This window comes from Pseudoalteromonas sp. T1lg122 (assembly GCF_002964825.1).
Lineage (GTDB): Bacteria > Pseudomonadota > Gammaproteobacteria > Enterobacterales > Alteromonadaceae > Pseudoalteromonas > Pseudoalteromonas gelatinilytica.
In genome coordinates this window covers 447,006-503,953 of the sequence record NZ_PQCG01000034.1, presented here as the reverse complement: position 1 = coordinate 503,953, position 56,948 = coordinate 447,006, and the positions used below count along the sequence as shown (strand labels likewise).

The window sequence follows — 56,948 nt, the reverse complement described above, 5'->3', positions numbered from 1 at the left end:
GAAGAAACCGGCGATGAAGAAGTTTCTGCTGATCGTATTTTCGTGTCAGGCCAAGGTAACTATAAGCTAAATGTAAAAAGTGAGTCATTTTTCATTTATGGTGACTACGAGCGAGATAAATTTAGTGGTCTTGAGTTTAAGAGCACCATAGCGACGGGTTACGGTAACCGTATTTACCAAGGCAGTAAAAATAAAGTCGATATCGATGTGGGGCCGGGTTTATATCGCTCAGTGGCGGATCAAGATACAGCCACTGAAGAAGATGAAACAAAAACAGGTTACCTGCTTCGTTTAGCGCTGCAGTGGGAACGGACAGTCTCCACTCGTACTCGCTTTAATCAAGATGTGAGTTATGAACAATCGTTATCGGGATTAAACTCGCGTTTAAAATCAGAAACCTCATTGATCAGCAAAATTATGGGTGATGTATCACTCAAATTTACCTATATGTATCGCTATAACTCAAAACCAGAGGAAGATAAGCTCAAATACGATTCTGAGCTGAGTGCGACCTTTGTTTATAGCTTTTAAGAGAATCTCTTCGTATGTATCAACATAAGCAGTACGCTATTTTTATCTTTGTAATCTTAGGCTGGATAGGCGCTTTTATTGCCTTAGCTTGGAATTTAATTGGCGCCGATATACCTCTTGTGGTGTTTAGCGCAATTCTAGTGCTGGTGGGCTTTTTGTTCCATGGCTTAACAATAAAAGTAAGTGATAAAACGGTAAGTTGGGCATTTGGGCCAGGTGTGTTTGGTAAAACCGTTAGCTTTGATGAGATTGAGTCTGTTCGAGCGGTAAGTAACTCATTTCGTCATGGTGTAGGCCTGCGCATTACGCATGATGGGTGGGTTTATAGTGTTTCAGGGTTCAGTGCAGTCGAACTGGCAATGAAAGACGGTACACACTACCGTTTAGGAACCAATGACCAAGAAGGCTTACTTGCTGCGCTTAGAGAGCATATTGCTGAACCAGAGCCAGCACTGGATGCACAGAAAGCAGCTGAATAAGCACTGATATATAAAAAAAGCGCCAATGGCGCTTTTTTTATAGTCATGGTTTAGTGGCTGTGACCACAACCACCTTCACCGTGCACATGACCATGTGCTAATTCTTCTTCAGTTGCATCACGCACTTCTAGCACTTCAACATCAAAATGTAGGGTAATACCTGAAAGAGGGTGGTTACCATCTACAATAACGTCTTCGTCTTGAATTTCGATGATCATCACTGATTGATCACCGTCATCTGTCGTAGCGCGGAACTGCATACCCACTTCAATTTCCATACCTTCAAACATTGATTTTGGTACGGCTTGCATTAGATCATCATGGCGCTCACCATAGCCTTGCTCTGGTTCAACAGTAACGCTGAATGTATCACCCGCTTCTTTACCTAATAGCGCATTTTCGAGGCCTGGAATTAAGTAACCCGTGCCAACGATAAACACCAGTGGCTCACCATCGAAAGAATTGTCGATGGTATTTTTGTTATTATCCAATACTGAATAATGCATTTTTACCACTTTGTTTGCTGCTACGATCATAGTCATTCCTATTTATTCATCTTCGAGAGAGTAAGGCAGAGCTTGAATTGATAACTCTACCTGAGGGAGGTGTTTAACTCGTAAAATCTGACCAGCTTCATTGTCGTTTGGAAGCACAATCAGACCCATTAAAGTTTGCGTCTGTTGATTATAACTTTGGCTGATAAGCTTGCCAGCACGGCGCCAGTTTTCGCCTAGTTGAGTTTCGAGTTCAAGCTCATCAAGTAAACCATCCGCTTTACCAGATACGATATACATAGCGCGTTTATTTTTGCCTAAGTATTTCATGCGGGCGACAGTTTCTTGCCCTGTGTAGCAGCCTTTTCTAAAGCTGATACCACCGAGCGCTTGCAAGTTAACCATTTGCGGCACGTACTCGCCAACTGCGTCACTATTTAACGATGGCTCACCTGCTGCAATAGCAGCCTGTTGCCATAGCGCGTCATCATCAAGGGCTGTAACGTTATCAGGCAAACTAAACTCATCATTTACCATAAGTAATACGCGGTTATCAGCTAGCTTTAACGCTTTACCGCCAGCAAAATCGACAGCGCTGTGCTCATCGTCAAATTTAATTGCTAAGGCGTCTAAAGTCGCTGTTAGGTCATCACCTAATAAGCCTATTAGCTGATTTTCGCATTGCTGAATTTCTACTTGCGAAAATACCGCATATTTTTTTAACTCGACTAGTGATTGCTCAACTTCAGGTTTTGAACCTGCAAGGTAATAGCTATCAAGATATGAAAACAATCTAAACACACCCCAAAGCTTGCCTTTGGCATTACAGTGACCAGCCCATAGGAAGTTTTCATTATTTAGTTTGTTGATATCTTGAGTAATTTGTCCGTGAAGGTAAGACAACTTATCTTTGCCTGTTAGGCTGATAAGTGAATGAGATAAAGGACATGCGTAAACAGTCGACATAAAAACCTTCTTTACGATATGAATGAGCGCTAATGATAACTTAGTTAGGGTAGCAATTTAAATAGCTGTTTATTCGATGGCAATTTGGTAAACTGCAGACAAATAAGTACGAGGTTTAAAATGACTGAAATTCACAGTAAAGAACGTATTCGTTGGGCATGCCGTCGCGGTATGTTAGAACTTGATGTTTTATTTATGCCATTCGTTGAAGAAGCGTTTGACTCACTAACAAAAGAGCAACAAGCAGTATTTCAACGCTTACTTGAAAGCGATGATCCTGATTTATTCGCTTGGTTTATGGGCCACGAAGAGTGTAAAGACCCTGAACTTAACGGTATGGTCTCGTTAATTTTAGACCGAGTTCGTGTATAGATTTACCGTTACAAATAATACCCCAGACCACAAACCCTTTGTGGTCTTTTTTTGCTTGATAGCCATCATTTTATGTTTTGCTTATCAGCATATTATCGCTCAGCTGTTGGCATGTTTATGCTGTCTTATCATCGCCGTTATTAGCTTCAAAAAAGTCCAACAGTCACAACCTGAAAAGGGTGTTGTCATCTTAGAGCAAACGGATATTAGGTTTGCAAGCGACACAATTAACATGCAAGGCCAGATAACGGCTAAAAGTTATGTGTTTGCTAATTTTGTTGTGCTGAGGTTAGCTGGGTTTTATCAATCACACTGGCTGATTATAAGCGCAGCCAGTGTTGATGAAGTGAGTTATTCGCGTTTAAAGCGCGCGATTATTGCAGTGCAGCAACCGAATTAGGGGTTAATATTGTCGGCGTTGGGTTTTCGTTTTGCTCCGGGTAATCAATCGTGTAATGAAGACCACGGCTTTCCTTACGCTCAAGGGCGCTGCGAATAATCAGCTCTGCAACCTGCACTAGGTTTCGAAGTTCTAATAAGTTATTTGTCACTCTAAAGTTCGCGTAATAGTCGTGAATTTCTTGCTGCAGTAATTCAACGCGGTGAAGTGCACGCTCTAAGCGTTTTGTTGAGCGCACAATGCCCACGTAATCCCACATAAATAATCTTAATTCATGCCAGTTGTGAGTAATAACGATTTCTTCGTCTGAGTTCGTTACGCGGCTTTCATCCCACTGCGGCAAGGCTTCAAGGGCTGGGCTTGCATCGATTTTGCTTAAAATATCTTTCGCTGCGGCATGGGCAAACACGATACATTCGAGTAACGAATTACTCGCCATACGATTTGCGCCATGTAAACCTGTGTAAGCCACTTCGCCAACCGCATAAAGGTTGTCTAAATCTGTACGGCCGTTAAAGTCAGTCATAACACCGCCACAGGTATAGTGTGCAGCCGGCACCACAGGAATGGCTTCTTTCGTAATGTCGAGGCCAACACTTAAACATTTGGCGTAAATAGTCGGGAAGTGCTCAATGATAAAATCTTTATCTTTATGGCTAATATCCAGATACACGCAGTTAGCACCAAGGCGTTTCATTTCAAAATCGATAGCGCGAGCAACGATATCGCGAGGAGCAAGCTCTTCGCGCTCATCAAAGTCTTTCATAAAGCGAGTGCCATCAGGGCGTTTTAAATACGCACCTTCACCGCGCATTGCTTCTGTGATCAAAAAGTTTTGCAGCTCTGGGTGATATAAACTCGTCGGGTGGAATTGGTTAAATTCCATATTGGCAACACGGCACCCTGCACGCCATGCCATTGCAATACCATCACCACTCGATACATCAGGGTTAGAGGTATATAAGTACACCTTGCTTGCGCCACCCGTTGCAAGTGATACAAACTTGGCAGCGATAGTTTCAACTTTTTTGTCAACACAGTTCCACACATATAAACCATGAATGTGTTTGCCTTTTTTACCTAGGCTTTTATCGCTGATCAAATCAATCGCATTATAGTTTTCTAATAGGGTGATATTAGGGTGTGCTTGCACTTGGCTAATTAAGGTTGTTTGCACAGCTCGGCCAGTTGCATCGGCAGCATGCAAAATACGGCGGTGACTATGGCCACCTTCGCGAGTTAAATGAAAACGCTCTTTCCCTTTTGAATCAAATTCCATATCAAAAGGCACACCTTGCTCAATCAGCCACTTTAAACATTTTTTAGCATTGCTCGCTGTGTAGTGAACCGCATCACGGTCACACAAGCCACCACCAGCATCGAGTGTATCTTCAACATGCGATTCAATGCTGTCATTCTTTTTATCAAATACTGCTGCAATACCACCTTGAGCATATAAGGTAGAACCTTCGGTTAATGCGCCTTTACTAAGGACCGTCACTTTACAATGGTTAGCAAGCGATAAAGCAAGAGAAAGGCCTGCGGCGCCGCTGCCAATGATAGCGACATCAGTAATGTGATGTTTATTTTGGTTCATGTCTGTGGTCTTTGCGGTTACAATGCTCGGCTAGTAGTGCCAAAAGTTTGAGCAAATAAATTTTTATGTGGTATACGTATATGTACCATATTTGCTTTAACACTATTAGTCATTTTAATACGTTATACCAATCTTATTAGTTTTATCGTCACATAAACAGTTTATTGTGAGCTGTTTTGAGCTGTGAAGTTTACTGACGCTGTATTGAGATAACCGTTGATTTTTCAGCAGTTATTAGGATTGTCGTGTAATAAGATTGGTATGACTCAATTTATTTGCGTGCTATTTTATAAAAAAATCATTTTAAACTGAACTTTTATATTCATGGTGCAGTCAGAGTTTGTGTAAACAATGGCGAGTATATGAATAGCAAGCAAGAATCAAACAGAGGAGTACCGGCTCGAATGAGCGAGCAGGATTTGGATTTAGCGCTAGTTAAAAGGGTCCAGCAAGGAGATAAAAACGCCTTCAACCTATTAGTTAGAAAATATCAGAATAAAATTGCAGGTTTGATTTCACGTTATGTATCAAACCAAGGTGATGTTGCTGATGTCGCACAAGAAGCCTTTATTAAAGCCTACCGTGCATTGCCTAACTTTAGAGGGGATAGCGCCTTTTATACTTGGTTATACCGTATCGCCGTAAATTGTGCTAAAAATTACTTAGTTGCGCAGGGCCGTAAGCCCCCAGCTAACGATGTTGATGCTGATGAAGCAGAATTTTATGACAGTGCAGATGCAATGCGTTCAAACGCATCGCCAGAAAACCTGTTATTAAGTGACGAAGTACGTGCTGTAATTTTTAATACGATTGATAGTTTGCCTGAAGATCTAAAAACCGCGATTACCCTTCGTGAAATTGAAGGTATGAGCTATGAAGAAATAGCCGTGGTTATGGATTGCCCTGTGGGAACGGTGCGTTCACGTATTTTCCGTGCCCGTGAGGCGATTGATAATAAATTGAATCCATTAATAGGTGAGTCTTAGTATGACAAAAGCAGACGTTAACAAGTTGGATAATGAGCAGTTATCCGCGTTACTTGACGGCGAGCAGCAGTTAACTGATCAAGCGATCACAAACGACGATGTGTCTACATTTGGTCGTTACGCAATGATTGGTGATGTAATGCGTGCTGAGGCAAATAATAACGCTTTTAACTTTGACATTGCAGATGCAGTGGCTGAAGCACTTGAGCAAGAACCTGTTTACGCTGATTTCGCGAATAAAACAACGGCACCAAAAAGCGAAGAAATCGTGGCGGCAACAGGCACAGATAACGTGGTAGCATTTAATTGGCGTCGTCCATTTGCCCAAGTGGCCATTGCTGCAAGCGTTGCTATGTTTGCGATTGTGGGCGTTCAAACTTTGCCACAAAACACCGAAGCGCCACAAAATGACATTCCAACCTTACAAACAGTGCCGTTAACCGGTATGGCTTCTCCTGTAAGTTACTCATCTGAGCAACCTGCATTAGAAAACGCTCAGCAAGGTTTACGTGAATTACAACAGCAACGTATTGGTGCGTTAGTTCTTGAACACCAACGTCAAGCGCGTGTTGCATATTCGCTAGAAGAATCGCAAACTGCAGATAATGCAGAAGAGGAAAAAAACTAATTAAATGAAAGTTTTTACTTTTATTTTGTCGCTGGTATTAACGGCCCCTGCCATTGCCAGCGACGAAAATCCCGCCAAAACATTATTACATGATATGGCTACGGCCGTTCATACTCGCAATTTTGACGCATCGTTTGTGGTTGTAAAAGGCCAAGCGATGGAGCCGTACCGCTGGCTACATGCAAAACAGGGTGATATTGAGCTAGAACATTTAAGTTTACTAAATGGTGCTGGTCTTGAAATGGTTCGCGTTGATGATCAAGTTACTTATTTTGAACCGCATTCAGAGCCTTACTCAGTTAAAACAGATTCTATTGCCGGACCTATTCCTGAAGTACTTTTTAAAGATATCGATAGATTAAGTGCCCATTATGATTTTGTACTGGGTGGAAAAGGTCGTATTGCAGGGCGCTCTGCACAGTTAGTGCGTATCGAATCTAAAGATGAATACAAGTACAACTATTGGATTTGGCTCGATACTGAGTCTTCGTTGTTACTTAAATCAGCCTATGTAAATCACAAAGGTGAGATGCTAGAGCAATTACAGCTAACTCATATTAGCGTTACCGAGCAACCTGCGCCGATGTTAGTTGAAATGCAAAACCGTGAGTTTCCTGCGGTGCTTTCAACCAATGATATTGCCAGTGATAGCGACGGCGCAGCAAATGATTGGAAAATTGGCTGGCTCCCTGATGGCTTCAAACTGTTAAAATCAGACCGCCATAAACTCGACCTAAACAATGAACTTGCTGACTATTATTTATATTCAGATGGGTTTGTTGAAGTGTCTGTTTTTATTCAAAGACCACTACCAGGTAAACGTGCAAGTGGCGCGTTATCATCGGGTGCAACAACGGTGTATGTGCACAATGGTGGTAGCTTTGATGTATCGGTTGTTGGTAATATCCCTGCTATGACAGCCAAAGCTATAGCTGAGTCGGTAGCGCGACCTCTTTAAATCATGATTGAACAAACACTCACTGTCGTGTCGGTTAAAGGCACGACAGCGAATTTAGAAGCCGAACAAAAGCAGGCCTGTGCCGGCTGTAATGGTCGCTGTGGTTCGCAAGTTTTTGCCAAACTGTTTGGCACAGCCAAAAAAACCTTCCCTTATACCTTTGATACAGAGCTACAAGTAGGACAAAAAGTAACCTTAGCACTCGATGACAGCCATTTGGTCAAACATGCTATGGCTGTTTACATGTTGCCGCTGTTATTCAGTTTTGGTTTTGCTTTAATCGCATTTGCGGCATTTTCGCTAACCGAAGGCTGGCAAATTTTAGCGGCTGTGATCGGAGGTTTAACAGGCTATGCAATAGCAAAATCAAGGGTTAAGAGCCTTAAACATGATATTAAAGTAATAAAAATTCACCCAATTACTATTCCTTTCACTCAAATAGATGGTGATTAAAGCCAATTAAATGTAAAATTGTCGCTTTATACACTTAGTCCATTTTATATAGAAGTTTAGAATCCAGTTTATGAAGCATATCCGTAATTTTTCGATCATCGCCCATATTGACCATGGTAAATCGACTCTCTCTGACCGTCTTATCCAAGTCTGTGGTGGTTTAACAGACCGTGAAATGCAGCAGCAGGTGTTAGACTCAATGGACATTGAGCGTGAGCGTGGTATTACCATCAAAGCGCAAAGTGTAACGCTAAATTATAAAGCGAAAGATGGCGAAACATACCAGTTAAACTTTATCGACACGCCAGGACATGTTGACTTCACTTACGAAGTTTCTCGTTCACTTGCAGCCTGTGAAGGTGCGCTTTTAGTTGTTGATGCGGGTCAAGGTGTTGAAGCTCAAACTTTGGCTAACTGCTACACAGCAATCGAAATGGATTTAGAAGTTATTCCTGTTCTAAACAAAATCGACTTACCACAAGCCGATCCACTTCGTGTAGCTGAAGAAATTGAAGATATCATTGGTATTGATGCCCTAGATGCTGTGCAATGTAGTGCGAAAACCGGTATTGGTATCGAAGACGTACTTGAAATCATTGTTAAAGATATCCCGCCACCAGAAGGTGACAAAGATAAGCCACTACAAGCGCTTATTATTGACTCATGGTTTGACCCATACCAAGGCGTTGTATCACTTGTGCGTATCAAGCATGGTGAATTACGCTCGGGTGATAAAATTAAGATCATGTCGAATGATCAGGTTCATATCGCAGATAAAGTGGGTATTTTCACACCAAAACAAACTAACACGGGTATCCTAAAAACCGGTGAAGTAGGCTTTGTTATTGCGGGTATTAAAGAAATCCATGGTGCACCAGTAGGTGATACCATCACTTTACAACGTAATTCTGCTCCAGAGCGTTTACCTGGCTTCCAACGCATTAAGCCGCAGGTTTATGCAGGTATGTTCCCTATTTCATCAGATGACTATGAGTCTTTCCGTGATGCGCTTGATAAATTAAGCTTGAACGATGCGTCGTTATTCTTCGAGCCAGAAAACTCTACAGCACTAGGCTTTGGTTTCCGTTGTGGCTTCTTAGGTATGCTACACATGGAAATCATCCAAGAGCGTCTTGAGCGTGAATACGACATTGATCTTATTACCACTGCGCCAACAGTAATCTACGAAGTAGAAACAAAAGACGGAACTAAACAGATTGATAACCCGTCTGACTTACCACCGGTAAACAACATTATTGAAATCCGTGAGCCAATCGTTGAAGCTAACATATTAGTTCCACAAGAGTTTTTAGGTAACGTAATTACACTTTGTGTTGAAAAACGTGGTCTACAAACTAAAATGAGCTACCATGGTAAGCAAGTTGCGGTGACATACGAATTACCGATGGCTGAAGTAGTCATGGACTTCTTCGATAAGTTAAAATCAACAAGCCGTGGTTTTGCATCGCTTGATTATAACTTTAAGCATTTCCAAGCTTCAGACATGGTACGTGTTGATGTACTTATTAATGGTGAGCGTGTTGATGCGCTAGCGATTATCGTACACCGTGATATCGCTCAATCACGTGGACGTCAGTTAGCTGAAGCACTGAAAGATTTAATTCCACGTCAGCAGTTTGATATTGCGATTCAAGCGGCAATTGGTCAGCATGTTATTGCTCGTACAACAGTTAAGCAATTACGTAAAAACGTAATCGCGAAATGTTACGGTGGTGACGTGAGCCGTAAGAAGAAACTGCTACAAAAACAAAAAGAAGGTAAAAAGCGAATGAAGCAACTAGGTAACGTTGAAGTACCTCAGGATGCATTCTTAGCTATCCTTAAAGTTGGTAAATAATTAGAAGTAAATAAAGGAATTAATGCATGGCGGGTTACTTTTCTATTTTCTTAGTGTTGCTAACGCTAGGCTCAGGATTAATTTGGTTAATCGACCACTTTATGTTTGCGCCAAAACGTCAGCAGCGCATTGCCCTTGCTCAAAATGCAGCAGGTGGTGAATTAGACGAAGAAACCGCAGCATTAATTGCGCCTGAGCCAAGTATCACTGAAACGGCTAAGTCAATTTTTCCGATGATTGCAGCGATTACGATTTTTCGCTCTTTCATTTTTGAACCGTTTCAAATTCCATCTGGCTCAATGATGCCAACCCTATTAGTGGGTGACTTCATTTTGGTACAGAAGTACACATACGGCATCAAAGACCCAATTTGGCGCAGCCAGTTAGTTGATGTAAGTGAACCTGAGCGTGGTGATATTGTGGTATTTAAATACCCATTAGACGAGCGTGTTGATTACATTAAACGTACGATTGGTTTACCGGGCGATAAAATTGTTTATCGCAATAAGCACCTTTATATTCAGCCAAAATGTGCAGAAGGTGTGACGCAGCAAGGTGATTTGCTGTGTAATGAATACAACAAAATTGATATGGAAATCCTCAATAGTGACGAGTTCAAGCAGGGTTCGATGAATTTAGTGCGCTTAGAAGAAAACCTAAGCACAGTGAATCATAATATTTTGATTAACCCGCAAGCTCCTGAAATGAAAGGCCGTTATTATCAACAACCGGGTACACGCTCAGACGAGTGGGTTGTTCCTGCCGATCATTATTTCATGATGGGTGATAACCGTGATAATAGCCAAGACAGTCGCTTTTGGGGCTTTGTACCAAAAGAAAACTTGGTAGGTAAAGCCGTCTTTATATGGATGAGTTTTGAATTTGAAAATGGCCCAGATGACTTTTTACCAGGCTGGGTTCCAACTGGTGTTCGTTTTGAACGCCTAGGTAATATTCAGTAACGATGAAAAAAAACGTAACAGAGTTATACAACAAAATAGGTTATACATTTACTGATCAAGCTTTGCTTGAGCAGGCAATGACGCACCGCAGTCATAAAGGCCAACATAATGAGCGCTTAGAGTTTCTGGGCGATTCAATTTTGAGCTTTGTGATTGCGAATGCGCTTTATACTAAATTTCCAAAAGCACGCGAAGGTGATTTAAGCCGCATGCGTTCGACCCTAGTGCGAGGTCAAACCTTGGCTGAATTTGGCCTTGAGTTTGGCTTAGGCGATTACTTACGCTTAGGTCCGGGCGAGCTTAAAAGCGGCGGATTTCGCCGTGAATCAACTCTTGCTGATGCCGTAGAGGCGATTATTGGTGCGGTGTTCTTAGACTCAAACATTGAACAATGTGGTGAGTTAATTTTAAGTTGGTACGAGTCGCGTCTTGACGCAATTTCACCGGGCTTAAATCAAAAAGATCCGAAAACATTACTTCAAGAATACTTACAAGCGCGCAAATTATCGTTACCTGGCTACACTGTAATTGATACAAAAGGCCAAGCGCACAATCAAACATTCACGGTTGAATGTATTGTTGAAGGGATGGATAGCATTATCTCAGTAGGTAGCTCACGTCGTAAAGCTGAGCAAAAAGCCGCTGAAAAAGCCTTAAAGATACTTAAAAATGAATCTTGATGATTTAATTAGCAAAGAACCTGCTGAGCTAGATACGCACTGTGGGATGGTTGCCATTGTTGGCCGCCCAAATGTAGGTAAATCAACCTTACTTAACTATATTGTTGAGCAAAAGGTGTCTATTACTTCTCGTAAGCCACAAACCACGCGTCACCGTATTATGGGTATTCATACCGAAGGTAAATACCAGGCTGTTTATGTGGATACACCAGGCTTACACGTAGAAGAAAAACGCGCAATTAACCGTTTAATGAACCGTGCTGCATCAAGCTCAATTGGCGATGTAGAACTGATCATCTTTGTGGTTGAAGGCACACACTGGAACGAAGACGATGAGATGGTACTTAACAAAGTACGTCAAAGTGGTCGCCCAGTGTTATTAGTTATGAATAAAATTGACCAAGTGAAAGACCGCGATTTAGTGCTTCCGCACATGCATTTCTTGGGCAATAAGTTTGATTTTGTTGGTATTATTCCTGTTTCTGCGAAGCAAGGTAAAAATATTGAATTAATCAAACAAGAAGTAACCAAACGTCTGCCGCTTTGTGAGTTTTACTTCCCTGAAGATTACGTTACGGACCGCTCAATGCGTTTTATGGCGGCAGAAGTGATCCGTGAAAAGCTGATGCGCTTTATGGGCGATGAGTTACCGTACTCAGTGACCGTTGAGATCGAGCAGTTTAAATGGCAAGAAAACGGCGTTTGGCAAATCAATGGTTTGATCCTAGTTGAGCGTGAAACGCAAAAGCGTATGGTGATCGGCAATAAAGGCGAAAAGCTTAAAGTGATTGGCCGTGAAGCCCGTAAAGATCTTGAAGGCATGCTTGATAACAAAGTGTTTTTAGAACTTTGGGTAAAAGTGAAATCAGGTTGGGCCGATGATGAGCGTGCACTACGTAGCCTTGGCTATGGTGAAGACTAAGTAAAGTCCTACACGCCATGGATAGCGAATTCTACACAGCATACTTGCTGCACCGACGTCCATTTAGTGACTCGCAAGTCATGCTTGATATGCTGGTAGAAGGCGTAGGTCAGCTAAGAATGCTGGCTCGCATTAGTGGCCGCCAGGCCACTAAACATAAAGCACAATTACAACCTTTCCAATCACTGCTTGTACAATACAGCGGTAAGTCTGATTTAAAATACATCAATCGTTTTGAGCCCCATGGCGGGCAAACAATGTTAAAAGGCACCGAGCTCTATTCGGCTTCTATATGAACGAATTAACCAATCGTATCGTACCTATCAATGAGCCGATGGAAAGCGTTTATCATTTGTATAAACAGCATCTTGACGAGTTATCAACCACTAAAAACCTACAAGCAGTGCTGCGTTCTTACGAGTTTCAACTTTTAGAGATGCTGGGTTATGGCGTTGATTTTAGCGTTGATGCCGAAGGGGATGAAATAAACGATGCAGCAAATTACCAGTACTTTGCTGAATACGGTTTTTTACTGCATGACGACCCTCATAGTGGTTTTTCAGGAAAGCAATTAAATGCCATAGCGGCTCATGACTTTAGCGCCCCTGATGTGTTATATATGGCAAAGCAATTAAGTCGATACCTACTCAAGCCTTTACTTGGCAAAAAGCCATTAAAAAGCCGTGAGTTATTTATTAAGTAGGCTGATGAACAGCCTTGAATCGTTGTTTTAAACAGGTAAAAAAATGAAAGATATTCTTCTTGGTGTAAACGTTGATCACATTGCCACTTTACGCCAAGCGCGTGGCACGAGTTACCCAGATCCTGCGCATGCTGCAGCTGTTGCAGAGCATGCTGGTGCAGATGGTATCACCATTCATTTGCGTGAAGACCGTCGTCACATTCAAGACCGCGACGTATATGTGATGGCAAAAACGATTCAAACACGTATGAATCTTGAGATTGCAGTCACCGATGAAATGATCGACATCGCCCTTGAAGTGAAACCTGCTTATGTTTGTTTAGTGCCTGAAAAGCGTGAAGAGCTAACCACTGAGGGTGGCCTTGATGTTGTGGGTAATTTTGAAAAAGTAAAAGCAGCTACAGAAAAGCTAACAGCAGCAGGAATTAAGGTTTCGTTATTCATTGATGCTGACAACGCGCAACTTGACGCTGCAAAAGCATGTAATGCTCCTTACGTTGAAATTCACACCGGTGCTTATGCCGATGCTGAAAATGACGAAGAGCTTCACACTGAGCTTGAGCGCATTCGTAGCGGCGTACAATATGCTGATAGCCTAGGTTTAATCGTAAATGCAGGTCATGGTCTTCATTATCACAATGTAAAACCCATTGCGGCAATGCCAGAAATTTATGAATTAAACATTGGTCATGCAATTATTGCCCGTGCAGCGATTGATGGTTTAGAAAAAGCAGTCAGCGATATGAAACGTTTAATGATTGAAGCAAGACTTTAAGCTGACGCCTTTAATAAGAATCAGCAAGCTTTGAATACTGAGCGCGGTGGATATGATATCCACCGCGTTTTTTATTTATTCAGGTAAACAATAAATTCTGAGAGGTAGGATGATAACAGTGGCGATAGGCAGAGTAGGGTCACTATGTAATGATGTTTTTTCTTAAAACTTTTCAAAACACCATCATCTACGGCCGACAATTCACCTTTTTTAACTGAATGAAACACAATTGAGTTAGGTTTTACTCCCATTAAACGGGCTTTATTCTCGTATGCTTGCCACTGTTCAGTGTAATTGATCTTTACGTAATCGTTTACCATTCCACCAAGCTTTTTATAACTGAGAATGAACCAAAAGAACGATAATGATGTAAAAATCAAAAATAAAATAAAAAACATTAATCTTCCTTGATATTCATGCTAACTTTTATCGTTGTTGCTCAACCATTCCCGCATCACTCAACAAATTATTCAGCTCATCAATTAGCTCAAATAATTCAGGTTCAATGTAATTTAAAGCGCAATCGCTTTTTAATGCTGTTTCGAGGGTCTCTGCGAGGGATTTAAGTTTGGGGACGCCGGTGTAACAACATGCGCCATGGAACTTGTGGACTATGCTAAGTACATGTTCACAGTCTTCTTTTTCTATAGCTTCATTGAGTAGGCGTAAGGTCTCAGGCACGCTGAGTAATAGCATGTTGAGCATTTCAAGCGCTAGCTCTTCTTTACCGCCAGCGCGTTGAAGTGCCAATTGCCAATCGAGGCGGGCGCTTTCAAATGGGGGCTCTGAAGCTACTGTGGCAGTTTTGCTGCGTTCGCGATTAATCGGCGATTGCGGGCTATGATCGCTGATTATTTGTTTTAGCATATCTTCATCAATAGGCTTAGTTAAGTAGCCTTTAAAGCCATCTTTAAGCAGTTGCTCTTTTTCACCTGCTAAGGCGTGAGCGGTTACCGCAATGATAGGCGTATCTTCATTAAGAGATGACTCACGTATGAGTTTGCATGCTGTAATACCATCCATAATTGGCATTTGGATGTCCATGAAAATCAGGTCATATTTGTGGCTTTTACTTAAGCTGTAAGCTTGTGAGCCGTTGTGTGCGGTATCAATTAGCTCAATTTGTTCTTCAAGCAAGGTACAAATAAGTTTTAGGTTGGCATCGTTATCGTCAACAACCAGTACTTTTAGTGGTAATAACTTTTCATCACCTTGCTCAATATTATGCACCGGGTGATCAAGGCGGTAAGGCGCAGCAAGTACCTCACATAATTTACGGTGGTTAAGCGGTTTGCTCAAGCAAGCATCTGCACCACTACCAACAAAGGCTTCACGCATATTATGCGAAACGGTATTGAGCATAATGTATAAATAATCAGTGACAGGGCGCACTGCTTTTACATAACTCTTCAGTTGCTGCATATCGTCGATTGTGGCGGTATGGCCAATAATACAAATATCGTAGCTGAAGTCTTTGTTGATCTCATTTAAGAAGCTTTCTTCATCCATGCAGGCGGTAACGCGAGTTTGCCATTCATGCAGTAGCGATAACGTTGCTTGATGGGTATGCTCATGAGGCTCAAGATACAGAATACGTTTATTGATCAGTGATTGGGTCGGTAAGTCACTGGTAATTGAGTTACTTGGCGTTCTGAATACGGCATTAAACGTAAAGCAGGTACCATTACCAGGTGCTGAGTTTAGAGTAATGCGGCCATTCATCGCTTCAACAATATGTTTAGTGATGATTAAACCAAGGCCTGTACCACCAAATTTACGGGTGATACTCGAGTCTGCTTGGCCAAATGGAGTAAATAGCGCATCTTGTTTATCCATTGGGATACCCACACCGGTGTCGGTCACAGACACCAAAATAGAGGCGCGCTCTTCATCCAGTAAACGGTAGCCAACATCAACCTTGATAGAGCCTTTTTCAGTAAACTTAATGGCATTACTTAACAGGTTGATCAAAATTTGTTTAAAGCGTGTCGGATCGCCAGTGAGGTTATCGGGCACTTGCGGGTGGATAAATATAGAGAGTTCAAGTTGCTTTTCGTGAGCACTTGGCGCCAGTAAGGTTAGCACTTCGTTTATATTATCACGGAGCTGAAACTGCATTGATTCTAGTTCCATGGCACCGGCTTCTAATTTCGAAAAGTCGAGAATATCACTGATAATCGTCATTAAGCTGTTAGCCGAAAGCTCGATGGTATCGAGATAATCTTTTTGATGCTTATTGAGCGGAGTCTTATAAAGCTGGCGTGTAAAACCAATTACACCATTTAACGGTGTACGTAATTCGTGACTCATTTTAGCTAAGAAGTCAGATTTAACTCGGTTCGCATCTTGCGCGTCTTTTTTAGCAATACTTAACTGAATATTTTGGGTTTCGTATTGTTCGAGTGTTTCGCGATAATCTGAGGTTGCTTGGTCAATGTGTTTTTGCATCTCATCACGTTGCATGACCATGGTTTCAGAAATGGTGTTTAAGCCTGCGCGTAGTAATTCAAACTCACCAAACATTTTTTGGTCAAGCCCCGTATCGACTTTACCTTCAATAAGCTTGTCGGTAGCTAGTACTAACTTATTAAGTGGCTGAATAAACATACGAGTCAATCTAAATGCTAGTACGGTCGCAAGTATTAGCGCCAGTAAAATTACCACGCCACTGACCAGTAAGGCTCGTTGCTGGCCAATAATGGCTTGTTGTTTATTGAGCATGATCACCACAGTACCTAGTGATGCTTGATAGCTGTGATGATTCCAAATCATGTCTTGGCGGCTATGATTAATTATCGCAGTAGAGAATGTTAGATAGTGCTCAGAATTTTGTACTTGAATGCCATCCATGCTGTTTGCATTGCTTTTGACAATTTCTTTGAATTCACTTTGGTATTTACTAAAAATCACCAACTCATTGTTTTCATCGAAAATAGCAATGGATTGGATAGCAGGGGAGTGTTTGTTATGTGTATGACTCACTAAGCGAGTTAATAAGGCTTTATCACGCTTTATTAAAGGCTGCTCAACGGCAATCGCGAGGGGCTCAATGATAGTTACACCCTGCTGATATAAAATTTCATCGAGCTCAATGTAACGATTTATTGTAAAATAACCGCCCAGCAACAAGCCTATGATCACAGTCGGTATAAGTGTAAGGGTTAAGACTGAGTCACGTAAGCCAAATTTAGTCATAAAGAATGTTGTTATCATTATTATCGTTGTTTAAGAGTATATACTTACTCCCGCTTTATCAATAATTAAGGTGTTGCCCGATGGCACAGATTTTCAAAGCCAAAAAAAAATCCGTTTCGCAAAAAATGCTAACCCTCAATGTCACAGCTATGGACCACCAAGGACGAGGCGTTGCTAAGCAAGGAAATAAAGTCTGTTTTGTTAATGGTGCTTTACCGGGTGAAGAAGTAAAAGCCTTGTTGATTGAAGATAAAGCGCGCTTTGCCAGTGCAGATTGTAAAAAAGTGCTATCAGCCTCAGCGCATAGGGTTACTCCTTTTTGCCAGCATTATCAAGTGTGTGGTGGCTGTCAGTTACAACACCTTGATGCAAAGCAGCAACTCGTTGAGAAGCAAGCAGCGGTGAGTCAGCTATTTAGTAAATTTGCTAAAGCCGATGACTTAAATTGGCAAGCACCTTTGCTCAGTGATGAGCATCATTATCGTCGCTCTGCGCGTATTGCTGTAATGCACGACAAAGCCGCCAAAAAAATGCGAGTGGGGTATCGAGCTCAAGGCTCTAAGCAACTGGTTAGCATTGAGAACTGTGATGTACTTACTGGCACTTTTAGAGATGTTTTTACGGTCTTTGATGTTCTTATCAACAGCCATTCAGGCCTGAGTAGTATTAGCCACTTACAATTATGCGAAGCTGATAATGCAGCCTTTGTGGTCATTAGGCACACGAAAGCTATTAATCAAGAGTTAAAAGCCATTGTCGTCGCGGCCTGTAATGAATATAGCTGGCGTGTTGTTTGGCAATCACAAAGCGGTGAAATTGATCACAGTGACCACCCTATGCCGTACTACCAGATACCAGGTTATGATTTACGCTTTGAATTTGGCCTTGAAAACTTTATTCAGGTTAACCCGCAAGTGAATCAAGCCATGTTGCATCAAGCAAAACAATGGTTAGATTTACAAGGTCATGAGCAGGTACTGGATTTATTCTGTGGTATTGGTAACTTTTCATTATTGATTGCAAAGTATGCTAATTATGTTATTGGTGTTGAAGGGGTCGATTCTGCGGTTGCATTAGCAAAACAAAATGCGCAAACTAACTCATTGTCGAATACCGATTTTTATTGCTTTGATCTAACACAATCAATGCAATCAGCTGCTTGGTTTAGTGCCAAACTTGATGTGTTAGTGCTTGATCCATCACGTACTGGCGCAATGGCCATTTTAGAGCAGCTACCACTTACTCAGTTTAAAACGATTTTATACGTCTCTTGTGATCCTGTTACTTTAGCCCGTGACAGTGCAATTATTCTACAAGCAGGCTTTAGCATTGAAAAAATTGGGCTTATGAATATGTTCCCACATACCGGGCATATTGAAACGATGGCGTTATTTCACAGGAGGTAAAGCGCACATGGTAGCCACTAGACAGTCACATCAGCTAACAAAGCCGAGTGATTTTGCCAGCCGTATCGAGCTGTTAGCGCTAACAGAAGACAAACATACCTTATTAGAGCAGGCTCACCAATTGTGCCTGCATTGCGATGATGCAAAACGTGAAAACACAGCCATTGAAATGGTGGAGATTTTAGCTGAGCTTAATTTAGATGCAGACTCGCTTGCGACAGCATTTTTAACGCCTTATTTTTTAGCTGAAAAAATCTCGATTGAGACAGTCACCGACAAGTTGGGCAATCACGTTGCATTATTACTAACAGGCGTAAGCCAAATGGCCACCATTAGTACCTTAGCCCATCAAGGCAAAGGTACAGTGCAAATCGATAATATCCGCCGTATGTTACTAGCCATGGTTGAAGATGTGCGCGCCGTGGTGATCAAACTGGCAGAACAGGTCTGCCACTTACGTGATGTGAAAGACGCCAGTGAAGAAGAGCGCGTTATTGCCGCTAAAGAAACTCGCGATATTTTTGCACCCCTTGCTAACCGATTAGGCATTGGTCAGCTTAAATGGGAGCTTGAAGATCTTTCGTTCCGTTATCTGCACCCAGAGACTTATAAAAACATCGCCAAACAGCTGGATGATAAGCGCCTTGCTCGTGAAGCTTACATGGAAAACATGGTTGCTTTAGTCAAAGCACGCTTGGCTGAAGCAGGTATTGAAGGTGAGGTATATGGGCGACCAAAGCATATCTACAGCATTTACAAAAAAATGGCGCAGAAGAACTACGAGTTCGATCAGCTTTTCGATATTCGCGCTATGCGCATTGTGGTAGAGCGCCTACAAGATTGTTATGCGGCGTTAGGTATTGTGCATACCAATTGGCGTCATTTAAATAAAGAATTTGATGATTACATAGCAACACCAAAGCAAAACGGTTATCAGTCGATTCATACCGTGGTATTTGGCCCTGAAGGTAAAACTGTCGAAATCCAAATTCGTACGAGCGACATGCATCAAGATGCAGAGCTGGGCGTTGCTGCGCACTGGATGTATAAAGAAGGTGCACTACCAGGGCGTGGTTCAGGCTATGAGCAAAAAATTAGTTGGTTACGTAAGTTACTGCAATGGCAAGAAGAGGTTGTTGATGGTAGTGACTTAGCTGAAGAGCTCAAAAACCAAGTTGTTGAAGACCGTGTTTATGTGTTCACGCCAAAAGGCGATATTTATGATTTGCCACTGGGCGCGACACCGCTTGATTTTGCTTATTACATTCACTCAAATGTAGGGCACCGCTGTATTGGCGCAAAAGTGTTTGGCAAAATTGTGCCTTTCACTTACCAATTAAGTACTGGTGATCAGGTTGAAATTCTAACTCAAAAGCAGCCTAACCCAAGCCGTGATTGGTTAAACCCATCGCTTGGTTATATTAAATCATCACGAGCACGCTCTAAAATCCATCATTGGTTTAAGCAGCTTGATCGGGATAAAAACTTAAGTGCTGGTAAAGAAATTCTTGAAACTGAGCTCCAAAAGTTAGATTTAACAACCAAAGATCTGGCGCCTGCAATCGAGCGCTTTAATTTACGCGGCCTTGAAGATTTGATGGTGGCAGTAGGCGCAGGTGATGTTCGCTTAAATCAGTTATTAAACTTTATTAGTGATCGTGATGATGACGAACCGCAAATTAAGTTTAAAAAGCCAAAAAGTGTCTCTGGTGATAAGAACGGCATTGTTGTTGATGGGGTAGGTAGCTTAATGAGCCATGTTGCGAAGTGCTGCCGACCGGTGCCTGGCGATGAAATCATTGGCTATATCACCCAAGGGCGTGGTATTGCCGTTCACCGTGAAGATTGCGATTCGTTTGAAAAGCTTAAGAATAATCATCCTGAGAGGGTGATATCGGTAAGTTGGTCAGATGATATCAATGGCTCTTACTCATTAACGATAAAAGTAGAAGCAACGGATCGTTCAGGGCTTATTCGAGATATCAGCTCAGTACTTGCCAATGAAAAAGTGAATGTGCTGAACATGAACGTTAACACGGTTGAAGATAAACAGCTTGCTCTGTTTTCAATGCAGGTAGAAGTGCATGACTTATCAAGTACCAACCGCTTATTGTCGAAGCTTCACCAAATAGAAGGTGTTCATGAAGCAAAGCGTGGTCATTCGTAATGGCAGATAAACACGCTATTGAGCAATCGCTTGCAATTATGGCCAAACTGCGGGACCCAGACTCTGGGTGCCCGTGGGATTTAAAGCAAGATTTTAAATCCATTGTGCCGCACACCCTTGAAGAGGCTTACGAAGTAGCAGACTGCGTTGAAAAAGGTGAACTTACAGAGCTTAAAAGTGAGCTTGGTGATTTACTGTTTCAAGTTATTTTTTATGCTCAACTTGCTAAAGAGCAGGGCTTATTTGATTTTGCCGATGTGGCCAATACGCTTAATGAAAAACTAGTCCGTCGTCATCCCCACGTCTTTGCAGAGCAAAGTGAACTGTCGGATGCAGAGCTTTCAGCGCAGTGGCAAGCTATAAAAGCACAAGAGCGAGCAGAAAAATCAGCCTCGCCACAAATGAGCCTGTGGCAAGACATTCCCGATGCAATGCCAGGTCTTTCAAAAGCGAAGAAGATTCAACAGCGCGTAGCAAGCCTTGGTTTTGATTGGCCAAGTTATCATGGTGCACTTGATAAAGTTGCTGAAGAAGTCGACGAAGTAAAAGAAGCGCTGGCTCATGATCCATACTCAGAGCACAGTGCAGAAGAGCTTGGCGATTTACTGTTTGCAACGGTAAATGTAGCCCGTCATATTAAGCGCGATCCAGAGCAATTATTACGAAGTGCCAATGCTAAGTTCGCGTCACGCTTCGAAAAAGTGGCTGCTTACCTAGATGAACGTGGCCAAAGTTTAGAAACGGCTAGCCTCGAAGAAATGGACAACGCATGGGAAGCCATTAAAAAGCAGGCAAACTAAGTCAGTAATGATACAGCTTGGGTACAGTGTAACCGAGCTCGTTTTTTGTGCACTTATTTGCTAATTTTATCTGGATTGATAGCAGCCCCTTTGCTATAATATCGCCCCGTCTTGATTCTATATTATTCCTTTTAATTCCTGATATTCTAGGGTTCGCATGAGTACAAAATTTATCTTCGTAACTGGCGGGGTTGTTTCTTCGTTGGGTAAGGGTATTGCAGCAGCGTCATTAGCCGCTATTTTAGAAGCACGTGGTCTTAACGTGACTATTTTAAAGCTGGATCCTTACATTAACGTTGACCCAGGCACTATGAGCCCAATTCAGCACGGTGAAGTATTTGTAACTGAAGACGGTGCAGAGACTGACCTTGACTTAGGTCACTATGAGCGTTTCATCCGTACCAAGATGACTAGCCGCAACAACTTCACACAAGGTCGTGTTTATGAAGATGTATTACGACGTGAGCGTCGTGGTGAGTACCTTGGTGCAACAATTCAGGTTATTCCACACATCACAAACGACATTAAGCAACGTGTATACGACGGTGCTGAAGGTCGCGATGTAGCAATCGTTGAAATTGGCGGTACAGTTGGTGACATCGAGTCACAACCTTTCTTAGAAGCAATTCGTCAGCTAGGCACTGAAATTGGCCGTGAGCGCGCTTTGTTTATCCACCTAACGCTTGTGCCATTCTTAGGCCCTGCAGGTGAAGTTAAAACTAAGCCAACTCAACACTCTGTAAAAGAATTACGTTCAATTGGTATCCAACCAGATATCTTAATCTGTCGTTCTGATCGTAAATTACCGAATAACGAGCGCGCGAAAATCGCACTTTTCACTAACGTTGAAGAGAAAGCTGTTATTTCATTACCAGACGTAGAAAGCATCTATAAGATCCCTGCGTTACTTAAGTCACAAGAATTAGATAACTTCGTATGTCGTCGTTTCTACCTTGAGTGTCCTGAAGCAGATTTATCTGAGTGGGAGCAAGTGTTATATCAAGAGTCTAACCCTACAGGTGAAGTGACAATTGGTATGGTTGGTAAGTACATCGAACTACCAGATGCATATAAATCAGTAAACGAAGCATTAAAGCATGCGGGTCTGAAAAACCGTTTAACAGTGAACATTGAATACGTTGATTCACAAGACTTAGAAAGCAAAGGTACAGAGTTACTGTCTCACCTTGATGCTATCTTAGTACCAGGTGGCTTCGGCGGCCGTGGTGTTGAAGGTAAGATCTTAGCGGCTAAATATGCACGTGAAAATAAAGTTCCTTACTTAGGCATTTGTTTAGGTATGCAAGTAGCGCTTATTGAATATGCGCGAAACGTTGCAGGCCTTGAAGGTGCAAACTCAACTGAGTTTAACGCTAAATCAGCACACCCAGTTGTTGGTTTGATCACAGAATGGCAAGATGCTGATGGTAACGTTGAAGTGCGTGATGAGCAATCTGACCTAGGTGGTACTATGCGTTTAGGTGCTCAGAAGTGTCATTTAACACCGGGTTCTAAAGTAAGCGAAGTGTACGGTAGCGACGAGATTGTTGAGCGTCACCGTCACCGTTACGAAGTGAATAATCACTACGTAGAGCAGCTTGAAAAAGCAGGTTTAAGTTTCACTGGTTTATCTGAAGATAAGAAACTAGTCGAAATTATTGAGAATAAAGATCACCCTTGGTTTATTGCCGCGCAATTCCACCCGGAATTCACGTCAACACCACGTGATGGTCACCCGCTGTTTGAAGGGTTTGTTGCAGCTGCACACACTCACCAAAAAGCGTCATCGTAATTTAAATAGGCCGTGCTTTATGCACGGCTTATTTGTTTTAATAAGCCAATGGCATTAAGGATAATTAATAAAATTGGCACAAACTCACCATTTTCGGGAAAAGAGGAATCAAGATGTCAGAAATCGTAAAAGTGATTGGTCGCGAAATCATGGACTCGCGTGGTAACCCAACTGTTGAAGCTGATGTACATTTAGCTGATGGTTCATGGGGCCGTGCTGCAGCACCATCTGGTGCATCAACAGGTACTCGCGAAGCGCTTGAATTACGTGATGGTGATAAAGCACGTTACCTAGGTAAAGGTGTTTTAAAAGCAGTAGGCTATATCAACAACGAAATCGCTGAAGCGCTTAAAGGTCAAAACGCAGTTGATCAAAAAGCGGTTGACCAAGTAATGCTTGACTTAGATGGTACTGAAAACAAAGAAAAACTAGGTGCTAACGCTATCTTAGCTGTGTCTTTAGCAACAGCTAAAGCGGCTGCAAACTCAAAAGGCGTTGAGCTTTATGAGCACATCGCAGACCTAAACGGCACACCAGGTGTTTACTCTATGCCATTACCTATGATGAACATCATCAATGGTGGTGAGCACGCTGATAACTCTGTTGATATTCAAGAATTCATGATTCAGCCTGTTGGCGCTAAAAACTTCCGTGAAGCGTTACGTATGGGCGCTGAAGTTTTCCACAGCTTAGCAAAAGTACTTAAAGCTGAAGGTCACTCTACATCAGTAGGTGATGAAGGTGGTTTTGCTCCTAACCTTGAATCAAACGAAGCGGCACTTGCTGCAATCAAGGTAGCTGTTGCAAATGCAGGTTATGAGCTTGGTAAAGATATCACTCTAGCTCTAGACTGTGCTGCATCTGAGTTCTACGACAAAGAAGCGAATATCTACGACCTTAAAGGCGAAGGTAAAAAATTCACTTCTGAAGAATTCAACCACTTCCTTAAAGGCCTTACTGAGCAATACCCAATTGTTTCAATTGAAGACGGCTTAGATGAGTCTGATTGGGATGGTTTCGCACACCAAACACAACTAATTGGCGACAAAGTACAATTAGTAGGTGACGATTTGTTCGTAACTAACACGAAGATCTTAAAGCGTGGTATTGATAACGGTATTGCTAACTCAATCCTAATCAAGTTCAACCAAATCGGTTCATTAACTGAAACGCTTGCTGCTATCAAAATGGCTAAAGACGCTGGCTTCACAGCTGTTATCTCACACCGTTCAGGTGAAACTGAAGATGCGACAATTGCTGATTTAGCAGTAGGTACTGCAGCTGGTCAAATCAAAACGGGTTCATTAAGCCGTTCTGACCGTATTGCTAAGTACAACCAATTACTTCGCATTGAAGAAGTATTAGGTGAAAAAGCACCTTACAACGGTCTTAAAGAGGTTAAAGGTCAGTAATCTGGCTTAGCTATCAAGACTCTAAAAAACCTCCTTCGGGAGGTTTTTTTATAGCTGAAATTGTTGTTTTAGGATCTCGCCGGTGAAGCTTGTTTTTAGATAAAAGCCGCGAGGTAAGGTTTGTACTATCTGGCCATTCGGGCCAATTGCATCAGTTAGCGCTTTGCTATTGGCAGCTTTTGGCCTTATTTGCATTACATCACCTAAATGACCCGAAATTTCATCTACGCGACCAAGGGCGATGAGCTCCATTTGTTCTTCCCAATCACGCTGTAAAAGGGCATCTTGCTCTGCGCTTGGCTGCCATAAAAAGCCGCTGCCTATGGTACGGTGAAAAGGCAGTATTTCGCGTTCGCCTAAAATCGGTAACCATAAAACATGATTTAATTTTTTACGAACCGTACTTTGCTGCCAAGTCATTCCTGTTACATTTAAAAGCGGCGTGACTGAAACAAAGGTTGTTTCGAGTGGTTTGCCTTTAAATGAAATCGGTAGTGTTTTTAACTCAATGCCTAATTCTTCAAAATCAGGTGTTGGCTTTGAACCGGCTGTTGCGCCAAGAACATATTCAATAAGTTGCCCAGTCCAGCCCTTTTCACGTAGTAAATCGTCAGGAGTTTTAAATTGATATTGCTCAGCTAATTGCCCTAAGGTGAGGCCGGCAATAGCATCAACACGTTGCATTAATTCGTTTACTGAGGCTGGTTTTATTGGTCGCATAAGGCGTTTATTTGATTGTCTAATTATCCGGTTCATGATAGCAAATACGCGCCTTAGTGGATATCTTTGTGTTTGGGTGTTTTTTGCGCATGTTAAGTGTGAGCTAAAAATAACCAGTGTTACTTTTGATTGTTAAGCTCTAACTATTTGATATTAAATTAATTTAATGTTTTTGTATGGTGTTTCCATTTCATTAATTAATCAGTTGTTTGTATAAATACAGATATATAAACATGTTTATCCACAGTTTCTGTGGAGAAAGTGGATATTTCAACGGTTGATTGTGGATTTGTTTGCAATTTAGGCATGATTTATAAAAGTTATGCACAAGCTGTGGGTAAGCTGATAAAAATACGGTTGTAAATAGTTATTTTATTCAAACGCCGCATTTTTATAAAAATGACTTCGTAACACCTTGATTAAAAGCATTTGTTGAAAATTTTATTTTCAATCTAATTTAGGCTTCGGTGTAAAGTGTTTGCTGTATCGCAGGTTATGTGGAACAATCAATAAAAATCGACTTACAAATGAGGCACTAAGGTGATTGATGCCGAAGGTTTTCGTGCCAATGTCGGAATTGTAATTTGCAATAATCAGGGACAAGTATTTTGGGCTCGTCGCTATGGTCAGCACTCTTGGCAATTTCCCCAAGGTGGTGTTGATGACGGTGAAACAGCAGAGCAAACCATGTACAGAGAATTACACGAAGAAGTGGGCTTGCTTCCTGAAGACGTTGAGATCGTCGCAAGTTCTAAACATTGGTTACGCTATAAATTACCCAAACGTTTAATTCGCAGAGACTCAAGTCCTGTGTGTATTGGGCAAAAGCAAAAATGGTTTTTACTGAAACTTCGTTGTAAAGATGAAGATGTAAATTTACTTAAAACTCATCACCCCGAGTTTGATGATTGGCGATGGGTGAGTTATTGGTATCCGGTTAGGCAAGTTGTTTCGTTTAAGCGCGATGTATATCGTCGAGTAATGAAAGAGTTTGCTCCGTTTGCAATGCCGTTTAATAAACGAGAGCAACAAAAAGATCATTGGCGACAAAAACGATAAGGCCTGCCTTATCTAAATTAAAGGAGCAGCATCATGTTAGCCACGCTCAGGTCAATTGCTGAGGCAGTGTCGCAACAGGCGGACTTAAACAGTGCGCTAGGGTGTTTTGTGCAAATGGTAAAAGATGCCATGCAAACACAGTGCTGCTCGATTTATTTTGCAGATTACAGCCAAGACAACTTTGTATTGATGGCCACCCAAGGCCTAAACCCAGATGCAGTGGGTAAGTTTCGTATAGGCTTTACCGAAGGCCTCGTTGGTCTTGTTGCTCAACGTGAAGAGCCCATTAATATTGCTTTTGCAAAGTCACACCCACGTTTTAAACTCTCACCTGAAGTTAATGAAGAAGGCTACAACGCATTTTTGTCAGTGCCAGTTGTGCACCAGAAAAAGGTTTTAGGGGTTATTGTTGTTCAACAAAAACTAGCCCGTGTGTTTAGCCCTGACGAAGAGTCATTCTTAATTACGCTTTCAGCACAGCTGGCTTCTCAGTTAGCTCATGCCGAAATAAAAGAAATATTACGCGTTGATGAGTTTTCCCACCAAACCTCGGTACTTAAAGGGGTATCAAGTGCGCCAGGTATTGCCATAGGCGAGGCCTTTGTGGTGATCCCTAAACTCGACTTCAATTCGATTGAATTACAAAAAGATGACGATGTAGGCACACAGCGAAAACTATTCACACAAGCAGTCGCTGCAACGCGTAACGAGTTTAATACCTTATCAATGACGCTGAGTGACTCTATTCCTCAAGAAGCACTCGCGGTTTTTGATGTTTATCAGCAGTTGCTCGATGCAAAAAGCCTTGGTCAAAATGTTGAAGCACAATTACAGCAAGGCTGGAACGCTAAAAGTGCTTTGAAAATTGTTATTGAGAAATTAGTTACTCAATTCAATGCGATGCAAGACCCTTATATTAAAGAGCGTGCCGTTGATGTTAAAGACATTGGTTTGCGTGTATTACACCATTTAGTGAATACCGAGCATGCGGCAAAGCCTTACCCTAAAGACACTATTTTAATTGCCGGTACATTAACCCCTGCCATGCTCGCTGAAGTGCCAAAAGGGCACCTTGCTGGGGTCGTGAGTGTTAATGGCGCGGCAAATAGCCATGCTTCTATATTAACGCGTGCTATGGGGATCCCAGCAATTTGGGGTATTGAAGATGTGCCGCTATTGCAGTTTGAAGGTAAGCCGATGATCTTAGACGCCTATTCAGGACGTTTATATATCTCGCCTTCGCAAATGCTGCAAGAGGAATACACTCAGCTTAAATTTCAAGAAGCATTATTGAACGACCGTTTTGTGGCAGAGCAAAACCTCGATGCAGTTACCAAAGATGGTGAACACATTAGTTTGTTACTTAATGCGGGCCTTGAATTAAATACTGAGCATGATAATAAGCCATTTTGCGATGGGGTTGGTTTGTATCGCACCGAAGCTTGGTTTATGCAAAAAGGCCAGTTTCCTTCACAGTCAGAACAAGAAAAGTGGTATCGCGAAGTGCTAACGAGTTATCACCCTAATCCTGTGGTGATGCGTACACTTGATATAGGTGGCGATAAGGTTTTAGATTACTTCAATATAACGGAAGAAAACCCATTTTTAGGTTGGCGTGGTATTCGTGTGACCTTGGACCATCCTGAGCTATTTTTAGATCAACTCAAAGCAATGCTTAAAGCCAATATTGGTCTAGGTAATTTAAAAATCATGTTGCCAATGATCAGTGGCTCAGAAGAAGTAGATGAATCGTTAAAACTACTCGAACAAGCCTATTTTGAGTTAAGTGAGCAATACCCCGAACAGGCAATAGAACGCCCAGAAATCGGGGTGATGTTAGAAGTCCCTTCAAGTGTATTTATGCTTGAAGAGTGGTCGCAAAAAGTCGATTTTTGCTCTGTGGGTAGCAACGATTTAACTCAGTATATGCTGGCTGTTGACCGTTCAAATGCCCGTGTTGCTGAGCTATTTAATCCTTATCACCCAAGTGTTCTTAGAGTGTTGTTAAAAATAGCACAAGAGTGTCAGCAATATGAGCTGCCATTTAGCTTGTGTGGCGAGTTAGGCGGCGACCCAGAAGGAGCACTATTGCTTATTGCTATGGGGTATCGAAGCTTGAGTATGAACTATGCTTCGATTAGTAAAATTAAGTTTGTGCTTAGGCGACTAAATGTCAGTGATATGGAAAAGTTACTTGCAGAATGCTTATTACAACCAACCGCAAAACATGTACTTAGGTTAACGCGTAACTTTATGATTGAACATCAACTCGGTGAGCTATTTTACACCCCAAGCCAAGGTCAATCATGAGGGGAAATTGTGCTGTGAAGCACCTATACCCAAGCCACCTCAAGATGTAGAATTCAGCGTTTCAACAGGTGCTTAATATCAAGGCGTTACTTTGCAACAATGGCAGTCCCTTTTAAGAAGTAACAACGATGAGAGTAAGTGCCTGTGAAACGCCCAAAGGGTTGGTTTAAAAGCGATTTATACTGCGTTATTGATTTTAACAATAGAACCACTATTACTTGCAATCAATGCCTTGCTTAAATCGCTTTTAATTCCAACTGAAACTCGCATCTTGAGGTGGTTTGGGTATATATATTAGTTTAGTATATGTATATAACAAACTGAATATATGAGTGTGCTATGCATGACGTAATACTTTTAATGGTGTACTGCGCAATTTTGGGCAGCGTGGTTGGATTTTTAGCAGGGTTATTAGGCATTGGTGGCGGTCTGATTATCGTGCCGGTACTTAGTGCGTCATTAGTATCGTTCAATGTTGCCGACCCAAGTCATGTATTAGTTATCGCGATAGCAACCTCGTTAGCATCCATTATTTTTACCTCGACTTCTTCAGCCCTTGCTCATCATCGTAATGCTAACGTGCCTTGGGAAATTGCCCCATGGGTTATGACTGGTGTTGGCCTAGGCGCATTGATCAGTGGCTTTGCAGCAAGCTTTATCCCAGAGCAGCTACTGCGCTTTGTTTTTGCCGGTAGCGTGGTGTTTATCGCGCTCAGAATGGTGTTATCGACACGAAAAAAAGCAGCCAGTGAAAAGCCGCTTCCATCAGGGCCTATTCTTGGCTTTTTATGTGCCATAATGGGGGCGCTGTCAGGACTAATTGGTATTGGCGGCGGGGCGCTTATTGTGCCGCTACTGCATTATTTTTCTGTTGATATTAAAAAGGCCATTGGTTGTGCTGCTGCATGTGGTATTGTCATTGCCCTGTTCGGCTCGGTGGGTTACGTATCTGCCGGGTGGCAATTAACATCTTTCAGTGATGGATTTGCCGGATTTGTGTATTTACCTGCGTTAGTAGGGATTGTGGTTACCTCGTCGCTCATTGCGCCAATAGGTGCCAAAGCCACGCACTATTTGCCTGTGGCAACAATAAAAAAAGTATTCGCGCTATTACTTGTCATAATTGCGCTTAAAATGGTGTTTAGTTAAAGGTTTTTATTTTTATGGCTCTTCAATTTCCAGATATCGATCCGGTTATTTTTTCGGTAGGCCCGCTCAGCGTACGTTGGTACGGCTTAATGTATTTAATTGGTTTTGCTTTGGCGCTATGGCTTGCTAATCGTCAAGCAGAAAAACCAAATTCAGGTTGGACAAAAGAACAAGTCAGTGACTTGCTCTTTTACGGCATGCTCGGGGTGATACTCGGTGGTCGTATTGGCTATGTATTGTTTTATCAGTTTAGTTACTTTATTGAAAACCCATTGTATTTGTTCAGAATTGACCAAGGTGGTATGTCGTTCCATGGTGGTACGCTAGGTGTAATCACCGCTATTGTGGTGTTTGCTTGGACACGTAAAAAGTCATTACTTGAAGTGGGTGATTTTGTAGTGCCACTCGTGCCGCTAGGCTTATTAGCAGGTCGCATTGGTAACTTTATTAATGGTGAACTATGGGGCCGAGTCACAGATGTGCCTTGGGCATTTATCTTCCCATCAGGTGGCCCAGAGCCGCGCCATCCTTCACAATTATACGAAGCCTTTTTAGAAGGCCTAGTGCTGTTTTTAATCTTACAATGGTTTATCAAAAAGCCACGTCCAGCGGGCAGTGTTGCAGGTGTGTTCTTACTCGGTTATGGCGTATTCAGATTTACCGTAGAATACTTCCGTGAGCCAGATGCCCATTTAGGTTTATTTGCAGGCATAATTTCAATGGGGCAAATACTGTCATTGCCGATGGTAATTGGTGGCCTTGGTTTGTTAATATGGGCCTATAAAAAGCCGCAACACAGCGTGGCAAGCAAAGCATAACAAGAGCAAATCAATGAAACAGTATTTAGATTTATGTCAGCGCATTGTTGACGAAGGTGTGTGGGTTGAGAACAAGCGCACAGGAACCAAATGTTTAACCGTTATAAATGCCGATCTTGAATATGATGTGGCAAATAACAAGTTTCCGCTCATCACCACGCGTAAGAGCTTTTACAAAGCGGCGATAGCGGAGCTATTAGGTTATTTACGTGGTTACGACAGCGCTGCACAGTTTCGTGATATCGGCTGCATGACTTGGAATGCAAACGCAAACGAAAACAAAGCTTGGCTTGAAAACCCACATCGTCGTGGTGAAGATGATATGGGCCGTGTATATGGTGTGCAAGGCCGCAGTTGGCAACGCCCGGATGGCAGTCACCTTGATCAGTTAAAAAAAGTCATTGATAACTTATCTAAAGGGATTGATGACCGTGGTGAAATTGTGACTTTTTACAATCCGGGTGAGTTTGAACTAGGTTGTTTACGCCCTTGTATGCATACACACACTTTTTCATTACTGGGTGATACTTTATACTTAACATCATACCAACGTAGCTGCGATGTACCGCTAGGCTTAAACTTTAATCAAATTCAATGTTTTGTGTTACTTGCTTTAGTTGCACAAATCACCGGGCATAAACCGGGTAAGGCATATCATAAAATAGCAAATGCGCATATTTATGAAAACCAACTTGAGTTGATGCGTGATGTGCAGCTCAAGCGTGAGCCATTCGCGTCACCAGAATTAAAAATAAACCCAAATATTAAATCACTAGAAGACATTGAAACCTGGGTTACAAAAGACGATTTTGAAGTAGTAGGTTATCAGTGTCACGATGCAATTAAGTATCCGTTTTCAGTGTAACAACAATAAAATTTAAGGAGAAATCAATGAAAGCAGTGATCCCAGTTGCTGGTCTTGGCACGCGCATGTTACCTGCGACTAAAGCAATCCCTAAAGAAATGCTTCCTATTGTTGACCGACCGCTGATCCAGTACGTTGTAAATGAAGCAATTTCAGCAGGAATTAAAGAAATTGTTTTAGTGACACATTCAAGTAAAAACTCAATTGAAAACCACTTTGATACCAGTTTTGAGCTAGAAGCAACGCTAGAAAAGCGTGTAAAGCGTCAGTTACTTGCAGAAGTACAATCAATCTGTCCGAAAGATGTAACAATTATTCATGTTCGCCAAGGTGAAGCGAAAGGCCTTGGTCATGCTATTAATTGTGCTGCACCTATCATAGGTGATGAACCATTTGTTGTTATTTTACCTGATGTGATCATTGATGATGTGGCAAGCGACCTTAAAAAAGATAACTTAGCTGAAATGATCCAGCGTTTTGAAAACACCGGTGAGAGCCAAATCATGGTTGAACCTGTGCCACAAAGCGAAGTGGATAAATTTGGTGTCGTTGATTTAGGTGATGTAAAAATTAATCAAGGTGAGAGCGCAGCTATTTTAAACATGGTTGAAAAGCCTCCAGTTGATCAAGCTCCATCAAATCTAGCTGTTGTGGGTCGTTATGTACTGAGCAAAAATATTTGGCCGTTACTTGCAAAAACCCCAGCAGGCGCTGGCGACGAAATCCAATTAACTGATGCCATTGCTATGCTAATGGAAAAAGAAATAGTTGATGCCTACTCAATGAAAGGCAAAAGCCATGACTGCGGCAGCAAAATTGGTTATTTAAAAGCTATTGTTGAATTTGCACTACGCCGTGATGAATTCAAAGACGAGCTTACAGACTTCATAAAGTCGCTGGTTAAATAATCAATTCTAATTACCTAGTTGAAAATTATGTAAAAAAAGTGTCTATATGGCACTTTTTTGTTATTTACATGATCCCCACAATTGTCGATTATTACCCAATAAAGGATTTTTCTGATATACCTAGCTCTTAACGCATTGTTAAGATTAAAGATCAGTGAGATGCTTATATATCCCTGTAGGATAGTTAAACTTAGCTATACTTATAAAAATACCTATGTAAAAACGGATTTTTATTGCTTTAGGTTGTCTAATATGAAAACTTAAGTAGTAGGGTGTCATTAAGTTTTTATTGCAGTAAGTTAAGCACTGTACTGAAAATATTATAATAACAAATAATGTGTTAGAGTTTTCTTATGCAACGTCTCAAATGATGTTTATGGCTTTTGTATAGGCAAGTGCTAACAGATAGACTTCTTTAAAAAGAAGCAAATTTTTAATGGTACGTTTAAGAATCCTACTTATGAAATATTGCTCAAAACCTTTGCGTTACAGTATATGCCTATTGGTGTTATTGACTGTGTCTGGTTGCAGTAATAAGGCACTTCCAAATATCTCCTTTAACACGCTTTCTGTTTTCAATATTTTTCAGTACCTAAGCAATAATAAGGTAATGCAAAACTCATTCTTATTGGCACAAACCCAAAATGAACCTGTCAGCACAATGCTTGATCAAGCAGACACGTCGCAAGCATTGCCAAACGACTCTTCAGACGCTGTGAAACCCGATTATGCATTTGCTCTACAGTTAGCATCGGTTAATTCGGAGCAAGGCCTTGCTTCAACATTAAAAAAAATGGCTAAACGAGCACCCAGTATTTTTCAGGGAAAACCGATACTCAATGTCGAAGTCGCAGATGTAAATGAACATACCTATTATCGACTTAAATTTGGTGGCTATAAATATTTGAAGAATGCCAAAGCTGACTGTGAAGCGATTAAGCGACAAGGGATTGATTGTTGGGTTAGCAACTATACTGACAACCGAATTTATTTTTAGCGTCAAATATTCGCGCTAAAGGTGGCATTTTTATTGCTTTCATTTAAGTCTGTTTTTTAGAATTGACGTCACCATGCATTTTTCTATTTTTTCTAAATATCTATTGATAACCATCAGCTTAACTGCTTTAACAGCATGTATGATGAGCCAAGAGCAAACCCAGCCAGCTTATACTGAGCAGCAAGTACAGCAATTTGCTGCCGAGTGGCAAAACCAACAGCCGAGCATTGAGCGCCTTTCAGCCATGGAAAAAGACCTTGCGTTGTTAATCGAAGTGCTGTCAGCTAATAGTGATTTAACCGCAAAGCCATCACAATTTGAGCCACAAAATGATGTGATTATTCATCAAAGCGAACAAACGCAAGCGCAGCAAACATCATCAACAGATTCACTTGAGGCGATTATTGCAGCAAATAAAGCAGCTGAAGCTGGCGTGCAATTAGGTTTATATTTAACGCCGAAAAAAGTTAGTCATCAGGTCTTAAAGCTCAAACGTGATTATCCTGCTGCTTTAAATGGCCTTGATTTTCGTTTTAAAACACGAGAGCAAAAAGGCGTAACCTTGTATGGGTTAAGAGCAGGTCCATTTGAAAATTATACTCAGGCGACAGCATTTTGTGAGATAGCGAAAAGAATGGGGCAAACCTGTGTGACGGCACCATTTATTGGAGAGATGCTTCAAGCATCTTTCCTCTTAAAAATTAGGTAATTAATCTTAAAGTATTTGTTCTAGAGGTCGATAAAGCTTAAGATACAGAAAAATGGCTTAGCCATTTAATTATAAGGACTTAATATGAAATTACCTCTTTCTTTAATTGCATGCTCATTAGCATTTTCTGCTTTTTCTTCTTTCGCCACTACAGAATCTTTCAGCGCCACAGTAAAGGTTCAAAACTCAGTTGTTTTAACAAAAGGAAATGATCTAGATTTTGGTACCATTCGTGCTGTAGCGGACCCTTTAGGTGTTGCACAAGCAGTTTTAACTATTAATCCAGAACCTGATGCAAGCCCTGTTTCGACAAGAATAGATTTATCTCCTGCGATTATTTCAATTATAGAGCAAGGAGCACCAGCTTCATTTACGGTATCAGAGGCGGTGCCAAATGCGCGTTTGTCTATTACCGATCCAACAGCAAATACATTAGAGTCAAGTGGCCAAGGTTTAAATGAGCCTAACTTTATTGTTGATGGTTGGAGATATTTTATTACTTCTGGGCCAAATGCAAATGCTTATTACAATACAGCATCGCCAAACCTAACGGCTGATGCAGATGGCAGTGTTGAGTTTAACATTGGTGCTAATTTATCTACCGCAAATACAGAATCATCTGAACCCTATCGTGATACTGAATACACTGGTACTTTCCAACTAGAAGTTGCCTACTAATATTTCTAGGTAATTTATCATGCGCTTTTTGCTTTTAGCCAGCGTGCTATTTACAGTGTTCTCAACGCCGTTGCAAGCTGCGAGTACAGAGCAGCAAGCGCTTGATTTTGGTACTCTAGTTATTCTAGCTAATACAAATATTAGTTCTGTAATTGTCAAAGATGATGGCAGTATCAATACACAGGGCTCTGTGTATGTACTTAAAAATGGCCGCCCAGCAGAATTATTACTCACTGGCTTACCAGCCAGAACTCAGTTAGAGCTAAAGCCACTTTCGACAACTCAGCTAATACATGATGTAGATAGCAGTACAAGTGCTGAATTTTCTGTACGTCTTAATGGTTTTCCTAAATATGTGATTACCAATGAATTTGGTGAGGCAAAAGTATTTATTGGCGGTACTTTAACGACAGATCGTAGTGCTAAACCATACGCGGATGGTCAGTATTCTTCTTCAACTTATTTAGAAATTTCAGTCAATTACTAAGGATAGATATGTTCGCAAAACGTCTTTTATGTGGACTTTTTTTTGTTTTTTTCAGTCAATGTGCAACGGCAAATTTACTTATTTCACCAACGCGAGTTTCATTTGATGAGCGCCAACGAAGCGCAAAAGTCACCGTTATTAATAGCTCAGAAGAGTACCGTACATACCGAGTTGTATGGAGCGAAAAATTAGCGCTTCCTGGTGGGGGATACCAAACACTGAGTGAACCAGTAGCAACGAGTCTTTCTCCTATGGCGCGCTTATCACCAAAGCAAATTCGTTTAGCACCGGGCGAAAGGCAAACGATTAAAATAGCGATTAGAAAGCCTAAGGATTTGGCTAAAGGGGAATATCGTTCTCACTTATTATTTCAAGCCTTACCAAATGAAGATAAGGCAGCTAAGGCCGGGCTCAAAGTGAACATGATTTTGAGTTTTAGTATTCCAATTGTATATCGTGAGCAAGGTGAGCTGCCAAAAGTTGCGTTTCAAACTGCAGAAATAGTTGAAGACTCGGTAAATAAAACACCAAAAATTGCTGTTAAATTAACTGAAAAACAAGGTTTTAGTAGTTATGGTCGACTTAGCGCGTATGTCACTAATTCGGCGGGAAAACAAGAAAAAATCGCTGAAATCGGGAATCTAAGTTTATATCCTGAAATTGAACAAGCGACAGTATTGTTAGATTTGTTCTCTGGCAAACAGCTGCCAAAACAAGGGAATATTGAGCTTAAATATGAAGGTGCAGATGAGTATGAAGGCGTCGATTTTGGCTCATATTCATTGTCTATTCGACATTAGGGATTAATTCGAAAACATTTATGAATCGCTTATTTGCGTTAGGGCTTATGCTATTAAGTCCTATCAGCTTTGCTAATTCGACTGTGAGTACAGAGGATGTACTAGCTAGACTCAATGCCATAAAAGCTAAGTTAAATGGCGAACAGCTCCATGTTTCACAATCTAAGCCTACACATAATTCTGCACACACCTTAGTCACCCAGCAGCGAATTGCGACTGGGGAGTTTTTGCTATTTTCAATTTATTTAAATGAAAATTACCTCGGTGAGGTTTTTGCCCTTAAGTCTGATCAAGACATTTTATTGGGGCTTTCAGGGCTAGTTGATATCTTACAGCTAGCAATTAATGTCGATTTATCGGCCAAGAGTGCAGAAGGTTGGTTCATCAATAGTAATAACACTTTTCAATTAACAGCACAAAAAGAGCTGATTACAAATAACAAGAAGTGGCAGCTTACTGAGCAACAAATTAGTGTTGACGATGATATTTATATAGAAGCTGCAGTACTTGCTGATGCTTTTGAATTTAAGCACAGCTCTGACTACGCAAGCTTAGAGTTACATATTGAAACTGAGTCTGTTTATCCTGTTGCATCGCAAGCGCAGCGTCATAAAAAACAACTGCAAAGCTACAGTAGCCAAAAGCAAGCAACTTTACCTTGGAAACCAAGCCCATATCAGGCGTTATCCGTCCCTGTGGCTGACTTACAATTGAACTATACCCAAGATAATGATAACAGCCAGACAAGTTACTCATTACTTGGCTCGCAAGACTTTGCTTACTTAACGATGGAATACTTTTTAGCGGGTCGTGAGAATGACTTGCTGAACAACTCAAGGTTAACTTTCTCTAGGCAAGATGTGAATAATCAATTGTTAGGTCCACTTGCTGCAAGTCTTATTGAAGTAGGGGATGTAACAGCTACGCAAGTTGGTAGCCGTTATAACAACCAATATGGTCGTGGGGTTAAAATATCGAATTATCAACTTGGGCAAGCTATTGATAATAATCGGGTGAATCTAACCGGTGCAGTGCAGCCTGGTTGGGATGTTGAATTATATCGTAATGGTATTTTAATTGAACAGCAGTTGAGTTTGACCGATGGACGCTATGTTTTTGCTGATGTTGATTTACTATTCGGTGAAAACAACTTTGAGTTGATTTTTTATGGTCCACAAGGACAAGTAGAGCGGAAAACTGAATATTACTACATTGATGGCACGCAGCTTGAACAAGGGGAAGCAGTCTATGAGCTATCTGTTTCAGAGCAAGGCAAGCAGTTATTGGGCAACAGTAACTATAGTGTAAATCAGGGCTGGGTTGCTGCGGGGCGATACCAATATGGTGTGAGTGATAACATTGCCATGTATTCAGGCTTCATGGCGCAAAAACGAGAGCAAGATGAGCTGTATCATGTTGCTCTTGGAACGAACCTTAGCCTGTTAGACAGGTTATTGGTTAATCTTGAATATGAAGAAAATAATCAACAACAAAGCGAATTTGAATTAACAACACGAACTAAATTGGCTGATCAGTCTCTGCTATTTAGCGCAACGAACCGTACTGATAATCAGAATGGTCGAGATATAACGCTCAAGAGCTATCAGTTTGATATGTCAGGTGAGCTGATGAAAAATGATTTTGGGCGGCTCAATTATCAAAACAACTTTCTGATTCAACATGCACAAAGCGTTGATTTAAAACAAATTTATAATCGTTTAAATTACAGCTATGCAAACGTCTCTATAAATAATTTATTGCAGTGGCAAGACTTAAGTGTTGGGCAAGAAAGTGTTGATGGTACGACGCGTTTACAAACACGACTGGGCAGAGTGTATAGTCGGTTTGGGGTTAATTATCGACTCTCTCCCGTTAGTGAAATAGCAAGTTATGAAGCTGAGTTTAGCAGAAGTTTAGGCCCAAGCCTACAAGCAGAGCTAACTTTAAGGGACTCTCTAGATTACGATGTTCAGTCCGCTGAATTAGGTTTAACGTGGCAAAATGACAGGATTAACTTAAGCAGTAATGTTAATTACGATAGTAATGATCAGTGGCAAATTCGCTTAAATAGTCGATTTAGTTTTGGTTTTGATAGTCAATATAATCAGCCATTTATGAGTAATAGAACATTGACCAATACTGGTAGTTTGATGGTTAATGTGTTTTTAGATGAAAATGATAATGGCATTAAAGATGGCAATGAAAAGGGCTTGGTGGGTGTTAAAGTAAAAGGCTTACAAAATTATCGCCAAGCTATTACCGATGAACAAGGTATTGCGATTCTTTCAGCTATGCCAGCTAATCGCACAACAGATATCGTGCTCGATCGTGACAGTTTTGCTGACCCTTTTATGATACCCGCCCACGATGGTTTCTCCATAACACCACGAGCTGGTTTCGTTGAGTACATGGATTATCCAGTAAATAATGCTAGCGAAATCGAAGGCACCGTTTATCAGCAGACAGAGCAAGGGACGAATGTTCAACCCTATGCCAAAATTACCTTAGTGGATGAACAAGGCAATGATGTAGCAATTACACAAGCGGCTTATGATGGCTATTACTTGTTTACTGATATTAAACCCGGTAAGTATCAGGCGATTGTTGATAAACAATACCAAGGCCAAAAGTCACTGGTAAGTAATCAAACACACAAAATAGAATTATCGCCCAAAGGTGATGTACTGGTGGGGGTTGATATTACTTTGCGGCCACTTAAAAAGCGTCAGGGCTACATTGCGAGTATTGGCAAGTTTAATTCACTAAAAATATTAAAGGTGTATTACTCATTGGTGAAACAGCGTTTAACACAACAAGGCTTTCAGAGCGCTTTCTACATTCACGATAAAGAAAATGCACACTACACGCTTGCAGTTGGCTTTGACGCACAATCTGCAAATGAGCTTGAACAGCAATGTGCGCAGCTAATATCACAAGCAATTAAATGCCACGTAACTGAACAGCAAGTTCAACACTAGCAAGGAGCAAATTATGGTTTTTACTACTTTTCAAAATCTGAAGAAAGTATGGTTAGTCTTACTGGTGACTCCTATCATTGGTTGCCAAAGCGTGACAGAGCCAAAAGTGAGTGAAGAAAACTTAGTAAAAATTAGCCAACAAGAGCTTCTGGAGCTGAGGCAATCGCATCAGCAATTCCAAGCAATGAAGCCAGAGCTAGAACGTTTGCTCTCAATTGAAAGTGAGTTAACCTTACTCACTGAACAACTTACTTTATTAAATGCGCAGCAAGCAGAGCCTGTAAAGGCAAAAAAGTCACCAGTAACCGCTCCTCAGTTTATAGCCGAGCCTACAGCTAAGTTTGCACTACAACTTGCTTCCGTAACAGAGATACCTCGACTAACAGCTCGCCTTGCTGAAATTAAAAAACAAGCCCCAGCGCTATTTAATGGCCAGTTTATTGCTAATGTAGAGTCCGTAACAGTGAACGGCAGCACTTTCCATCGCTTAAAAATAGGTGCATATCAACAAAAGCAGCAAGCAACTAATGATTGTAAAAAGTTAGCATCAGTCGGTGTGGCATGCTTGGTATCACATTATGTGCAGAATCCACTTGATTTATCCCATCAACAATAATACTTAGGCATAATTATTGCTTTGTACTTACTAAGTTTAGTGAGGATGGCAATTATGCGCCTGTTATTTTATTCAGTTTTTTTAGTGTTGGTGGGTTGTAGCTTAACTGAAGAGCCACAAAAAACGCCCCCTAGAGAAACCCCAAAATCGCCGATGGCACCTTATACGGTGCATCAATACGTTGCTGATTTAAGTAGTCAGCTGAGCCGTATTCAAGGCCCTTACAAAGGCAATGCACGTATTGCTGTGACCAGTTTTTATATGGCTGATGGCTTAGGTACTGATTTAGCAGAAGATCAGGGCAGTGGCTTGAGTCAGCAAATTCAAGAAAGTTTATTAACGCAATTTACTCAGCTTGGTTTTCATACCATTGAGTATCGATTAGAAAATACTTTAAATTTGCAGCAATCGGCCGATAGTGTACTTAGTCGTGATGTAAATACCTTACGTCAACGTCAGAATATTGACTTTGTTATTACCGGCACACTGACGCGGCAACAACATGCCTACATAGTAAATGCCCGATTAGTGAATACCAAAGATCTGCGAATTGTGTCAGCAGCAAGCACTGAGATCCCTATCAATGTAATGTGGGGCGCTGAAAAAGTTCAGCAACGTGATGGCCAGTTGTATCGAAGCGAATATTAAGAGGAACTCATTTAATGAAACGTTTAATTTTAACTTTATGTTTGCCGTTTGGCTTTGGTTGCTCATCAATGTTAACTGGTGATGCAACACAACACGAAAATGATCCTCAGTTAGCTGCGCAAAGAGAAGTTGCCGCGCCGCATAGTAATGACAGTGTGTTTCAAACCAATCAGGCGGTAATGAATAACAGCACTTTTACAGCAGCCCCAACACGTAAGAATATCAATCACTATGTGCGTGGCATCATGCAGGATCTTGTTGAAAACTTGCAATATGTTAGTGATAACACGCCAGTTGCTGTTTCAAGCTTTGTGTACCTTGATGCAGATTACAACTCAACAAATTTGCTGGGTAATCAAATTGCCGAAAGTTTTATTCATGAACTTCACGCGTTTGGTGTGCCTGTCATTGACTTTAAAACCACGGATTATATGCGTGTCACGCCTAGTGGTGATTATGTTTTCAGTCGTGATTATTTAGAGCTAAGCCAAGATCAAAACTTCAATTATGTTTTGGCAGGTACTTTGGTTAATCATCAAAGTGGTGTGCTCGTGAATGCGCGTATTGTTGGCTTAGCAAGCAAAGCGGTTGTTGGGTCGGCGCAAGGCTTTATCCCACAGTCAGTGGTTGATGCCCTGGATAGTACTAATCGAAGTGATGGCATTACACTAAAACAAGCAAGTGAGTAAGCTATGAAAGGTTTTATCTTCGCATCGTTAACGCTCGTGCTTTCTGGCTGCCAATTGCTGCCAGAGCAATCAGCAGAGCCGCAAAATACAGCTCAACATGCACCGGCATCAGCAAGCACTCAAGTCGATTACGTTGCTATGCTGCAAGTGCTTGAACAAAAAGATATGCAGCAGGATAACGCTAACCATCGCCTGTTTGTGCCTTATCAACATCATAAAACCGTTGTTAATTATGTCGAGCAAATGGCGCTTGAGTTAGTGGATACCATGCAACAAGAAAGCGATTTAGGTATTGCCATTACCACTTTTGTGGATTTAGATGCGAGCTTAAAAACCAGCTCTCAGCTTGGTAACCAACTTGCCGAATCAATGATGTATCAGCTGCAAAAATTTGGCTTTGGCGTTGTGGATTTTAAAGCGATGGATGTCATTACTGTAACCTCACATGGTGATTTTGTGATGTCGCGTGATGTAGAAGAGTTAGCTGAGCGTCGCATTGCTAGCCATGTACTCACAGGCACGCTGATATACCGCCCTAATGGAGTTGAAGTGAATGCCCGAGTAATTAATTTAAACTCAAAGCTGGTTATTGCCAGCGCACAAAAAGTGATCCCATATTTTGTGCTAAAACATGAGTCAATCCAATCAGCAACAGCTCGCGTTAACTAGCCTCATTATTTTGCCAATCGGCTTACTCACAAGTCGATTGGTTTATTCTCTTGATTACCAAAGCCTTAGACCGTTATAATTTTTACGTAAGCTACAAGCTACAAGCTACAAGCTACAAGCTACAAGCTACAAGCTACAAGCTACAAGCTACAAGCTACAAGCTACAAGCTACAAGCTATAAGCTTTACTTCAGCTTTCGAGTGGCCTCTTAGTTAAATGGATATAACGGCCCCCTCCTAAGGGGCAGTTACAGGTTCGATTCCTGTAGGGGCTACCAATAAAATCAATGGTTTAAGATTTTTTCGATTAACCTTTCTGTTTTTGTGTAGCATATATGTAGCTGTTTCGAAATTTAAATTTATAAGCTTTTTAAATTTAGCCTCAATGTTACACTATAATTCTTGATGATATTCACTTGGACTTTTGGGAGGAGATTTTATGGATGAGAAATCACAACATGTAGTTAAAGGTGATGGTGGATGGGCTGTTCGAAAAGCTGGTAATCAAAGAGCAACACGTATTTTTGATTCACAAGAAGATGCAATTGATTGGGCAAGAAGGGCGGCTCAAGCTCAGCAAGGTGAGCTCTATATTCATCGAGGTGATGGAAGAATTCTAGAAAAGCGGAGTTATTCAACTTCAGATAAAACGCAAGAAAGACGAAAGTGTTCACCTCTAAAAGAAGTAAAACCAAAAGGGTAGTTATGGATGACTTTAATAAAAATGTATTTGTAAATTGCCCTTTCGATGAGGACTATAGAGAGATTCTTCTTGCTATAGTTTTTACTTTAAAATCAATGGATTTACATCCAAGGTTGTCACTTGAAAGAGTAGATTCAGCAGAAACTCGAATTGATAAAATAGTAGGTTTAATACGCGAATCAAAATACGGAATCCATGATATTTCTAGAATGGTTGCAAAAAACCATAACGAAACTTTTAGAATGAATATGCCATTTGAATTGGGAATTGACTATGGATGTCAGAAATTAAATGGTGAGCCATGGAGTAGTAAACAAATATTAATCCTTGATACTGAGAGATTTCGGTTTCAAAAAGCAATCTCGGATCTTTCTGGTTGTGATATTAAAAGTCACAATGATGATGGGTTCATAGCTACTAAAGTCGTTCGCAACTGGTTCAATGCTCTACTTTCTATCAGAATCCCGAGTGGTAATAATATTTGGCAGAAATATAATGACTTTCAGGCATATCTATATGACGAGCTAATTGAGAATGATGGTCATACAGACGTTGAAGAAGTAGAAATTATTGAAATAATTCAACATATGAACTTTTGGTTTGAAGCCAAGGCAAGTTAGAAACAACTCCTTAGGAGTTATTTCTAACCTAAGAAGGTTATCCCTTCGAGCTTTCAGGGTCATTACCATAGCTATGCTTGGCTCTTATTTGACCATTATCGCCCCTATGAATTGAAACTTCGGAATGGGCTTTTTGAGCCAACTCTCTAGTAGCCTCGAAAGCTTCTTTCTGAGTGTCAGCTACGACACTCGCACGTTGTGAGCTTTGTTTTTTACCGCGCCACTTCCCGTCAGAACCTTGATAAACGTTATAGTCATCTGTAGACATAGTTAAACCTCAATTTGAAAATAATAACAAGTTAGATCACCTGTACGAATATTTTTTACAAAATACTGGTACTTTATTGTTATGGGGATTTATACAGTGAATTGCAAGCTTCAATGTGTGATATTTCTGAATGATTAAGAAACTGACTTTATTAAGCTCATACGGTACAGTTATTTACAGAACTCCAAGTAAGAGATTTCTTGCCATTCTGGCAAGTGGGTAGCTAAAGGTTATTTTCGGAGTTAAGTTTGGAATTTGAACTACCTAAAGCTTGTTTTATAGCTTTAGGTCTTTTGAAAAGCACCAAAACAATGCTTTGAGTATGACTTGGTAGCTAAAGCTCATAATTGGGCTTTAGCTATTTAAAGTAATGTTGTTATGCTTTTTCTAAACGCCATTGGTAGAAGCGAGTAACAAAGGTTTTACCCGCAAACCAAATACCTTTTATTTTTTGGATTAGCTCACCATCGTAATAGCTTTGTGAGCATTCGCCTGTCTCTTCATTTACCTTAACATCGTAATGAAGTTTTATAGGTCTATCCTTGCTTTTAATGTTTAAACCTCCCATAGCCAGCGTGTAAGCTTGCCAGTCGCTATTATCAGCAGCAGAACGCGCTTGTTCTAATTGCGAATTACTTTCGCCTTTGAACATCGAACGTAAACGTCTAAGTTCGCGCCATACAGATACACTTGCACCGCCAATTTGCTGAAATTGACGAATACACCAACATGATGCCCACGCATCAATACGTTGGGCTACCAGTAGCGAATCGTTGCCGAATTTATCCTCGCCAACACCTTCACCATCTATATTTTTTGCTATGTATTTTAAAATATAACCAGTTGCAGAGCCTTTATTTGGGTCGATATGTTTAAAGTCACAGCGGTTTTCGGCTGCGCCTTTTTCGTCACCATCAACTTCTAACGCATAATGACGAATAATAGCTTTTAATGCTTCTAGCTTTTCGCCCTCAATAAAAAACAGCATATGCCAATGCGGTGTTCCGTCATGTTGTGGTTCAGCTACTCTAAATCCATAAGGAGCAATATTTTGACGTTTGAATTCAGCGCGGGCTTTTTGCCATTGTTGATTTAAATAGCTGTTAGCTTGGTCTGGCATTAACCCTTGCCATTTAGGGTTAGGCGCACCAGATTTAGAAAAAGCACGATGGTATTTAGAGGGGCAAGTTACGGTAATAAATAGCGCTTCGTGACCTAAGTCTTTTGCTAGATTTTCAAACCCTCTGGCACGACAAAGTAATTCGTCTTTGCGAATTTTTGGATTTGATACATTTAGGTCTGATATTTCTTTTAGTGAATAACGTTGACCTTGCTCGTTTAAGATATAAGTTGAGCTAAGCAAATTTTCGTTTCGAGTATGTTGCGCTATTCGGTTACGGGTAGTTACATCACTGGCGTAAATTTGCCTTTTGCTGTTTACGAAGTTTAAGTGTATCGCTGCTTTTTCGTTTGCTTGGTTTATCAGTTTTCGAATACGGCGAAGCCACCAACGATTATCTGAATAGCGCTTAATGCAACCAACGAATTCGATATTATTTTCGATAGAGATAGGCGAAACACCGATGTTCATAGCAAAATTTGATAAGTACTCATAAAGAGACTTTTGCTTTGCTAGAGCGAATTCGCTATTGAATTCGTTGCTAGTAGGGCGAATAGCAGCGAAATTTTCACTATTAGTTTCGCTATTTGCACTATTAACAGTACGAAATGACAGTGAACTCGTTCGCTTGAATTCGCTCTCATTTCGCTGTGAGTGTAATGCTTGGTAGTGAATGAAGTTAACCTTTTCTGGGCTAATGGCAAGCTGGCGGCAATAACTTGCACACTCTTTAGCTTTTATACTAATTTCGTCGTCAGAACAAAAAAACAAGTGAGCTAGTTTCGCTGGCAAAAGAGCAAACAAGGTTTTTGTTGTTGCCAGAATATGCCTATTGCGTTCGATAGGAGTTGGCTTATTAAATGCCTGAAATAGAATTGTGCTTTTAATCAGATTTGAAAAAGGCGAAAGCCTTTTTATGATAAAGGCTGCATCATATTTATCTACTTTCGCTAAGTATGGGGCGAGTATTGTATCTTGGTCAAGATAGCTTTTGCTATCTTGTTTTCTTTAAATGTTTTCATTGAATTGATTTAGGTAGTTTTTCAACAAACTCAAAACCAAGTTTTGTTAAAGCGTATTGCTCGTGCTTAAGTCCAAATGGGTAAATTATTTCGCTGGAAACTAGGGCTTCGCTAATTAGTTTATTGAGGGTACGAATATCAAACTTGTAATGGTTGCCAAATTCATCTGTATAGGTCTTTAGGCCGTTCACTTGATTTAGTGAATGGCCTTGTTGACGACAAATTTCTAAATGATTATTTGGTTGAGCTAACCAAACTAAAAGTCGCTTTTGCTCCTTAGATAGCTTAGGCATGATCAGCACCATGCTGATCTTGGCCTAAATGCTCTAAACGGCTAAAGCCATTTAACCAATTATCTAAGTCTTCTTTTAAGTAACGAACAGCACGACCAATTTTGATAAATGGTGGTGCTGGTGTGCGATTTGTTCTATTTCCTTCCATGCGTGATTGGCGAAGGAAAGAGCGACTCATACCGATGTATTCAGCGGTTTCAATTTCTGAAAATGCGCGTTTGTTTTCTGTTGTTGGCATGCGTGCCTCCTGAGTTATTAACGTTTCAGGAGGTGTTTTACAATGCGGATTTTATTAAATGAGCTAATTCAGGAATTGAATGAGCTTAAACGGGAATTTTAAATGTTGTTATCGGGAAAAAGTTCTTTTCTAACTTTAGTTAGCCTATTTGAAAAAGAGCTAAAGCTGATTGGTTTTCGTGGTTTTCCAACTCTATCTTTCCAACTAATATGGGTTGCTGTTATTTCAATGAGTAAATTGTGCTTATCAAATACTCTGTATTCTTGAAGATCATCTAACTCACACTCCAAGGTGCGCCAATAGCTTTTTGCAGTGAGTTCTGGCTCAGCCTCTACCAGTCTGAACAACAATTCATTAAAGTCATCTGAGCGTGTTTTAGACTTTTGATTTGGTAAATAATTAGATGTCAGTGGTGGTAATACTTCTGTTGATGTCTGTTGTACTGTAATTATACCCGCTTTAATTAATTCAGAATGTAAAATACAAATGTCACTTAAAACAAAATCAATACCTTGGGAGTAAAATTGAACCTTAGGTATTTTCGCATCAACCTGTTTCTCATACTCACTTGGCTCAGTTTGTTCCTTATTTAGTGTTTTAAATGTATCACTTATCGCATTTTTGAACGTGCGCATTATATGTTCTTGCTCTTTAGGGAGTAGTTTTGCTGGAATTCTTTCCCAGCTAATTTCACTAAGTACTTTTGGTTGCCATGCATATAAAAATGCATTTGGAGCTTTTGATTCAAAAGGGTATTCAAAACTTGCGTCAGTGATTTTGGCTTTATCTAGTAACCAGAAGTAGTTGCAATTAGTTTTCTGCTTTGAAAGAAGCTTTATCTGGTTTTGTAATGTAATTTTAGCAAAGCCACAGTATTGAACTAATGCATAACCAATAAACTTGTTTTCTTTTGTCCAGCCACCAATGACGAATTTGTTATTGTTGAGTCTAAAAGCTAGATCAAGTTTTGAGTTTTCGACTAAATAAAGTACGTCACTAAAAGATAAATTAAATCGTTTATCTAGTTCATCTAAACGATAATATTCTTTTTCAATCATTAATAAATTCCATTTAATCTTTAGCGTGACCTAAATATAAGGCAAGGAAAAAACTATAGTTTATTGTATTTTTCAGCTTTACCTTTACTCAAGGACACAGGGTATTTTCGAGCGTTTAAGTCAATTTTTTTAGTTGCACAGTCAAGAATATCAATCCCCAACTTGTCACTAATTTGTAGTAGGTAAAGAAACACATCAGCTAGCTCTTCCTTTACTGATGTTAAAGTCTCATCATTATTCTCAAGGTACGACTCACTTTCTGACAACCATTGGAAGTGCTCGATTAACTCTCCAGTTTCACTAGAAAGTGCCATAACTAAATTTTTTGGAGAGTGGAATTGCTCCCAATCTCTTTCTCGTGAAAATTCTCTAAGCTTGTTTATTAACTTTTCTATTTCGTTGCTTTTCATACAGTTCTCTAACAGCATCAATTGTTAACCAAGGTCGGTTTCTATGAATCATTCTATGGCAGTTTGCACATACAATTGCAAGATCATCTGAGCTTGTGTTTACTACACTGTCTTTAGATATATCAGCTAAAGGGTTTTTATGATGACATTCAGCATACATAAAACCTCTTTTTCCATAAGTTTCATAAAAGGAAAAACCACATACTTCACAGCATAAATCGCCTGTTTCTTCAAAAGTTAATCGTTTTTTTTCTAGAGGGGCTAGCGAATCTCGTTCTCTTCTTTTGTGTAAGCTGTAATAAACCCTCCCTTCAGTGCTGTATGTAGGCTCTTCTTGTTCTTTTAAGATATTTTTCTCTGTTTTAGTTTTTACCTTATCTTTAGGTTCTTTTAATTTTGTATCAAGAGGTACAATTTTGCCGCTTGCGCCTATAGAAAGGATAATTGCATTTGAGTAGCCAACATCAAATGTATCAGGTCGGATTTTAATGTTCTCTTGTTTATCTATTACTTTGAAATTAAATCTGTGGGGGTATAGTTTGTCTGGCCAGTGGTAGGTGGCCGCTTCATATGGTTCTTTCGTTACTTCGGTTACAACTAACTCGTCTAAGTTACATTTAAATTGATTAACATCGGAGCAGAATTTTGGGAACCAACCTGGTTTCTCACCCTCATCTTTAGGCCAAGACATTTTATGGGCAAATAAAACAGTATCTCCTAGTTTTATCTCATAAAATCGTTTGTCGTTTTTTGGTATCGAGTCAAAGCCCCAAATCCCAGTTTCCATACCTAATAAATAATTGGGTAAAATTGCCTTGTTACCACCAACATAAATAAGCCAAATTCTTTTTTCTTTTGCTAATTTCAATTTACTAATCCTTTATTTTACATGCACTATAAATATACATGTAAGGAAATACACAATCTAGTGTAAGTGATTGCTTTAGCTAAACTAATCTAAACCAATTAAATTAACGGCAGCGGCTTTATGTTCTGGCGCTAAGTGCGCATATCTTAGCGTCATTTTTAAGTCACTGTGACCTAACAACTCTCTTACGGTATTTAAATCAACACACGCCATTACTAGCATGCTTTCAAAATGGTGGCGTATATCCTTAAATTTTATCTTTTTGAAGAATCACAGAGCCTTATAGGCTAACTTTTTTATTTTCAAATAGCTCAGTTTGCTGTGATTTATCTAATGAAATTAACCCTGAATATAAAGCGCAACCAAAGCCAACGAATTTACCTTTTCTGTAGTCACCTAAAGTTACATCGGATGTTGGGCAGAAAATGCAAAATGAAACATCTGTTTCCGAATTAAGGTAATGAGCATCATCAAACGATATGCCAAAAGCTTTTTCTAGCTCTGAGAGTCTGTAGTACTTCTTCACAGTGAAAGCCTTTTCTATTTTCTTTTACTCGTATTGTGTCTTTGATAGGTTATCTACTCTGCTTCTCCAATGTTTAACCTACCGTTTTCATCTTTTGAAACTATTTGTTTATCAGCTCTTAAAGGAGGCAAATCGACACCTGCTACAATTACTTCCCCTGCACTCATAATCTCAATGTAGTTCTTCTTGATGTGATCAATGTTAGAACGATTCTGTAATAAATCATTATGAATTGCGAGCGCCCCATAAGATAGGCTAAAAGCTTTCCGAGCATCTGAAGCCAAGTAAAGGCAGTTCTTGTTGTACCAACTTTGACATTCTAAAACTACCTCAGAGACTTTATCTGAATGTAGGTTCGAAATGATTTTTCTCCACAGTTCAAACGCTTCCTGATGAGCCTGCATTCTTTTTTCTGGAATAATCATTTTAAGCTGGTTATTTGATTTTTGGGACTCTAGCAAAATGTTGTTTTGATGGATTAGTTCCTGCAATTTCTCATTGTAAGTAAGGCGCACTCTCTCTACAGCTGTTGTAATAGTTGAAATATCCTCTTTAGTGGCTAAATTTTTTCCTTTTTCTTTTAAATATGATGAAAAAAAGAACCTGTAAAATAAGAAAAATATGATTGTACTCGAAAGGGTGCTGATAGAGGCTGTTTGATAATCCATTATTTATCCTTTTGACATATGTTTTTTATATTAAAAACAGTGTAATAATATCAGTCATTTATGATGTGCTATTTCGTATTTAAAGAGGATAATAAAATGGAGCAGAATAAGCTAGAAGCTGAGATCAAATTAGCCAAAAACATTGCACTTGGAATTATATTATTAGTCCCATTAATTTATTTTGTATGGTTTTATTTATGTAATCAGATACCCATTTCCTTAGAGTCAAATGATTGGGGAGCATTTGGTAGCTTTTTTGGTGGGATATTGAGTCCTGTAATAGCATTATTTGCATTTTATTGGCTGACCCAGTCAATCCTCATTCAAAAAAAAGAACTTTCTGAAACTCAAAAGGTATTAGCTGAAACAGAGAAGGTGCAGAAAGAGCAAGCTATAACTCAAGAAAAAAAGCGATTTGAAGATACATTTCACTCTCTTCTAAATCAAATGAATGTTGTTTTTAGTGATTTAAACCACCAGTTAATAATTCATGAGAAACCGCAAAAATCTCAAATCGGTCAATTGTATCAATTAATAGCTGTTAGTGAATTGCCAAATAAACCTGAAGGTAATAAATCTGAAGTTCAAGTACGAGCTGAAATGATGCGCAAAGCTTCTGTTAGCTGTAGTCATTATTTTCGAATTCTTTATCACCTTTTAAAGTTTGTACTTTTAAACAAAGATTTCAAGGGAAGGCCTCAAAGCTTTGAAGAAGCATTACGTACTGAAGTTTCAGATGTAGAAAAATTCTACACGAATATTGTGAGATCTTTTTTAAATAGAGAAGTTACACAATTGTTAGCAATAAATTGTATTTCTGAAAAAGGTGATGACTTTTACAAATATCGACTACTTATTGAAAGGTATGCCTTATTGGAGCATATTAGGTTTGATAAAGTTTGGTCAAAAGAGCTGATTGATCAATACGAAAGTTCAGCGTTCGGTAGTAACCCAGAAGCAAAAGCTACTAATTAACCAATCAAATTAACCGCTGCGGCTTTATGTTCTGGCGCTAAGTGCGCATATCTTAGCGTCATTTTTAAGTCACTATGGCCTAACAACTCACGCACGGTATTTAAGTCTACACACGCCATTACTAGCATGCTTGCAAAGTGGTGGCGTAAGTCATGAAACCTAAAGTTAGTGATATTTGCTTGCTCAAGTAGGTTAGCCCAGTCGTATCTAAAATCGTTTAGCGGTTGCTGATTACCATCTTTGAATACGTGACCTATATCACCAGATAAGTCTTTCCAGTGAGTAAGCGTGTTGAAGGCTTCTGTGTTTAGTGGAATGTGGCGAGAATTCCCCGATTTAGCATTTTGAAAATCAACAGTGAGGACTTTATTTGTTAAATTGATGTCTACCCATTTTAGCGAAAGTAGCTCACCTTTACGCATACCTGTATTTCTAGCAAGCAAAACCAAAGCTTTCAGGTAATCAATATTAAGTTCATCTAAAGCAACTCTTAAACGTTGCTCTTCATCTTTAGATAGGTAACGTATTTTTGAGTTATCAACGGTTAGCGCTTTAACCTTTTGTAAGTCGTGGCTCTCAATTAACCCCCATTCAACAGCACGGCTTAAACAGCCTTTAATTAAGTTTATCTGGCGGTTAGTTGTGGCTGGTTTTATTCCGCTATCAAGGCGTTTGTTTCGCCATTTCTCAACTTCCCACGCTGTAATATCCTTAATCTGATAATCCATGAATTGTTTAAATGATGACCCAAATGCTTTGATGGTTTTTTGAATCGTTTTTGGGTTTCGAGATTTAAGCCAAGGGTAGTATTTCTCTTCTAGAAACTTCTCTAGCGTTGAAAGCTTAGCTTGCTCTGTGTTGATGCGTTCTTGCTTTTTAACAGCTTGAACATCGATGCCTTTTGTAACCTCGGCTAATTTATCTTTAGCAAGATCTCTGGCTTGAGCGGGAGTGATTTGACCATGAACACCCAGCTTATAATTTACTTGTTTGCCATGGAGCCTATAAAAAAGATAATAAGATATTAAACCTTTAGGGGTAATACGTACGTGGAAACCTGAAATTTCAGTATCATTTAGACGCTTGTCTTCTGGTGTTAATCCTTTAATACTCGATGCTGTAATTTTAGCTTTTATAGCCATTGCTGCTTTCCCTGTGTAGCATATTTGTAGCAAGCTTATTGTGCTACAAAGAACAGCAAAGAACAATGCTATAAAAACGACTTTAAATTTATCTTTTAAAAATCAGGTCTTTAAGTTTTGTTTTTGTGCTTGGTTGTACATGGGGATATATGGGGAGTTCAGCTTTCCTCACACTCCTAAGGGGCAGTTACAGGTTCGATTCCTGTAGGGGCTACCAAGTTTCTCAGCAACCCCAATTAAATTAACCTCAATTAAATTAACCCGTTACTGTTTCAAGCTCGCCTGTGCGCCATGGTTCAATGATGATTTTGATATGGTCGTTTGGTTTAAATAACGTATCGAAGGCACCTTGTACGCCGTCGATGCCGACTTTACCAGTGCGCATTTTTTGCCATGCAATTTTGCCTGACGCGATGTTCTCAAGTGATTGTGCAAACTCTTCTGGCTGGTAGTAATAAGAGAAAATAAGGTCTAACTCTTTTACTGTGGCATAGGCAAAGTTAACGTTGAGTGGCGCGGTATGTACACCTGTTACAATGATTTTTGCTTTTGCTGGCGCACGTAAAATGTAGTCGTTTAATAAACGGCTTACACCGGCACATTCAAAAATAACCACCTTGTTATTACCCGCAAGTGCTGCGGCTTTAGCGACTTCATCATCAACCATAGGGTTAACATATTCTGTAGCGCCAAATTCAAGGGCAATTTGTTTTTTGCTCTCTTGTGGATCAGAGGCAACGATGTGTTTTACGCCTTGTAACTTTAATGCGGCAATTGCAGCAAGGCCAATTGGGCCACAGCCAACCACAATGGCTACATCATCATTATTCATTTGTGCGCGGTTTACTGCGTGTAGGCCAACGGCAAGAGGCTCTGTAATGGCTGCTGCTTCTGATGGAACTGCATCAGGAATAGGTAATAGCAAGGCTTCATCAACAATAAAGTATTCAGAATAAGCACCATATAGCCCAGGGGTTACACCTACGCCAGCACCGCCAGCAGAAAGTAAAATTGGCACTGAGGTGACACGAGTACCTGTCGCTAATTCGCCTTTAGTATTGGGGCCGTAGCTAACGATTTCTGCCGCATATTCATGGCCTAATAACACTTCTTGGTCATCGCCAGCATCTTTTGCCATGATGCCGAGGTTTTTATAAATATCAAATACATCGCTGGTGTGGCGAGTTATATGAATGTCTGAACCGCAAATGCCGCAAGCAAGGCTTTTTACCAGCACTTGACCGGGTCCAGGAGTTGGAATATCAATTTGTTTTACATGCAGCTTACCATTTTGCATGGCAACAGAATTCATTTGGCTCATATGTGTGTCCTCTGTGAATGTGAAGGAAGTCCTTCATCGGTATTCTCTACACTAAGTCATAGTGCTAGTGAATATCTTGACTTTTTACGACAGAAATAGAACAAATTGCGCCAATGAGAGGCTTATACAGGGGCTAAGGGTTATTAAGTTGAGCTGCTTTTAATAATTGGCCAAAAATACAAAAGGGAGCAACAAGGCTCCCTTTCTTTAAGCTGCAAAGTGCTTTTCTAAATCGTCAGAGCCACCAATGTGCTCACCGCCAATGAATACTTGCGGCACTGTTTCACGACCTGAAATCGCTTTTAAACTCGTTAATGATGCGTGTTGACCTAATACGATTTCTTCATACACATACCCTTTTGCATCTAGTAGCGCTTTAGCTTTTGTACAGAATGGGCAATTAGGTTTGGTAATAATGCTCACTGATTCTGGTTTTACTTGTGCAGGGTTGATGTAATCAAGCATGGTATCTGCATCCGACACCTCGAATGGGTCGCCTGGCTTTTGCGGCTCAATAAACATTTTTTCGATAACGCCATCTTTTACAAGCATAGAATAGCGCCAGCTACGCTTACCAAAACCTAAGTCGTTTTTATCGACTAGCATACCCATGCCGTCAGTAAATTCCCCGTTGCCGTCTGGCAATAGGGTAATATTTTGCGCTTCTTGGTTTTGTGCCCACGCATTCATTACAAACGTATCGTTTACAGAAATACAAACAATCTCATCAACACCGTTTTGTTTAAATACAGCAGCTAGCTCGTTATAACGTGGTAAATGAGTTGATGAGCAAGTTGGTGTAAATGCGCCAGGTAATGCAAACAGCACAACCGTCTTACCCTTAAAAATTTCGTCAGTGGTTATTGATTTCCACTGCTCGTCTACACGTGTTGCGAATGTAACGTTTGGTACTTTTTGGCCTTCGATATTGTTTAACATTGTTTTAATTCCTCTTGATTTGTTGAGTGCCATTATGCGATTTAATTTATGATAGCTCCAATCGTTTGTTTGTATTAGTATGATAGGTAAAAACTATTGGTGGTGTGGTATGAATTTAAAAGACTTCGAATATGTAAAAGCGGTGGCACAATATAAGCACTTCAGAAAAGCAGCCGATGCCTGTTATGTCAGCCAGCCGACACTGAGTGGGCAAGTTAAAAAGCTTGAACAAGAGCTGGGAGTGATCATTTTTGACCGTTCTACAAAACAGGTTACGTTGACTGTGCAAGGTGAGCAATTACTTAAACAAATCACGCTGATCCTAGAACAAACTCAAGTACTTAAAGAAATTGCCGCAAGCTCTCACGACCCCCTAAAAGGGAAAATAAATGTAGGTATTATTCCAACTATTGCACCTTATTTACTGCCAACACTCTTAACCTCGATGAAGCAGGCCTTTAGTGAAACCCAGTTTTCATTTATAGAAATGCAAACAGCGCAAACGTTGGTGGCGCTGGATAATGGTGAGATTGATATTGCAATTGTTGCAGATGTGGCTGGCTTGGCACCGTATCATGTGTCGCCACTTTATAAAGAAGACTTTTTAGTCGCAGTCTCTGTGCAGCATGCTTTAGCAAAACACGCTGAAGTTGCTTTAGCTCAATTGCATGAATGTGACTTATTAATGTTAAACGAAGGGCATTGTTTTAAAGAGCAAGCCGAGCAATTTTGCTTTTCTGCTGGGGTTGAAGTTTCGAACCAATATAAAGGAAATAGTATAGAAACCTTACTCGCGCTGGTGGCAATGGATGATGGGGTAACTTTTGTTCCTAAGCTGGCATGCACACCACGTGAAGGGGTGAAGTATTTAGCTATCTCACCAAACCAGCAACGTCAAGTTGTTATTGCAACACGCAAGCATTACCCGCACATAGCCGGTGTAGAGCAATTAGCCCGTTGGCTAAATGCTCATGAAGGCTTACATGCTCATTTACTTGCTAGCAGCTAATTCAACAATATCGTTTATTTGAATATTAGGCAGTGGTTGCTTATCAATACTCATGGCCACTGCTGATTGCTGATAAAGCTGAGTGACTTTTACTTGATTAAGTGTGGTGATTTTATGGGGGAGTTTATTACCCTGTGCATCCGTTAAGTAGTTATGATGCGCAATGTTTAAAACCTCTCCCTGTTCAAGGCCGTGAGCCTTCCCTAGGTTAATGATCAGTCTATCGTTTTCGATATGCAGTATCTTACCTTGCGTGGGCAAGCAGGCCATGGCGGCTTGCAAGTCATAGGTTAGGGTTTGGTTTATATCACTAATAGCTTGGCCATAATCGGTTGCCCAAAATCGGTCGCTGTAAACATCGATGATCTCGGTTTTTTTGTATGGCCAAATGCCTTCTGTTTGGTAGCTTTTCTGCCAGAGTTTTTCGTAAGTGGTGCCATCAAATAATACATAATCCACTTTGTATGCACGCTTGAAACTATCATCTTGCCAAAATGCATAGTCATTGTTGATCTTATGATTAACCGATAAATCACGAATACGGCTCAGTAATACATATTGCGAATTACTGCGGCTAGTGATCTCCTCAAGTAGCGCATTACTGTAATCGTATTGCTGAGTGAAAAAATGGTCTACTCGCAGCGGCATATTGTAATAGGCTGTCGGTTTAGCCGCCATTTGGGTATTACCTAAGCTGGCATATAAGTGCTCACTGATGGCTTTATTTACGTCAAAAATTTGGCCCATACGCGCTTGCTCGCGATTGGCAAGTTGGCTTTGTGTTACGGCAATAAATTTGGTGTATTGGTTTGCTGGGCATTCTTCAGCTTGAGCAAAAATATCGAGGCGAAGCGTGATGGCATAGGTGTCGTTATGGCGGTCTTCGCTGATCAATTCTATTTTTTGGATTTCACCGTGGCTGCTTATTTTCAGTTGATCTTGTGTCAAAACCCCGTCAACTAGAGTCTGAACAGAGCTCACACGAGCGCCAGAAAACACTAAAGCCTGAGTTATGGCATCTTTAATAGCGGCAGATTTGGCTTGGCTTGTATCGCCATTTTTCACTACCGCATGGCCTGTAGACTCAAACCACTGAGCTAAGCTATTGTTAGAAAACAAAATTGTAAAGGCTAAGCCAAGACCTTTTAAGCTGGCTATTGTTTTATTTTTCATGCTGACACCTAGCATTAAAACCAATGAATAACCTAAATGAGCAAGGACTGTACCACAGTGGCATTAAACGTGCATATTTGTAGCCAAAGAGTTTTAAGCGGAAGCAAATTATGCGAGCACTTCTATTCGGTGGGCTGGTTGCCTGCGCAGCACTAACCGGCTGCAGTAGTATTTTTGATAAACATGTAGAATACACTTACATTGAGCCAGATAGCTACCCAGTGCTTAAAGCGGTGGGGTATGCGCCAATTAGTGCTCAACCAGGTAGCAATGAATCGCAGCGAACTTTACTTGCGATTAAAGCCTCAAAGCTTGAAGCGTATCGCGAGCTTGCTGAGCAAGTTTACGGGCAAAAAATTTCCGCAGGCACCACAGTACAAAACAGTGTTGCTCATAACGATCAATTACAAAGCCAAGTACAAGGTGTGATCAAAGGGGCGCAGGTTATTAAAACCTACGCAGTAGGGGATACCTACGCAACTGAATTACAGCTTGATATGAAACGAGTACACGACTTATACATTGGTGAAGTAAAGCCACGCCAAGTGAAAAAAGTAACGTATTATTAGGTGCAACTTAGTCTAGCTGTAACCTATTGGCTTGCAACGTAAGTTCAAAGCATAAGTTCAGTAAATTCTGCGAGCATTAAAAAAGCGCGATAACTCATTAGTTGTCGCGCTTTTTTAATGGAAATGACATTTAGGCTTTCAAGTTGTGTACGATTTTCTTATCGCCTTGAATCACGCTGCCACCTTGGTCGTAGGTCATCGATGATGGAGCGCCAATTAAAATATCTTTAAGTTGCTTGACACTTAGCTGTGCTTGATGAGCCGCATGGGCGTTTACATCGTTTTTCTTTTTGCAGCTAGTCAGTAGGGTGTTTACTTGTTTGATAAGTGCACTTACTTCGTCATCTTGCGATTCGTTGTGTGCAACAAGTTTTTGGACGTCTTTATCAAT

At 40.5% G+C, this 56,948-nt stretch carries 60 protein-coding genes, 1 tRNA gene and 1 pseudogene (2 of these 62 cut by a window edge); 41 read left to right on the top strand and 21 right to left on the bottom strand.

The features are described from left to right. On the top strand, positions 1-531 hold the 3' portion of the coding sequence (locus C2M33_RS20535) for a DUF481 domain-containing protein (RefSeq protein ID WP_105175279.1). 303 nt of this gene lie to the left of the window's left edge; 531 of the gene's 834 nt are visible here — the last part of the coding sequence; its start codon lies off the left edge, out of view; it ends in the stop codon at positions 529-531. Positions 532-545: 14 nt separating this feature from the next. Then, positions 546-1,010 carry a hypothetical protein gene (locus tag C2M33_RS20530; RefSeq protein WP_105175278.1) on the top strand — a complete coding sequence of 155 codons (465 nt, stop codon included), beginning with the start codon at positions 546-548 and terminating at the stop codon, positions 1,008-1,010. 50 nt (positions 1,011-1,060) lie between these two features. Here C2M33_RS20530 and C2M33_RS20525 read toward each other — a convergent pair whose 3' ends face one another. Continuing rightward, the gene (locus C2M33_RS20525; protein WP_063706439.1) at positions 1,061-1,546 is read right to left on the bottom strand and encodes an FKBP-type peptidyl-prolyl cis-trans isomerase; all 486 of its coding nucleotides are present in this window, start codon (positions 1,544-1,546) and stop codon (positions 1,061-1,063) included. 12 nt (positions 1,547-1,558) lie between these two features. Continuing rightward, positions 1,559-2,470, bottom strand: coding sequence for a tRNA-modifying protein YgfZ (ygfZ, locus tag C2M33_RS20520; protein ID WP_063706441.1), 912 nt, complete (start codon positions 2,468-2,470; stop codon positions 1,559-1,561). A gap of 120 nt (positions 2,471-2,590) precedes the next feature. On the opposite strand from ygfZ, the gene C2M33_RS20515 reads away from it, so the two are divergent. Both C2M33_RS20515 and C2M33_RS20510 read left to right on the top strand, forming a co-directional pair. Continuing rightward, entirely contained in the window at positions 2,591-2,842 is a 252-nt protein-coding gene (locus C2M33_RS20515) for an FAD assembly factor SdhE (RefSeq protein WP_063706443.1), read from the top strand. Then, positions 2,835-3,242 (top strand): protein YgfX, encoded by a 408-nt coding sequence (locus C2M33_RS20510; protein WP_233999285.1) that lies wholly within the window; start codon positions 2,835-2,837, stop codon positions 3,240-3,242. The genes C2M33_RS20515 and C2M33_RS20510 overlap by 8 nt, the downstream gene beginning before the upstream one ends. Here C2M33_RS20510 and nadB read toward each other — a convergent pair. Beyond that, complete coding sequence (nadB, locus tag C2M33_RS20505) at positions 3,217-4,839, bottom strand: L-aspartate oxidase (protein ID WP_063706445.1); 1,623 nt, start codon at positions 4,837-4,839, stop codon at positions 3,217-3,219. The two genes, C2M33_RS20510 and nadB, sit on opposite strands and share 26 nt — an antisense overlap. A 404-nt stretch (positions 4,840-5,243) precedes the next feature. On the opposite strand from nadB, the gene rpoE reads away from it, so the two are divergent. The 10 genes and pseudogenes from rpoE (at position 5,244) to pdxJ (ending at position 13,764) form a co-directional block, all read left to right on the top strand. Next, on the top strand, positions 5,244-5,825 hold the full coding sequence (rpoE, locus tag C2M33_RS20500) for an RNA polymerase sigma factor RpoE (RefSeq protein WP_105175277.1): 582 nt from the start codon (positions 5,244-5,246) through the stop codon (positions 5,823-5,825). Position 5,826: 1 nt separating this feature from the next. Beyond that, positions 5,827-6,453 (top strand): sigma-E factor negative regulatory protein, encoded by a 627-nt coding sequence (locus tag C2M33_RS20495; RefSeq protein WP_063706447.1) that lies wholly within the window; start codon positions 5,827-5,829, stop codon positions 6,451-6,453. Positions 6,454-6,457: 4 nt separating this feature from the next. After that, a complete protein-coding gene (locus tag C2M33_RS20490; RefSeq protein WP_105175276.1) occupies positions 6,458-7,411 on the top strand; it encodes a MucB/RseB C-terminal domain-containing protein in 954 nt (317 codons plus the stop codon). A 3-nt stretch (positions 7,412-7,414) separates the two neighbouring features. Further along, a complete protein-coding gene (locus C2M33_RS20485; protein ID WP_105175275.1) occupies positions 7,415-7,864 on the top strand; it encodes a SoxR reducing system RseC family protein in 450 nt (149 codons plus the stop codon). Between the two features lie 70 nt (positions 7,865-7,934). Further along, positions 7,935-9,722, top strand: coding sequence for a translation elongation factor 4 (lepA, locus tag C2M33_RS20480; protein WP_063706453.1), 1,788 nt, complete (start codon positions 7,935-7,937; stop codon positions 9,720-9,722). Between the two features lie 26 nt (positions 9,723-9,748). Beyond that, entirely contained in the window at positions 9,749-10,684 is a 936-nt protein-coding gene (gene lepB / locus C2M33_RS20475; protein WP_105175274.1) for a signal peptidase I, read from the top strand. A 2-nt stretch (positions 10,685-10,686) separates the two neighbouring features. After that, positions 10,687-11,364, top strand: a complete 678-nt coding sequence (gene rnc / locus C2M33_RS20470) for a ribonuclease III (protein ID WP_054554337.1) — start codon at positions 10,687-10,689, stop codon at positions 11,362-11,364. Next, positions 11,354-12,286, top strand: a complete 933-nt coding sequence (gene era / locus C2M33_RS20465; protein ID WP_063706456.1) for a GTPase Era — start codon at positions 11,354-11,356, stop codon at positions 12,284-12,286. Before rnc ends, era begins: the two co-directional genes overlap by 11 nt. A gap of 17 nt (positions 12,287-12,303) precedes the next feature. Further along, positions 12,304-12,989: pseudogene (gene recO, locus C2M33_RS20460) on the top strand (DNA repair protein RecO). Between the two features lie 43 nt (positions 12,990-13,032). After that, on the top strand, positions 13,033-13,764 hold the full coding sequence (gene pdxJ, locus C2M33_RS20455; protein ID WP_054554340.1) for a pyridoxine 5'-phosphate synthase: 732 nt from the start codon (positions 13,033-13,035) through the stop codon (positions 13,762-13,764). A 71-nt stretch (positions 13,765-13,835) separates the two neighbouring features. Here the strand turns inward: pdxJ and C2M33_RS21400 are convergent, their stop codons facing one another. Both C2M33_RS21400 and barA read right to left on the bottom strand, forming a co-directional pair. Next, complete coding sequence (locus tag C2M33_RS21400) at positions 13,836-14,162, bottom strand: hypothetical protein (RefSeq protein ID WP_105175273.1); 327 nt, start codon at positions 14,160-14,162, stop codon at positions 13,836-13,838. A 28-nt stretch (positions 14,163-14,190) separates the two neighbouring features. After that, entirely contained in the window at positions 14,191-16,959 is a 2,769-nt protein-coding gene (gene barA, locus C2M33_RS20445; RefSeq protein WP_105175272.1) for a two-component sensor histidine kinase BarA, read from the bottom strand. Positions 16,960-17,039: 80 nt separating this feature from the next. On the opposite strand from barA, the gene rlmD reads away from it, so the two are divergent. The 5 genes from rlmD (at position 17,040) to eno (ending at position 24,536) form a co-directional block, all read left to right on the top strand. Continuing rightward, a complete protein-coding gene (rlmD, locus tag C2M33_RS20440; RefSeq protein WP_063706464.1) occupies positions 17,040-18,365 on the top strand; it encodes a 23S rRNA (uracil(1939)-C(5))-methyltransferase RlmD in 1,326 nt (441 codons plus the stop codon). A 7-nt stretch (positions 18,366-18,372) separates the two neighbouring features. Next, positions 18,373-20,532 carry a GTP diphosphokinase gene (gene relA / locus C2M33_RS20435; protein WP_063706466.1) on the top strand — a complete coding sequence of 720 codons (2,160 nt, stop codon included), beginning with the start codon at positions 18,373-18,375 and terminating at the stop codon, positions 20,530-20,532. Next, positions 20,532-21,332, top strand: a complete 801-nt coding sequence (mazG, locus tag C2M33_RS20430) for a nucleoside triphosphate pyrophosphohydrolase (RefSeq protein WP_105175271.1) — start codon at positions 20,532-20,534, stop codon at positions 21,330-21,332. Before relA ends, mazG begins: the two co-directional genes overlap by 1 nt. 157 nt (positions 21,333-21,489) lie before the next feature. Beyond that, entirely contained in the window at positions 21,490-23,124 is a 1,635-nt protein-coding gene (locus C2M33_RS20425; protein WP_063706470.1) for a CTP synthase, read from the top strand. Positions 23,125-23,237: 113 nt separating this feature from the next. Beyond that, entirely contained in the window at positions 23,238-24,536 is a 1,299-nt protein-coding gene (eno, locus tag C2M33_RS20420; RefSeq protein ID WP_105175270.1) for a phosphopyruvate hydratase, read from the top strand. 48 nt (positions 24,537-24,584) lie between these two features. Here the strand turns inward: eno and mutH are convergent, their stop codons facing one another. Then, positions 24,585-25,256: a DNA mismatch repair endonuclease MutH gene (gene mutH, locus C2M33_RS20415; RefSeq protein WP_063707194.1), complete on the bottom strand. Its 672-nt coding sequence runs from the start codon at positions 25,254-25,256 to the stop codon at positions 24,585-24,587. 540 nt (positions 25,257-25,796) lie between these two features. On the opposite strand from mutH, the gene rppH reads away from it, so the two are divergent. From rppH to C2M33_RS20320, 19 genes are all read left to right on the top strand, one after another. Next, the gene (gene rppH, locus C2M33_RS20410) at positions 25,797-26,315 is read left to right on the top strand and encodes an RNA pyrophosphohydrolase (RefSeq protein ID WP_063706472.1); all 519 of its coding nucleotides are present in this window, start codon (positions 25,797-25,799) and stop codon (positions 26,313-26,315) included. Positions 26,316-26,348: 33 nt separating this feature from the next. Further along, on the top strand, positions 26,349-28,625 hold the full coding sequence (ptsP, locus tag C2M33_RS20405) for a phosphoenolpyruvate--protein phosphotransferase (RefSeq protein ID WP_105175269.1): 2,277 nt from the start codon (positions 26,349-26,351) through the stop codon (positions 28,623-28,625). A 339-nt stretch (positions 28,626-28,964) separates the two neighbouring features. Continuing rightward, positions 28,965-29,774: a sulfite exporter TauE/SafE family protein gene (locus C2M33_RS20400; protein ID WP_105175268.1), complete on the top strand. Its 810-nt coding sequence runs from the start codon at positions 28,965-28,967 to the stop codon at positions 29,772-29,774. A 14-nt stretch (positions 29,775-29,788) separates the two neighbouring features. Beyond that, on the top strand, positions 29,789-30,592 hold the full coding sequence (lgt, locus tag C2M33_RS20395) for a prolipoprotein diacylglyceryl transferase (protein ID WP_063706476.1): 804 nt from the start codon (positions 29,789-29,791) through the stop codon (positions 30,590-30,592). 13 nt (positions 30,593-30,605) lie between these two features. Beyond that, a complete protein-coding gene (locus C2M33_RS20390) occupies positions 30,606-31,457 on the top strand; it encodes a thymidylate synthase (protein WP_054562236.1) in 852 nt (283 codons plus the stop codon). A 26-nt stretch (positions 31,458-31,483) separates the two neighbouring features. Then, complete coding sequence (gene galU / locus C2M33_RS20385; RefSeq protein ID WP_105175267.1) at positions 31,484-32,365, top strand: UTP--glucose-1-phosphate uridylyltransferase GalU; 882 nt, start codon at positions 31,484-31,486, stop codon at positions 32,363-32,365. A 610-nt stretch (positions 32,366-32,975) separates the two neighbouring features. Next, positions 32,976-33,362 carry an SPOR domain-containing protein gene (locus C2M33_RS20380; protein ID WP_158685613.1) on the top strand — a complete coding sequence of 129 codons (387 nt, stop codon included), beginning with the start codon at positions 32,976-32,978 and terminating at the stop codon, positions 33,360-33,362. A 73-nt stretch (positions 33,363-33,435) separates the two neighbouring features. Beyond that, the gene (locus C2M33_RS20375; protein ID WP_105175265.1) at positions 33,436-34,071 is read left to right on the top strand and encodes an SPOR domain-containing protein; all 636 of its coding nucleotides are present in this window, start codon (positions 33,436-33,438) and stop codon (positions 34,069-34,071) included. 84 nt (positions 34,072-34,155) lie between these two features. After that, a complete protein-coding gene (locus C2M33_RS20370; RefSeq protein ID WP_063706486.1) occupies positions 34,156-34,749 on the top strand; it encodes a DUF4402 domain-containing protein in 594 nt (197 codons plus the stop codon). A gap of 19 nt (positions 34,750-34,768) precedes the next feature. Further along, complete coding sequence (locus C2M33_RS20365) at positions 34,769-35,236, top strand: DUF4402 domain-containing protein (protein ID WP_063706488.1); 468 nt, start codon at positions 34,769-34,771, stop codon at positions 35,234-35,236. A gap of 8 nt (positions 35,237-35,244) precedes the next feature. Next, complete coding sequence (locus tag C2M33_RS20360) at positions 35,245-36,036, top strand: fimbrial biogenesis chaperone (protein ID WP_063706490.1); 792 nt, start codon at positions 35,245-35,247, stop codon at positions 36,034-36,036. 20 nt (positions 36,037-36,056) lie between these two features. Then, positions 36,057-39,014 carry a hypothetical protein gene (locus C2M33_RS20355; RefSeq protein ID WP_063706492.1) on the top strand — a complete coding sequence of 986 codons (2,958 nt, stop codon included), beginning with the start codon at positions 36,057-36,059 and terminating at the stop codon, positions 39,012-39,014. A gap of 13 nt (positions 39,015-39,027) precedes the next feature. Next, positions 39,028-39,630, top strand: coding sequence for an SPOR domain-containing protein (locus C2M33_RS20350; RefSeq protein WP_063706494.1), 603 nt, complete (start codon positions 39,028-39,030; stop codon positions 39,628-39,630). Positions 39,631-39,684: 54 nt separating this feature from the next. Beyond that, positions 39,685-40,278, top strand: a complete 594-nt coding sequence (locus tag C2M33_RS20345) for a FlgO family outer membrane protein (protein WP_055020737.1) — start codon at positions 39,685-39,687, stop codon at positions 40,276-40,278. 14 nt (positions 40,279-40,292) lie between these two features. Next, the gene (locus tag C2M33_RS20340) at positions 40,293-40,967 is read left to right on the top strand and encodes a FlgO family outer membrane protein (protein WP_054562231.1); all 675 of its coding nucleotides are present in this window, start codon (positions 40,293-40,295) and stop codon (positions 40,965-40,967) included. Positions 40,968-40,970: 3 nt separating this feature from the next. Then, entirely contained in the window at positions 40,971-41,636 is a 666-nt protein-coding gene (locus tag C2M33_RS20335) for a FlgO family outer membrane protein (RefSeq protein WP_063706495.1), read from the top strand. Between the two features lie 202 nt (positions 41,637-41,838). Beyond that, positions 41,839-41,913: transfer RNA gene (locus C2M33_RS20330), tRNA-Arg, on the top strand. A 161-nt stretch (positions 41,914-42,074) separates the two neighbouring features. Beyond that, positions 42,075-42,338, top strand: a complete 264-nt coding sequence (locus tag C2M33_RS20325; RefSeq protein WP_105175264.1) for a DUF2188 domain-containing protein — start codon at positions 42,075-42,077, stop codon at positions 42,336-42,338. A 2-nt stretch (positions 42,339-42,340) separates the two neighbouring features. Beyond that, on the top strand, positions 42,341-42,958 hold the full coding sequence (locus tag C2M33_RS20320) for a hypothetical protein (RefSeq protein ID WP_105175263.1): 618 nt from the start codon (positions 42,341-42,343) through the stop codon (positions 42,956-42,958). A 37-nt stretch (positions 42,959-42,995) separates the two neighbouring features. On the opposite strand, the gene C2M33_RS20315 is transcribed toward C2M33_RS20320, so the two are convergent. From C2M33_RS20315 to C2M33_RS20270, 10 genes are all read right to left on the bottom strand, one after another. Then, positions 42,996-43,226 carry a DUF2188 domain-containing protein gene (locus C2M33_RS20315; RefSeq protein ID WP_105175262.1) on the bottom strand — a complete coding sequence of 77 codons (231 nt, stop codon included), beginning with the start codon at positions 43,224-43,226 and terminating at the stop codon, positions 42,996-42,998. 376 nt (positions 43,227-43,602) lie between these two features. Beyond that, positions 43,603-45,117: a replication endonuclease gene (locus tag C2M33_RS20310; RefSeq protein ID WP_158685612.1), complete on the bottom strand. Its 1,515-nt coding sequence runs from the start codon at positions 45,115-45,117 to the stop codon at positions 43,603-43,605. A gap of 247 nt (positions 45,118-45,364) precedes the next feature. Continuing rightward, positions 45,365-45,661 (bottom strand): hypothetical protein, encoded by a 297-nt coding sequence (locus C2M33_RS20305; RefSeq protein ID WP_105175260.1) that lies wholly within the window; start codon positions 45,659-45,661, stop codon positions 45,365-45,367. After that, on the bottom strand, positions 45,654-45,899 hold the full coding sequence (locus C2M33_RS20300; RefSeq protein ID WP_105175259.1) for a helix-turn-helix transcriptional regulator: 246 nt from the start codon (positions 45,897-45,899) through the stop codon (positions 45,654-45,656). Before C2M33_RS20300 ends, C2M33_RS20305 begins: the two co-directional genes overlap by 8 nt. Positions 45,900-45,997: 98 nt before the next feature. Beyond that, on the bottom strand, positions 45,998-46,957 hold the full coding sequence (locus tag C2M33_RS20295) for a hypothetical protein (RefSeq protein WP_105175258.1): 960 nt from the start codon (positions 46,955-46,957) through the stop codon (positions 45,998-46,000). A gap of 53 nt (positions 46,958-47,010) precedes the next feature. Continuing rightward, a complete protein-coding gene (locus C2M33_RS20290; protein ID WP_105175257.1) occupies positions 47,011-47,367 on the bottom strand; it encodes a nucleotide pyrophosphohydrolase in 357 nt (118 codons plus the stop codon). Further along, positions 47,327-48,235, bottom strand: a complete 909-nt coding sequence (locus C2M33_RS20285) for an HNH endonuclease (protein WP_105175256.1) — start codon at positions 48,233-48,235, stop codon at positions 47,327-47,329. The genes C2M33_RS20290 and C2M33_RS20285 overlap by 41 nt, the downstream gene beginning before the upstream one ends. Before the next feature lie 84 nt (positions 48,236-48,319). Then, positions 48,320-48,493 (bottom strand): tyrosine-type recombinase/integrase, encoded by a 174-nt coding sequence (locus C2M33_RS20280; protein ID WP_267894593.1) that lies wholly within the window; start codon positions 48,491-48,493, stop codon positions 48,320-48,322. Between the two features lie 22 nt (positions 48,494-48,515). Beyond that, the gene (locus tag C2M33_RS20275) at positions 48,516-48,761 is read right to left on the bottom strand and encodes a hypothetical protein (protein ID WP_105175255.1); all 246 of its coding nucleotides are present in this window, start codon (positions 48,759-48,761) and stop codon (positions 48,516-48,518) included. A gap of 53 nt (positions 48,762-48,814) precedes the next feature. Next, positions 48,815-49,429 (bottom strand): hypothetical protein, encoded by a 615-nt coding sequence (locus C2M33_RS20270; RefSeq protein WP_105175254.1) that lies wholly within the window; start codon positions 49,427-49,429, stop codon positions 48,815-48,817. 96 nt (positions 49,430-49,525) lie between these two features. Here C2M33_RS20270 and C2M33_RS20265 point away from each other — a divergent pair, with 96 nt between their 5' ends. Continuing rightward, on the top strand, positions 49,526-50,404 hold the full coding sequence (locus tag C2M33_RS20265) for a putative phage abortive infection protein (RefSeq protein WP_105175253.1): 879 nt from the start codon (positions 49,526-49,528) through the stop codon (positions 50,402-50,404). On the opposite strand, the gene C2M33_RS20260 is transcribed toward C2M33_RS20265, so the two are convergent. The 3 genes from C2M33_RS20260 to C2M33_RS20250 all read right to left on the bottom strand — a co-directional run bounded on the left by C2M33_RS20260 (position 50,401) and on the right by C2M33_RS20250 (position 53,806). Further along, complete coding sequence (locus C2M33_RS20260; protein WP_105175252.1) at positions 50,401-51,546, bottom strand: site-specific integrase; 1,146 nt, start codon at positions 51,544-51,546, stop codon at positions 50,401-50,403. The genes C2M33_RS20265 and C2M33_RS20260 overlap by 4 nt on opposite strands. A gap of 256 nt (positions 51,547-51,802) precedes the next feature. After that, positions 51,803-52,867 carry a zinc-binding dehydrogenase gene (locus C2M33_RS20255; RefSeq protein ID WP_105175251.1) on the bottom strand — a complete coding sequence of 355 codons (1,065 nt, stop codon included), beginning with the start codon at positions 52,865-52,867 and terminating at the stop codon, positions 51,803-51,805. 207 nt (positions 52,868-53,074) lie between these two features. After that, positions 53,075-53,806 carry a glutathione peroxidase gene (locus tag C2M33_RS20250; RefSeq protein WP_105175250.1) on the bottom strand — a complete coding sequence of 244 codons (732 nt, stop codon included), beginning with the start codon at positions 53,804-53,806 and terminating at the stop codon, positions 53,075-53,077. 109 nt (positions 53,807-53,915) lie between these two features. On the opposite strand from C2M33_RS20250, the gene C2M33_RS20245 reads away from it, so the two are divergent. Next, entirely contained in the window at positions 53,916-54,815 is a 900-nt protein-coding gene (locus tag C2M33_RS20245; RefSeq protein WP_105175249.1) for a LysR substrate-binding domain-containing protein, read from the top strand. Here C2M33_RS20245 and C2M33_RS20240 read toward each other — a convergent pair. Continuing rightward, the gene (locus C2M33_RS20240) at positions 54,798-55,988 is read right to left on the bottom strand and encodes a flagellar assembly protein FlgT (protein WP_063706503.1); all 1,191 of its coding nucleotides are present in this window, start codon (positions 55,986-55,988) and stop codon (positions 54,798-54,800) included. The two genes, C2M33_RS20245 and C2M33_RS20240, sit on opposite strands and share 18 nt — an antisense overlap. A gap of 110 nt (positions 55,989-56,098) precedes the next feature. Between C2M33_RS20240 and C2M33_RS20235 the strand changes: the two genes are divergently transcribed. Further along, positions 56,099-56,557: an LPP20 family lipoprotein gene (locus C2M33_RS20235; protein ID WP_063706505.1), complete on the top strand. Its 459-nt coding sequence runs from the start codon at positions 56,099-56,101 to the stop codon at positions 56,555-56,557. Positions 56,558-56,687: 130 nt separating this feature from the next. Here the strand turns inward: C2M33_RS20235 and flgN are convergent, their stop codons facing one another. Continuing rightward, on the bottom strand, positions 56,688-56,948 hold the 3' portion of the coding sequence (gene flgN, locus C2M33_RS20230) for a flagellar protein FlgN (protein ID WP_063706507.1). Its footprint extends 171 nt past the window's final position; the window shows 261 of its 432 coding nt (coding positions 172-432); its start codon lies beyond the right edge, outside the window; it ends in the stop codon at positions 56,688-56,690.

What these genes read in the sequence shown, in the direction of transcription:
- C2M33_RS20375 (WP_105175265.1), top strand. Translation starts at nt 33,436, where the DNA reads ATGCATTTTTCTATTTTTTCTAAATATCTATTGATAACCATCAGCTTA.
- C2M33_RS20425 (WP_063706470.1), top strand. Translation starts at nt 21,490, where the DNA reads ATGAGTACAAAATTTATCTTCGTAACTGGCGGGGTTGTTTCTTCGTTG.
- C2M33_RS20370 (WP_063706486.1), top strand. Translation starts at nt 34,156, where the DNA reads ATGAAATTACCTCTTTCTTTAATTGCATGCTCATTAGCATTTTCTGCT.
- C2M33_RS20305 (WP_105175260.1), bottom strand. Translation starts at nt 45,661, where the DNA reads ATGCCTAAGCTATCTAAGGAGCAAAAGCGACTTTTAGTTTGGTTAGCT.
- eno (WP_105175270.1), top strand. Translation starts at nt 23,238, where the DNA reads ATGTCAGAAATCGTAAAAGTGATTGGTCGCGAAATCATGGACTCGCGT.
- galU (WP_105175267.1), top strand. Translation starts at nt 31,484, where the DNA reads ATGAAAGCAGTGATCCCAGTTGCTGGTCTTGGCACGCGCATGTTACCT.
- C2M33_RS20390 (WP_054562236.1), top strand. Translation starts at nt 30,606, where the DNA reads ATGAAACAGTATTTAGATTTATGTCAGCGCATTGTTGACGAAGGTGTG.
- C2M33_RS20530 (WP_105175278.1), top strand. Translation starts at nt 546, where the DNA reads ATGTATCAACATAAGCAGTACGCTATTTTTATCTTTGTAATCTTAGGC.
- C2M33_RS20255 (WP_105175251.1), bottom strand. Translation starts at nt 52,867, where the DNA reads ATGAGCCAAATGAATTCTGTTGCCATGCAAAATGGTAAGCTGCATGTA.
- lgt (WP_063706476.1), top strand. Translation starts at nt 29,789, where the DNA reads ATGGCTCTTCAATTTCCAGATATCGATCCGGTTATTTTTTCGGTAGGC.
- C2M33_RS20350 (WP_063706494.1), top strand. Translation starts at nt 39,028, where the DNA reads ATGGTTTTTACTACTTTTCAAAATCTGAAGAAAGTATGGTTAGTCTTA.
- C2M33_RS20525 (WP_063706439.1), bottom strand. Translation starts at nt 1,546, where the DNA reads ATGATCGTAGCAGCAAACAAAGTGGTAAAAATGCATTATTCAGTATTG.
- relA (WP_063706466.1), top strand. Translation starts at nt 18,373, where the DNA reads ATGGTAGCCACTAGACAGTCACATCAGCTAACAAAGCCGAGTGATTTT.
- C2M33_RS20315 (WP_105175262.1), bottom strand. Translation starts at nt 43,226, where the DNA reads ATGTCTACAGATGACTATAACGTTTATCAAGGTTCTGACGGGAAGTGG.
- C2M33_RS20515 (WP_063706443.1), top strand. Translation starts at nt 2,591, where the DNA reads ATGACTGAAATTCACAGTAAAGAACGTATTCGTTGGGCATGCCGTCGC.
- C2M33_RS20495 (WP_063706447.1), top strand. Translation starts at nt 5,827, where the DNA reads ATGACAAAAGCAGACGTTAACAAGTTGGATAATGAGCAGTTATCCGCG.
- rnc (WP_054554337.1), top strand. Translation starts at nt 10,687, where the DNA reads ATGAAAAAAAACGTAACAGAGTTATACAACAAAATAGGTTATACATTT.
- C2M33_RS20400 (WP_105175268.1), top strand. Translation starts at nt 28,965, where the DNA reads ATGCATGACGTAATACTTTTAATGGTGTACTGCGCAATTTTGGGCAGC.
- ygfZ (WP_063706441.1), bottom strand. Translation starts at nt 2,470, where the DNA reads ATGTCGACTGTTTACGCATGTCCTTTATCTCATTCACTTATCAGCCTA.
- C2M33_RS20265 (WP_105175253.1), top strand. Translation starts at nt 49,526, where the DNA reads ATGGAGCAGAATAAGCTAGAAGCTGAGATCAAATTAGCCAAAAACATT.
- C2M33_RS20345 (WP_055020737.1), top strand. Translation starts at nt 39,685, where the DNA reads ATGCGCCTGTTATTTTATTCAGTTTTTTTAGTGTTGGTGGGTTGTAGC.
- C2M33_RS20235 (WP_063706505.1), top strand. Translation starts at nt 56,099, where the DNA reads ATGCGAGCACTTCTATTCGGTGGGCTGGTTGCCTGCGCAGCACTAACC.
- C2M33_RS20325 (WP_105175264.1), top strand. Translation starts at nt 42,075, where the DNA reads ATGGATGAGAAATCACAACATGTAGTTAAAGGTGATGGTGGATGGGCT.
- C2M33_RS20380 (WP_158685613.1), top strand. Translation starts at nt 32,976, where the DNA reads ATGCAAAACTCATTCTTATTGGCACAAACCCAAAATGAACCTGTCAGC.
- era (WP_063706456.1), top strand. Translation starts at nt 11,354, where the DNA reads ATGAATCTTGATGATTTAATTAGCAAAGAACCTGCTGAGCTAGATACG.
- mazG (WP_105175271.1), top strand. Translation starts at nt 20,532, where the DNA reads ATGGCAGATAAACACGCTATTGAGCAATCGCTTGCAATTATGGCCAAA.
- C2M33_RS20295 (WP_105175258.1), bottom strand. Translation starts at nt 46,957, where the DNA reads ATGATTGAAAAAGAATATTATCGTTTAGATGAACTAGATAAACGATTT.
- lepB (WP_105175274.1), top strand. Translation starts at nt 9,749, where the DNA reads ATGGCGGGTTACTTTTCTATTTTCTTAGTGTTGCTAACGCTAGGCTCA.
- C2M33_RS20365 (WP_063706488.1), top strand. Translation starts at nt 34,769, where the DNA reads ATGCGCTTTTTGCTTTTAGCCAGCGTGCTATTTACAGTGTTCTCAACG.
- C2M33_RS20360 (WP_063706490.1), top strand. Translation starts at nt 35,245, where the DNA reads ATGTTCGCAAAACGTCTTTTATGTGGACTTTTTTTTGTTTTTTTCAGT.
- pdxJ (WP_054554340.1), top strand. Translation starts at nt 13,033, where the DNA reads ATGAAAGATATTCTTCTTGGTGTAAACGTTGATCACATTGCCACTTTA.
- rlmD (WP_063706464.1), top strand. Translation starts at nt 17,040, where the DNA reads ATGGCACAGATTTTCAAAGCCAAAAAAAAATCCGTTTCGCAAAAAATG.
- rpoE (WP_105175277.1), top strand. Translation starts at nt 5,244, where the DNA reads ATGAGCGAGCAGGATTTGGATTTAGCGCTAGTTAAAAGGGTCCAGCAA.
- C2M33_RS20340 (WP_054562231.1), top strand. Translation starts at nt 40,293, where the DNA reads ATGAAACGTTTAATTTTAACTTTATGTTTGCCGTTTGGCTTTGGTTGC.
- C2M33_RS20260 (WP_105175252.1), bottom strand. Translation starts at nt 51,546, where the DNA reads ATGGCTATAAAAGCTAAAATTACAGCATCGAGTATTAAAGGATTAACA.
- C2M33_RS20250 (WP_105175250.1), bottom strand. Translation starts at nt 53,806, where the DNA reads ATGTTAAACAATATCGAAGGCCAAAAAGTACCAAACGTTACATTCGCA.
- C2M33_RS20355 (WP_063706492.1), top strand. Translation starts at nt 36,057, where the DNA reads ATGAATCGCTTATTTGCGTTAGGGCTTATGCTATTAAGTCCTATCAGC.
- C2M33_RS20290 (WP_105175257.1), bottom strand. Translation starts at nt 47,367, where the DNA reads ATGAAAAGCAACGAAATAGAAAAGTTAATAAACAAGCTTAGAGAATTT.
- mutH (WP_063707194.1), bottom strand. Translation starts at nt 25,256, where the DNA reads ATGCGACCAATAAAACCAGCCTCAGTAAACGAATTAATGCAACGTGTT.
- C2M33_RS20240 (WP_063706503.1), bottom strand. Translation starts at nt 55,988, where the DNA reads ATGAAAAATAAAACAATAGCCAGCTTAAAAGGTCTTGGCTTAGCCTTT.
- C2M33_RS20245 (WP_105175249.1), top strand. Translation starts at nt 53,916, where the DNA reads ATGAATTTAAAAGACTTCGAATATGTAAAAGCGGTGGCACAATATAAG.
- ptsP (WP_105175269.1), top strand. Translation starts at nt 26,349, where the DNA reads ATGTTAGCCACGCTCAGGTCAATTGCTGAGGCAGTGTCGCAACAGGCG.
- C2M33_RS20485 (WP_105175275.1), top strand. Translation starts at nt 7,415, where the DNA reads ATGATTGAACAAACACTCACTGTCGTGTCGGTTAAAGGCACGACAGCG.
- C2M33_RS21400 (WP_105175273.1), bottom strand. Translation starts at nt 14,162, where the DNA reads ATGTTTTTTATTTTATTTTTGATTTTTACATCATTATCGTTCTTTTGG.
- lepA (WP_063706453.1), top strand. Translation starts at nt 7,935, where the DNA reads ATGAAGCATATCCGTAATTTTTCGATCATCGCCCATATTGACCATGGT.
- C2M33_RS20320 (WP_105175263.1), top strand. Translation starts at nt 42,341, where the DNA reads ATGGATGACTTTAATAAAAATGTATTTGTAAATTGCCCTTTCGATGAG.
- barA (WP_105175272.1), bottom strand. Translation starts at nt 16,959, where the DNA reads ATGACTAAATTTGGCTTACGTGACTCAGTCTTAACCCTTACACTTATA.
- C2M33_RS20270 (WP_105175254.1), bottom strand. Translation starts at nt 49,429, where the DNA reads ATGGATTATCAAACAGCCTCTATCAGCACCCTTTCGAGTACAATCATA.
- C2M33_RS20335 (WP_063706495.1), top strand. Translation starts at nt 40,971, where the DNA reads ATGAAAGGTTTTATCTTCGCATCGTTAACGCTCGTGCTTTCTGGCTGC.
- nadB (WP_063706445.1), bottom strand. Translation starts at nt 4,839, where the DNA reads ATGAACCAAAATAAACATCACATTACTGATGTCGCTATCATTGGCAGC.
- C2M33_RS20490 (WP_105175276.1), top strand. Translation starts at nt 6,458, where the DNA reads ATGAAAGTTTTTACTTTTATTTTGTCGCTGGTATTAACGGCCCCTGCC.
- C2M33_RS20300 (WP_105175259.1), bottom strand. Translation starts at nt 45,899, where the DNA reads ATGCCAACAACAGAAAACAAACGCGCATTTTCAGAAATTGAAACCGCT.